Annotated in this window: 57 protein-coding genes and 1 pseudogene (2 of these 58 only partly in view); 26 read left to right on the forward strand and 32 right to left on the reverse strand. The window is 67.1% G+C overall.

The window, feature by feature from the left end; translation table 11 throughout:
• The 3 genes from WDB66_RS10975 to WDB66_RS10985 all read left to right on the forward strand — a co-directional run.
• Positions 1-13 carry the end of a pyridoxal-phosphate-dependent aminotransferase family protein gene (locus WDB66_RS10975; RefSeq protein WP_339398626.1) on the forward strand. Its footprint begins 1,109 nt before the window's first position, so only the last 13 of its 1,122 coding nucleotides appear in the window; its start codon lies off the left edge, out of view; it ends in the stop codon at positions 11-13.
• A gap of 31 nt (positions 14-44) precedes the next feature.
• Complete coding sequence (gene ubiB, locus WDB66_RS10980; protein ID WP_339398627.1) at positions 45-1,715, forward strand: ubiquinone biosynthesis regulatory protein kinase UbiB; 1,671 nt, start codon at positions 45-47, stop codon at positions 1,713-1,715.
• 88 nt (positions 1,716-1,803) lie between these two features.
• On the forward strand, positions 1,804-3,540 hold the full coding sequence (locus WDB66_RS10985) for a vWA domain-containing protein (protein WP_339398628.1): 1,737 nt from the start codon (positions 1,804-1,806) through the stop codon (positions 3,538-3,540).
• 125 nt (positions 3,541-3,665) lie between these two features.
• Here the strand turns inward: WDB66_RS10985 and WDB66_RS10990 are convergent, their stop codons facing one another.
• A complete protein-coding gene (locus WDB66_RS10990; protein WP_339398629.1) occupies positions 3,666-4,793 on the reverse strand; it encodes a peptidoglycan -binding protein in 1,128 nt (375 codons plus the stop codon).
• The gene (locus tag WDB66_RS10995; RefSeq protein ID WP_339398630.1) at positions 4,790-5,842 is read right to left on the reverse strand and encodes a flagellar motor protein MotA; all 1,053 of its coding nucleotides are present in this window, start codon (positions 5,840-5,842) and stop codon (positions 4,790-4,792) included. The genes WDB66_RS10990 and WDB66_RS10995 overlap by 4 nt, the downstream gene beginning before the upstream one ends.
• Positions 5,843-6,089: 247 nt before the next feature.
• Here WDB66_RS10995 and WDB66_RS11000 point away from each other — a divergent pair, with 247 nt between their 5' ends.
• The 7 genes and pseudogenes from WDB66_RS11000 to WDB66_RS11030 form a co-directional block, all read left to right on the forward strand.
• Positions 6,090-6,605: an EF-hand domain-containing protein gene (locus WDB66_RS11000; protein WP_339398631.1), complete on the forward strand. Its 516-nt coding sequence runs from the start codon at positions 6,090-6,092 to the stop codon at positions 6,603-6,605.
• A gap of 71 nt (positions 6,606-6,676) precedes the next feature.
• Positions 6,677-7,243, forward strand: a complete 567-nt coding sequence (locus WDB66_RS11005) for an RNA polymerase sigma factor (protein WP_339398632.1) — start codon at positions 6,677-6,679, stop codon at positions 7,241-7,243.
• Positions 7,244-7,318: 75 nt separating this feature from the next.
• Positions 7,319-7,768, forward strand: coding sequence for a hypothetical protein (locus tag WDB66_RS11010; RefSeq protein ID WP_339398633.1), 450 nt, complete (start codon positions 7,319-7,321; stop codon positions 7,766-7,768).
• Positions 7,769-7,782: 14 nt separating this feature from the next.
• A complete protein-coding gene (locus WDB66_RS11015; protein ID WP_339398634.1) occupies positions 7,783-8,262 on the forward strand; it encodes a periplasmic heavy metal sensor in 480 nt (159 codons plus the stop codon).
• Positions 8,263-8,320: 58 nt separating this feature from the next.
• Complete coding sequence (locus WDB66_RS11020; protein ID WP_339398635.1) at positions 8,321-9,499, forward strand: efflux RND transporter periplasmic adaptor subunit; 1,179 nt, start codon at positions 8,321-8,323, stop codon at positions 9,497-9,499.
• Entirely contained in the window at positions 9,496-11,487 is a 1,992-nt protein-coding gene (locus tag WDB66_RS11025; protein ID WP_339398636.1) for a MacB family efflux pump subunit, read from the forward strand. Before WDB66_RS11020 ends, WDB66_RS11025 begins: the two co-directional genes overlap by 4 nt.
• Positions 11,488-11,668: 181 nt before the next feature.
• A pseudogene (locus WDB66_RS11030) lies at positions 11,669-11,935 on the forward strand (ComEA family DNA-binding protein); the annotation flags it as partial.
• A 108-nt stretch (positions 11,936-12,043) separates the two neighbouring features.
• Here WDB66_RS11030 and WDB66_RS11035 read toward each other — a convergent pair.
• The 4 genes from WDB66_RS11035 to WDB66_RS11050 all read right to left on the reverse strand — a co-directional run bounded on the left by WDB66_RS11035 (position 12,044) and on the right by WDB66_RS11050 (position 14,979).
• Positions 12,044-12,349 (reverse strand): BolA family protein, encoded by a 306-nt coding sequence (locus tag WDB66_RS11035; RefSeq protein ID WP_339398638.1) that lies wholly within the window; start codon positions 12,347-12,349, stop codon positions 12,044-12,046.
• Positions 12,350-12,363: 14 nt separating this feature from the next.
• Complete coding sequence (gene mpl, locus WDB66_RS11040; RefSeq protein ID WP_339398639.1) at positions 12,364-13,746, reverse strand: UDP-N-acetylmuramate:L-alanyl-gamma-D-glutamyl-meso-diaminopimelate ligase; 1,383 nt, start codon at positions 13,744-13,746, stop codon at positions 12,364-12,366.
• Positions 13,747-13,817: 71 nt separating this feature from the next.
• On the reverse strand, positions 13,818-14,363 hold the full coding sequence (locus WDB66_RS11045; protein WP_339398640.1) for a hypothetical protein: 546 nt from the start codon (positions 14,361-14,363) through the stop codon (positions 13,818-13,820).
• A 40-nt stretch (positions 14,364-14,403) separates the two neighbouring features.
• Positions 14,404-14,979, reverse strand: a complete 576-nt coding sequence (locus WDB66_RS11050) for an adenylate kinase (protein ID WP_339398641.1) — start codon at positions 14,977-14,979, stop codon at positions 14,404-14,406.
• A 409-nt stretch (positions 14,980-15,388) separates the two neighbouring features.
• On the opposite strand from WDB66_RS11050, the gene WDB66_RS11055 reads away from it, so the two are divergent.
• Positions 15,389-16,651 carry a 6-phosphofructokinase gene (locus WDB66_RS11055; RefSeq protein WP_339398642.1) on the forward strand — a complete coding sequence of 421 codons (1,263 nt, stop codon included), beginning with the start codon at positions 15,389-15,391 and terminating at the stop codon, positions 16,649-16,651.
• 140 nt (positions 16,652-16,791) lie between these two features.
• On the opposite strand, the gene WDB66_RS11060 is transcribed toward WDB66_RS11055, so the two are convergent.
• Entirely contained in the window at positions 16,792-17,499 is a 708-nt protein-coding gene (locus WDB66_RS11060) for a pseudouridine synthase (protein WP_339398643.1), read from the reverse strand.
• Positions 17,496-18,590: a class I SAM-dependent methyltransferase gene (locus WDB66_RS11065; RefSeq protein ID WP_339398644.1), complete on the reverse strand. Its 1,095-nt coding sequence runs from the start codon at positions 18,588-18,590 to the stop codon at positions 17,496-17,498. Before WDB66_RS11065 ends, WDB66_RS11060 begins: the two co-directional genes overlap by 4 nt.
• 150 nt (positions 18,591-18,740) lie before the next feature.
• On the opposite strand from WDB66_RS11065, the gene WDB66_RS11070 reads away from it, so the two are divergent.
• Positions 18,741-20,363, forward strand: a complete 1,623-nt coding sequence (locus WDB66_RS11070) for an acyl-CoA synthetase (RefSeq protein ID WP_339398645.1) — start codon at positions 18,741-18,743, stop codon at positions 20,361-20,363.
• 3 nt (positions 20,364-20,366) lie between these two features.
• Here WDB66_RS11070 and WDB66_RS11075 read toward each other — a convergent pair whose 3' ends face one another.
• Both WDB66_RS11075 and WDB66_RS11080 read right to left on the reverse strand, forming a co-directional pair.
• Positions 20,367-21,356, reverse strand: a complete 990-nt coding sequence (locus WDB66_RS11075; RefSeq protein WP_339398646.1) for a mitochondrial fission ELM1 family protein — start codon at positions 21,354-21,356, stop codon at positions 20,367-20,369.
• Positions 21,353-22,279, reverse strand: a complete 927-nt coding sequence (locus WDB66_RS11080) for a LysR family transcriptional regulator (RefSeq protein ID WP_339398647.1) — start codon at positions 22,277-22,279, stop codon at positions 21,353-21,355. The genes WDB66_RS11075 and WDB66_RS11080 overlap by 4 nt, the downstream gene beginning before the upstream one ends.
• Positions 22,280-22,383: 104 nt before the next feature.
• Between WDB66_RS11080 and WDB66_RS11085 the strand changes: the two genes are divergently transcribed.
• The 6 genes from WDB66_RS11085 (at position 22,384) to WDB66_RS11110 (ending at position 27,128) form a co-directional block, all read left to right on the forward strand.
• Positions 22,384-23,088, forward strand: a complete 705-nt coding sequence (locus WDB66_RS11085; RefSeq protein WP_339398648.1) for a pirin family protein — start codon at positions 22,384-22,386, stop codon at positions 23,086-23,088.
• 66 nt (positions 23,089-23,154) lie between these two features.
• Entirely contained in the window at positions 23,155-23,763 is a 609-nt protein-coding gene (locus WDB66_RS11090; protein WP_339398649.1) for a malonic semialdehyde reductase, read from the forward strand.
• Between the two features lie 88 nt (positions 23,764-23,851).
• Positions 23,852-24,430, forward strand: coding sequence for a YceI family protein (locus WDB66_RS11095; protein WP_339398650.1), 579 nt, complete (start codon positions 23,852-23,854; stop codon positions 24,428-24,430).
• 140 nt (positions 24,431-24,570) lie between these two features.
• A complete protein-coding gene (locus tag WDB66_RS11100; protein WP_339398651.1) occupies positions 24,571-24,759 on the forward strand; it encodes a zinc-finger domain-containing protein in 189 nt (62 codons plus the stop codon).
• A gap of 40 nt (positions 24,760-24,799) precedes the next feature.
• Positions 24,800-25,894 carry a glycosyltransferase gene (locus WDB66_RS11105; protein ID WP_339398707.1) on the forward strand — a complete coding sequence of 365 codons (1,095 nt, stop codon included), beginning with the start codon at positions 24,800-24,802 and terminating at the stop codon, positions 25,892-25,894.
• Entirely contained in the window at positions 25,884-27,128 is a 1,245-nt protein-coding gene (locus tag WDB66_RS11110; protein WP_339398652.1) for an O-antigen ligase family protein, read from the forward strand. Before WDB66_RS11105 ends, WDB66_RS11110 begins: the two co-directional genes overlap by 11 nt.
• On the opposite strand, the gene lpxL is transcribed toward WDB66_RS11110, so the two are convergent.
• Complete coding sequence (gene lpxL / locus WDB66_RS11115) at positions 27,119-28,057, reverse strand: LpxL/LpxP family Kdo(2)-lipid IV(A) lauroyl/palmitoleoyl acyltransferase (RefSeq protein WP_339398653.1); 939 nt, start codon at positions 28,055-28,057, stop codon at positions 27,119-27,121. The two genes, WDB66_RS11110 and lpxL, sit on opposite strands and share 10 nt — an antisense overlap.
• A 52-nt stretch (positions 28,058-28,109) precedes the next feature.
• Between lpxL and waaA the strand changes: the two genes are divergently transcribed.
• Entirely contained in the window at positions 28,110-29,438 is a 1,329-nt protein-coding gene (gene waaA / locus WDB66_RS11120; protein ID WP_339398654.1) for a lipid IV(A) 3-deoxy-D-manno-octulosonic acid transferase, read from the forward strand.
• Positions 29,439-29,508: 70 nt separating this feature from the next.
• On the opposite strand, the gene WDB66_RS11125 is transcribed toward waaA, so the two are convergent.
• From WDB66_RS11125 to WDB66_RS11170, 10 genes are all read right to left on the reverse strand, one after another.
• On the reverse strand, positions 29,509-30,927 hold the full coding sequence (locus tag WDB66_RS11125; protein ID WP_339398655.1) for a TolC family outer membrane protein: 1,419 nt from the start codon (positions 30,925-30,927) through the stop codon (positions 29,509-29,511).
• Between the two features lie 105 nt (positions 30,928-31,032).
• Complete coding sequence (locus WDB66_RS11130) at positions 31,033-31,689, reverse strand: protein-L-isoaspartate O-methyltransferase family protein (RefSeq protein WP_339398656.1); 657 nt, start codon at positions 31,687-31,689, stop codon at positions 31,033-31,035.
• Between the two features lie 189 nt (positions 31,690-31,878).
• Positions 31,879-32,472 carry a GTP cyclohydrolase I FolE gene (folE, locus tag WDB66_RS11135; protein ID WP_339398657.1) on the reverse strand — a complete coding sequence of 198 codons (594 nt, stop codon included), beginning with the start codon at positions 32,470-32,472 and terminating at the stop codon, positions 31,879-31,881.
• A 24-nt stretch (positions 32,473-32,496) separates the two neighbouring features.
• The gene (locus WDB66_RS11140; RefSeq protein ID WP_339398658.1) at positions 32,497-33,321 is read right to left on the reverse strand and encodes an MlaA family lipoprotein; all 825 of its coding nucleotides are present in this window, start codon (positions 33,319-33,321) and stop codon (positions 32,497-32,499) included.
• Entirely contained in the window at positions 33,318-33,596 is a 279-nt protein-coding gene (locus WDB66_RS11145; RefSeq protein WP_339398659.1) for a hypothetical protein, read from the reverse strand. Before WDB66_RS11145 ends, WDB66_RS11140 begins: the two co-directional genes overlap by 4 nt.
• 2 nt (positions 33,597-33,598) lie before the next feature.
• Positions 33,599-34,198 (reverse strand): MlaC/ttg2D family ABC transporter substrate-binding protein, encoded by a 600-nt coding sequence (locus WDB66_RS11150; protein WP_339398660.1) that lies wholly within the window; start codon positions 34,196-34,198, stop codon positions 33,599-33,601.
• Between the two features lie 25 nt (positions 34,199-34,223).
• On the reverse strand, positions 34,224-34,715 hold the full coding sequence (mlaD, locus tag WDB66_RS11155) for an outer membrane lipid asymmetry maintenance protein MlaD (protein WP_339398661.1): 492 nt from the start codon (positions 34,713-34,715) through the stop codon (positions 34,224-34,226).
• 22 nt (positions 34,716-34,737) lie between these two features.
• Positions 34,738-35,478, reverse strand: a complete 741-nt coding sequence (locus WDB66_RS11160) for an MlaE family lipid ABC transporter permease subunit (protein ID WP_339398662.1) — start codon at positions 35,476-35,478, stop codon at positions 34,738-34,740.
• A complete protein-coding gene (locus WDB66_RS11165; protein ID WP_339398663.1) occupies positions 35,471-36,268 on the reverse strand; it encodes an ABC transporter ATP-binding protein in 798 nt (265 codons plus the stop codon). The genes WDB66_RS11160 and WDB66_RS11165 overlap by 8 nt, the downstream gene beginning before the upstream one ends.
• A 147-nt stretch (positions 36,269-36,415) precedes the next feature.
• On the reverse strand, positions 36,416-36,931 hold the full coding sequence (locus tag WDB66_RS11170) for a hypothetical protein (protein ID WP_339398664.1): 516 nt from the start codon (positions 36,929-36,931) through the stop codon (positions 36,416-36,418).
• Positions 36,932-37,085: 154 nt separating this feature from the next.
• Between WDB66_RS11170 and WDB66_RS11175 the strand changes: the two genes are divergently transcribed.
• The 7 genes from WDB66_RS11175 to dbpA all read left to right on the forward strand — a co-directional run bounded on the left by WDB66_RS11175 (position 37,086) and on the right by dbpA (position 44,004).
• Positions 37,086-37,763: an alpha/beta hydrolase gene (locus WDB66_RS11175; RefSeq protein ID WP_339398665.1), complete on the forward strand. Its 678-nt coding sequence runs from the start codon at positions 37,086-37,088 to the stop codon at positions 37,761-37,763.
• Between the two features lie 28 nt (positions 37,764-37,791).
• The gene (locus WDB66_RS11180; RefSeq protein WP_339398666.1) at positions 37,792-38,838 is read left to right on the forward strand and encodes a sensor histidine kinase; all 1,047 of its coding nucleotides are present in this window, start codon (positions 37,792-37,794) and stop codon (positions 38,836-38,838) included.
• A 3-nt stretch (positions 38,839-38,841) separates the two neighbouring features.
• Positions 38,842-39,567, forward strand: a complete 726-nt coding sequence (locus tag WDB66_RS11185; protein ID WP_339398667.1) for a LytR/AlgR family response regulator transcription factor — start codon at positions 38,842-38,844, stop codon at positions 39,565-39,567.
• Positions 39,568-39,573: 6 nt separating this feature from the next.
• Entirely contained in the window at positions 39,574-40,494 is a 921-nt protein-coding gene (gene hemC / locus WDB66_RS11190; RefSeq protein WP_339398668.1) for a hydroxymethylbilane synthase, read from the forward strand.
• An 11-nt stretch (positions 40,495-40,505) separates the two neighbouring features.
• Entirely contained in the window at positions 40,506-41,336 is an 831-nt protein-coding gene (locus tag WDB66_RS11195) for a restriction endonuclease (protein ID WP_339398669.1), read from the forward strand.
• A gap of 52 nt (positions 41,337-41,388) precedes the next feature.
• Positions 41,389-42,453: a hypothetical protein gene (locus WDB66_RS11200; RefSeq protein WP_339398670.1), complete on the forward strand. Its 1,065-nt coding sequence runs from the start codon at positions 41,389-41,391 to the stop codon at positions 42,451-42,453.
• Positions 42,454-42,633: 180 nt separating this feature from the next.
• Positions 42,634-44,004 carry an ATP-dependent RNA helicase DbpA gene (dbpA, locus tag WDB66_RS11205; RefSeq protein ID WP_339398671.1) on the forward strand — a complete coding sequence of 457 codons (1,371 nt, stop codon included), beginning with the start codon at positions 42,634-42,636 and terminating at the stop codon, positions 44,002-44,004.
• A gap of 75 nt (positions 44,005-44,079) precedes the next feature.
• On the opposite strand, the gene yjjJ is transcribed toward dbpA, so the two are convergent.
• From yjjJ to WDB66_RS11260, 11 genes are all read right to left on the reverse strand, one after another.
• Positions 44,080-45,480: a type II toxin-antitoxin system HipA family toxin YjjJ gene (gene yjjJ / locus WDB66_RS11210; RefSeq protein ID WP_339398672.1), complete on the reverse strand. Its 1,401-nt coding sequence runs from the start codon at positions 45,478-45,480 to the stop codon at positions 44,080-44,082.
• Positions 45,481-45,607: 127 nt separating this feature from the next.
• Entirely contained in the window at positions 45,608-46,912 is a 1,305-nt protein-coding gene (locus WDB66_RS11215) for an ABC transporter permease (RefSeq protein ID WP_339398673.1), read from the reverse strand.
• 10 nt (positions 46,913-46,922) lie between these two features.
• The gene (locus WDB66_RS11220; RefSeq protein WP_339398674.1) at positions 46,923-48,080 is read right to left on the reverse strand and encodes an ABC transporter permease; all 1,158 of its coding nucleotides are present in this window, start codon (positions 48,078-48,080) and stop codon (positions 46,923-46,925) included.
• Between the two features lie 156 nt (positions 48,081-48,236).
• Complete coding sequence (locus WDB66_RS11225; RefSeq protein WP_339398675.1) at positions 48,237-48,929, reverse strand: ABC transporter ATP-binding protein; 693 nt, start codon at positions 48,927-48,929, stop codon at positions 48,237-48,239.
• Between the two features lie 191 nt (positions 48,930-49,120).
• Positions 49,121-50,350: an efflux RND transporter periplasmic adaptor subunit gene (locus WDB66_RS11230; RefSeq protein WP_339398676.1), complete on the reverse strand. Its 1,230-nt coding sequence runs from the start codon at positions 50,348-50,350 to the stop codon at positions 49,121-49,123.
• A 144-nt stretch (positions 50,351-50,494) separates the two neighbouring features.
• Complete coding sequence (locus WDB66_RS11235; protein WP_339398677.1) at positions 50,495-51,880, reverse strand: leucyl aminopeptidase family protein; 1,386 nt, start codon at positions 51,878-51,880, stop codon at positions 50,495-50,497.
• Complete coding sequence (locus WDB66_RS11240) at positions 51,877-52,587, reverse strand: HAD family hydrolase (RefSeq protein WP_339398678.1); 711 nt, start codon at positions 52,585-52,587, stop codon at positions 51,877-51,879. Before WDB66_RS11240 ends, WDB66_RS11235 begins: the two co-directional genes overlap by 4 nt.
• A gap of 73 nt (positions 52,588-52,660) precedes the next feature.
• Positions 52,661-52,990: a hypothetical protein gene (locus tag WDB66_RS11245; RefSeq protein ID WP_339398679.1), complete on the reverse strand. Its 330-nt coding sequence runs from the start codon at positions 52,988-52,990 to the stop codon at positions 52,661-52,663.
• Positions 52,987-53,460 carry a phage holin family protein gene (locus tag WDB66_RS11250; RefSeq protein ID WP_339398680.1) on the reverse strand — a complete coding sequence of 158 codons (474 nt, stop codon included), beginning with the start codon at positions 53,458-53,460 and terminating at the stop codon, positions 52,987-52,989. The genes WDB66_RS11245 and WDB66_RS11250 overlap by 4 nt, the downstream gene beginning before the upstream one ends.
• Entirely contained in the window at positions 53,460-53,858 is a 399-nt protein-coding gene (locus tag WDB66_RS11255) for a hypothetical protein (RefSeq protein ID WP_339398681.1), read from the reverse strand. The genes WDB66_RS11250 and WDB66_RS11255 overlap by 1 nt, the downstream gene beginning before the upstream one ends.
• Positions 53,859-54,019: 161 nt before the next feature.
• Positions 54,020-54,815: the 3' portion of a Do family serine endopeptidase gene (locus WDB66_RS11260; protein WP_339398682.1), read on the reverse strand. 593 nt of this gene lie beyond the right edge of the window; only the last 796 of its 1,389 coding nucleotides appear in the window; its start codon lies beyond the right edge, outside the window — the gene reads right to left on this strand; it ends in the stop codon at positions 54,020-54,022.

Raw genomic sequence — 54,815 nt, forward strand, 5'->3', positions numbered from 1 at the left:
GCGACGCGCGTGAATCTGACCCTGCCTGCCGGAGTACCGCGCTGATGCTGAAACGCCTGCGTGGCAGCCGCCGTCTGTGGCAGGTCGGCCGCACCCTGCTGCGTTACCGCCTCGATGTACTGCTGGAAGGCACGCCGCTGGAACGCCGGCTGGCGCTGCTGCGCCCGCTGGCACCGCGCGTTTCCGCCGACCAGCCACGCGGCGTGCGGCTGCGCCTGGCGTTGCAGGAACTGGGGCCGATCTTCGTCAAGTTCGGGCAGATCCTGTCGACCCGGCGCGATCTGGTGCCGCCGGATATCGCGCAAGAGCTGGCGCTGCTGCAGGATCAGGTCGCGCCGTTCGATGCCGGCATCGCGCGCGCGCAGATCGAAACCGCGCTCGGCGCGCCGGTCGACAGCCTGTTCGCCGGTTTCGATGACACACCGCTGGCCTCGGCCTCGATCGCGCAGGTGCACGCCGCCACGCTGGAAGGCGGCCGCGAAGTCGTGATCAAGGTGCTGCGCCCCGGCATCCACGCCCGCATCGACGGAGACATCGCGCTGTTGCGCACCCTCGCCGGGCTGGTGCAGCGCCACCATCCGCGTGCCCACCGCATCCGCCCCGGCGACGTGGTCGACGAGATCGCCGCCACTTTGCAGGCCGAACTGGATCTTCAGCGTGAAGGTGCCAACGCCAGCGTGCTGCGCCGCAACTGGGAACATTCAGCCGATCTCTACATCCCGGATATCGTCTGGAGCCATACGCGTGAAAGCGTGCTTACGCTGGAACGGGTACGCGGCATCCCGTCCGATGACGTCGCCGCGCTCGACGCCGCCGGCATCGACCGCAAGGCGCTGGCGGCCAAGGCGGTGCGGGTGTTCTACGAACAGGTGTTCCGCGACAACTTCTTCCACGCCGACGCCCACGCCGGCAACATCTGGGTCGATCCGGACCCGGCGCGCGCCGCCGATCCACGCTTCATCGCGCTGGATTTCGGCATCGTCGGCCAGCTCTCGCCGCGCGACCAGTACTGGCTGGCGGAAAACTTCATGGCGATCTTCCGCCGCGATTACCGCCGCATCGCCGAGCTGCATGTGGCCGCCGGCTGGATGCCGCCCCACATCCGCGTGGAAGAACTGGAAGCGGCCGCACGCGCGGTATGCGAGCCCTACTTCACCCGCCCGCTGTCCGAGTTCTCGCTCGGCGAAGTGCTGCTGAAACTGTTCCGCACCGCGCAGCGGCACGAACTGACGTTGCAGCCGCAACTGATCCTGCTCCAGAAGACCCTGTTCAACATCGAGGGCCTGGGCCGCCTGCTGGATCCAACCCTGGACCTGTGGGCGATTGCACGCCCGGTGCTGGAACGCATCCTGCGCGAGCGTTACAGCCCGGCACGGCTGCGGCGCGAGTTCCGCCAGCGTCTGCCGGAGCTGATGTCCAGCGCACCGGACATGCCACGGCTGGTGCATGCCTGGTTCGTGCAACAGGTCGATGGCGCACACGCGGTCAACCTGCGCTCGCAGGATCTGGCCGCGCTGGCCGACGCCGCGCGCGACACACCACGGCGTCTGGTGCGCGCAGTGCTCGGCAGCGGCCTGCTGGTCACCGCCGCACTGCTTTACGCTTTCGACCAGGCCGGCCCGCGCTGGCTCGGGCTGCCGGCCAGCGCCTGGCTCGCCGCCGGTGGCTCGCTATTGGCCTTCATCAGCGCACGCGCCCGAAAGCCCGCCCGCTGACAGACATGCCGGCGCCTTGATGCCGGCATGTCCGCTTTTCACCCGGATGCGCGTATCCCTCCACTTTCCATTGAGTGGAGCCGCGCCGATGTATCCGTCACGCCTGTTGCTGTTGTCCCTGCTTGCCACCGGCCCGGCCGTGGCCGCTGAAAACGTCGCCATCGTGCTGGATGCTTCCGGCTCCATGTGGGGCCAGATCGACGGCCGCAGCAAGATCGAAATCGCGCGCGAAGCGGTCGCCGGCATCGTCGCGGACTGGGAGCCGGACAACCACATCGCCCTGGTCGCCTACGGGCACACCCGCAAGGGCGACTGCGGCGACATCCAGACCCTGATTCCGCTCGGCCCGCTCGACGCCGGCACGTTCATGGCGCAGGTCAATGCGCTCAACCCGAAGGGCATGACACCGCTGTCGCAGGCCACCATCAACGCCGCGCAGGCCCTGCGCGCGAGCGAACAGAAAGCCACCGTGGTGCTGGTCAGCGACGGCGAGGAAACCTGCGACATGGACCCGTGCGCGGTCGGCACCGAACTGGCGCGCAGCGGCGTGGATTTCACCGCGCACGTGATCGGTTTCGATGTGAACGACCCGACCCATCGGGCGCAGCTGCGCTGCCTGGCCGAAAACACCGGCGGGCGCTATTTCAACGCACGTGATGCCGGCGAACTGGGCACCGCGATCCGTGGCGCGGTGCAGGCCAGCACGGCGGCAGAAGCGCTGCCCCCTGCCAACGCCAGTCTGGCTCCGCAGGGCAGCGCGCGCATCACGCTGCCGCTGGAAGTGGAATGGAGTGGCCCGGCCGATGCCCGCGATTACATCGCCGTGGCGCAGCCGGACGCGGACGAGCACCGCTATATCCACTACACCAATGTGCCCGAGTCCTCCGCCGAGCAGGCCCGTGGCCAGCTTGCCCTGATGATGCCCGCCGAGGCCGGCAACTATGAACTGCGCTACGTCAGCCCTGGCCGGACACCATCCGTGCTGGCGCGCCACGCGTTGCAGGTCGGCGATGCGGAAGCCCGCCTCGAAGCGCCGGATACCGCGATGGCCGGTGAGCAGATCCGGGTCATCGCCGAAGGCCCGGAAGGCCCGCGCCACTGGGTCGGTTTCGTGCAAACCGGTGCCGATGCCGGTTCGTACATCAACAACCATTACGCACGGCTGTCCGGGCCGCGCAGCGAGCTGCGACTCAAGGTGCCGGCCACGCCCGGCGAATACGAACTGCGCTATGTGCTCAACGAAAGCGAACGCGTGATCGCCAGCCGCCCGATCCGGGTGGAGCCGGCCAGGGCCAGCGTCAGCGGTCCAGCCGAAGTAATGGCCGGGGACCGGATCACGATCCAAGCGCAGGGCCCGGCTCACGGCAGCCACTGGATCGGCGTGGCGCCCGCAGGCGGCGACGCCGGCAGCTACGTGGCCAACGGCTACGCCCGGCCGCAAGGCGCGCAATCCAGCGTCACGGTTACTGCACCACTGGAGCCCGGCGCGTATGAATACCGCTATGTGCTGTATGAATCCGCCGCCGTGGTCGCATCGCAGCCGCTGACGGTACAGCCGGCCCGCGCCCATCTGGAAGTGCACGCCAGCCATGTGGCCGGCAGCCAGGTCGTGGTCGGTTTCAGCGGCCCGCGTGGTGGCGGCCACTGGATCGGTTTCGTGCCGGTGGGCGGCGATGGCAGTTCCTACGAAGGCTGGGCCTATGTCCCCGAGCACGGCGACAGCCTCACGCTGCGCGCGCCCGCCGAAGTCGGCGACTGGGAACTGATCTATCACATGGGTGGGCAGGTCATCGCCCGCCAGCCGGTGCGCGTCACCGCTCCGTAAAGATGACGCTGGCGCAGGGGGTCTGCTGCCAGCGTGCCGGAGTGGTCTGAAAAGGCGCCGGGTGCCGTCTGCTGGAGGGACAGGCAGCACCCGGCGCGACGCTTGGCCGGCGCAACGCCCGGATTTCAGCGGTTGGTGAGCTGGATCTCGATGCGGCGGTTGATCGCGTGCGCGGCCTCGGTGTCGGCCGAGTCGAGCGGCCGGAATTCACCGAAACCATTGGCCGACAGCCGGTTGGCCGGCACTCCGCGCGTGACCAGGTATTTGACGATGGCAATCGCACGCGCGCTGGACAGTTCCCAGTTCGACGGGAAGCGCGCGGTGGCGATCGGGCGGCGGTCTGTATGGCCGTCGATGCGCAGCACCCAGTCGATGTCGCTGGGGATTTCGGAAGCCACCTGGGTCAGGGTGTCGGCCAGCGAATCCAGTTGCGCCAGCGCCACCGGCGTCAGCTCGTCGGTGCCGGAGGCGAACAGCAGTTCGCTTGGCACCACGAAACGGTCGCCGACGATCTGGATGTCCGAGCGCCCGCCCAGCACTTCACGCAGCTTGCCGAAGAAATCCGAGCGGTAACGCTGAAGTTCACCCACGCGCTGGGCCAGCGCCAGATTCAGTTCCTTGCCCAGCTCCTCGATCCGGACATCCTTGGCGGTGGACTGGGCGCGCTGCAATTCCAGTGCAGCGGTGATTTCATCCAGCTGTTCGCGCAAGGCCGCCATCTGCCGGTTCAGCAGTTCCACCTGCGCGGCGGACTGTGCGGAAAGTTCGGTCTGCACGACCAGCTTTTCGCGCTCGCCTTCCAGTTCGGCCAGACGCGTGGCGATCTCGGCTTCAAGCTGACGCTTGAGTTCGGCCAGCGCGCTGATGTCGGTGGAAAGGCGTGCAATATGCGCCTGGTCCTCCTCGTTCTGCGCCTGCGAACGGGTCAGTGCGGCCGTGGTGGCGTCCAGATTCAGGCGCAGCGCGTCGCGTTCGCCCTGGGTCTGCGCGAGCGAGGCCGACAGCTCGTTGACCTGGCCCAGCGCGGCAACCTTGGCCTCCTGCTCCATCGACAGCGTGCGCGCCAGTTGCGCCAACTCGGCATTGAGCTGGGCCAGCGCCTTGTCGCGCCCGGACAGCGCATCGGACAGCACGAACTGGCCGACGGTGAAGATCAGCAGCATGAACACCAGCACCATCAACAGGGCGCTGAGGGCATCGACGAAGCCAGGCCAGAAGTCGATACCGCGACGGCGGCGGGCGGCCAGGCTCATGCGCCGCGACGCCCTTCGACGGCGGCGGCCAGGGTGCGCGACAGCAGCCGGAATTCGTTGCGCAGCTCATCGGTGAAACGCTCGCCGGCGTGTTCATCGCGGGCCAGTGCCGTGAGCGCGGTCTTCAGCCCGGCCTGGGTTTCGGCCAGATCCGACAGCACGCGCGAATCGCGCCCGAGGTGCTCGGACAGTTTTGCCAGATGGCCGTTGAGTTCGGCCATCTGCTGCGCGTTGCCGCGCCGCTCGCGCTCGGATTCGACCAGCGCGCGCTGCATCCGCTCCAGCCCGTCGGCGGTCTGTTCCAGCAGCGCCTGGACATAGGCCGGCACGCTGGTTTCGGCATCGCCCAAGGCGCTGCCGCTGGACAGCCGGGTGATGCCCGACAGCCAGTCCTCCACTTCGGTGTAGAACCGGTTGGCCGTGCGCGCGGCGAACAGATCGATCAGGCCCAGCACCAGCGAACCGGCCAGACCGAACAGCGAGGTGGAAAAGCTCGTCGCCATACCCGACAGTGGCTGTTGCAGACGCGTCTTGAGCGCTTCGAACATCGCCACCGCGTCGGTCCCGGCCGACAGCCCGGCGATGATCTCGCTGATCGAGGCGATGGTGATCAGCAAACCCCAGAACGTGCCCAGCAGGCCGAGGAAGATCAGCAGACCGACCAGATAGCGAGACAGATCGCGCTGCTCCTCCAGCCGCAGATGGATGCTGTCCAGGATCGAACGCATCGACTGGGTCGACAGCGTCTGCGGCTTGCGCCCGCCCTGCGCCAGCATCCGCGCCATCGGCGCCAGCAGCACCGGCGTGCCGAGCGCACGCTCCGGGCTGGAACGGCGATAGGCCTCGATCCAGTTGACCTCGCGCTGCAGCCGGATCACCTGTACCACATTGACCAATACACCGAAAACGAACACGCCCAGGATCAGCAGATTGAACACCGGCGTGGCGGAAAACGCGCGCAGCAGCGGTGCGTGCAGCACAGCGGCGGCCAGCGCGATGGCGGCGATGACGGCGAGCATCCAGATCAGGACGCGCTGCGGTTGGCTCATGGGATTCTTCTTTGTCGATGAATGGGGTGGGTCGGCGGCCAGCATGCCGGCCGTTGCCTGAACCCGACGGCCGGGCCGGACTCCGGTTCGGATGCGGCATCACGATGTTCCGGCCTTGGACAAGCTGAACGCTGCCAGGTTCCTTTTCAGCGCGTGCGACGGAAACCCGCCCGGCCTGCGTTGAACGCTTCCGAGGCCGGCAATTTCGCAGCCGTGCGCCTCACACCGACCAACAAGGAGCGTTCCCATGTCGATTCCCCGCCTTTCCCTGCTCGGCCTTGCGCTCGCCGGTCTTGGCATCTGCGCCAGCGCCGCCGCATTGGACGAAAACCGCCGCCACTTCCCGCGCGAATCCAAACCGCTGGTGCTGAGCGAAGCCAGCGCCCGTTTCATCGAACGCGCAGCACAACTGGATGCCAACGACGACGGCATCATCGACGCCGCCGAGTTCGCCAGCGCGCGCCAACAGCGCGGCCGTCCGCACCACGCCAAAGCCAATACGGAAGCCGAAACCAGGCGCCCGCCCATCTCCGCCGAACGGCAGGCCCGCCACGCACAGATGCTGGAAAAGCGCTTTGCAATGTTCGATACAAACAGGGATGGCAACATCACCACGGTCGAATTCGTCGCCGCGCAGGAAGCCCGGCTGACGCGTCTGGATGCCGATGGTGATGGCATCGTCACGGCCGAGGAGTTCCGCGACGCCCGCCATGGCAAGCGCGGCCCGCACGGAGCCCGTGGCGAACGCCGCGGCGCGCGCTGATCCGGGCACCGGCTCTGATACTGTCGATGGATGCCTGCCTGCCCTGGCCAACCGCTCCGGCGCCGTCACTGATGACGGCGCCGGATACCGCCGCTTCCGTCCCGCATCCGGACCCGGATGCGGCCGATATCGTGCGGGCTGCGCACGGTGACCAGCAGGCCTTCGCACGGATCGTGGACCGTCATCTGGACCGCATCCACCGCCTGGCCTGGCGCTCGCTGGATTCGCGCGCCGATGCCGAAGAAGTCGCGCAGGAAACCTTTCTGCGCGCCTTCGGCCAGTTGCCGGACTGGACCCCGGGCAAGGCGCGCTTTTCCACCTGGCTCTACCGGGTCGCGCTGAACCTGTGCCAGGACCGGCTGCGACGGCGGCGCGAACAGGTGCCGGTCGAGGATCTGGATCTGGCCGATCCCGGCGCCGCACCGGATCGGACACTGGAACAGGACCAGCGCCGGCAGCGCGTGGAACAGGCCCTGCGGGCCCTGCCGCAGCGCCAGCGCGAGGCCCTGCTGCTGTGCCATTTCGAAGGCCAGTCCAATGCCCAGGCTGCGCAGGTGCTGGGCGTTTCGGTGGACGCACTGGAATCGCTGCTGGCCCGCGCCCGGCGCCAGTTGCGTGCGGAGCTGGCACATGACTGAATCCGCCGCCCGCCTGATCGCCACACCGTCGAAGTGCCCTTCCGGCCACACTCACCGCACACCGGAGCTGACCCCATGAAGCGCCCGATTTCCCCATCCCGCCGCGACGAACTGCTGGCCATCCACGGCGCCGATCCGGCGCACTGGCCGGCCGACGCACGCGCCCTGCTGGCGGAGTGCGACCCGCATCAACTTGCCGCCGAAGCGCAGCTGGACGATTGGCTCGCCAGTTCCAGCGCACCGCCGGCCCCAGCCGCGCTGCGTGCCGCGATCCTGATGCAGGCCGCCGCAGCCGCCCGTGCGGCGCCGCCGCTTCCGAGGAACAACCTGCGCGACGCGCTGCTGTGGCTATGGCAGGAACTGGGCGGCGCGCGCCTGGCGGCACCTGCCTTCGCGCTTGCACTGGTGGCCGGATTGACGCTGGGTGGCGGCCTGTCACCGCTGCTGCACCAACCCGATGCCGGCGTCGAGGACGTGCTGAGCCTGGCCCAGATCGACGAACGCTACCTGGCCCTGAACCCGTGAGCGGAGGACACCGCATGAATTCCCTGGTCCGTACCGTGCTACTGGTATCGCTGGCGCTCAACATCGCGCTTGGCGCCAGCCTTGCGTGGATGGTATTGCAGCCGCAGCCCACGCGCGGCGAAATGCGCGCCCGCGAAGGGCGCCCGATGTTCCATCCCGAACAACTGCGCCGCGCGTTGCCGGCCGAACGCAGCGAACTGATCGACAGCGTGCTGGCCGCGCACCGCGCCGGCATGCGCGTGCGCCTGACCGAACTGGCGGGCGCACGCGAAGCCGTGCGCGAAGCGGTGCAACACGAACCCTTCGACCGCAACGCGCTGGATGCCGCCTTCGCCGACCTGCGCGAATCCGAACGCCGCACCGCGCAGGAAGCCCAGGCCCTGATCGGCGATCTGCTGCAGCAACTCACGCCGGAAGAGCGCGCGCAGCTGTCCGGCCTGTTCACCCATCCGGGCCGGCGCGGACAACGCCCGCCGCGTGAAAGCCCGCGCTGACACCACCGCCACCCGAATTCCCATTTCCACATCACGCATCGTTTTTCGAGGAACCCCCATGTCGAGCACCCGCCGCCGGCTCATTCCCATCCTCATCATCCTGGCCATCGCCGCGATCGGCGCCGTGGTCTGGTGGAAATCCGGCAGTTCCGGCCAATCGGCCGCACCGCCGGCCACCGCCGTGGCCGCCATCGGCAACATTGAAAACAGCGTCTCGGCGCTGGGCAAGATCGGCCCCAAAACCTATGTCGATGTCGGCGCGCAGCTGTCCGGGCAACTGGAAAAACTGCATGTGGATGTCGGTGACCGGGTCGAGCAGGACGCCCTGCTGGCCGAGATCGATCCGCGCATTTTCGAAAGCCAGGTGGAAGGCAACCGCGCCCGCGTGGACAGCCTCAAGGCACAACTGGCCGAACGTCTGGCCACGCTGGAACTGGCCCAGGCCACGCATGCGCGCAATGAAAGCGTGGCCGAACGCGGCCTGATCGCACGCGAAGTGTTGGATACCAGCGCGGCCCAGCTCAAGCAGGCCCAGGCCCAGATCGTCTCGCTGCGCGCCCAGCTCAAGGAGGCCCAGTCCACACTGGACGGCAATACCGCGACCCTGGGCTATTCACGCATCTATGCGCCGATGGCCGGCACCGTGGTATCGCTGACCGCGCTGGAAGGCCAGACCCTCAACGCCAACCAGACCGCGCCCACGATCCTGCGCATCGCCGATCTGGACACGATGACCGTCACCGCGCAGGTGGCCGAAGCCGATATCGGGCGCATCAGCGTCGACATGCCGGCCTGGTTCACCACGCTCGGCCAGCCGGATCGCCGCTGGCAGGGCACGGTGCGGCAGATCCAGCCGACGCCGGATATCGTCAACGAGGTGGTGCTGTTCAAGGTGCTGATCGATGTCGACAACAGCGACGGCGCGCTGCTGCCGGACATGACCGCGCAGGTGTTCTTCACCGTGTCGCAGGTGCGCGGCGTGGTCACGGTGCCGGTCGCGGCGGTGTTCAGTCCGCCGCAATCCGGTGGCCAGAGCTTCGTGCGCATACCCGGCCCAGAGGGCAGCTCGCCGCACCCGGTGCAGACCGGCCTGCGCGATCGCGAGAACGTCGAAATCGTCTCCGGACTGGCCGCTGGTGACACCGTGCTGCTGCCAGCTGCCAGCACCACACAACGTCCCAATGCCAGCGCCGGCGCACGTCCGCCGATGGGCATGATGGGTGGGCCGCGCCGATGAACGCACCGGATACCGCTGCCGCAACCACTCCCACGCGCGATGGCGGCGCGCCGCTGCTGCGGCTGTCGCAGGTCGGGCGTCATTACGGCAGCGGCGAAGCCCGCGTGGTGGCGCTGGACGCGGTCGATCTGGACATCCACGCCGGCGAATTCATCGCCATCGTCGGGCAGTCCGGTTCGGGCAAAAGCACCATGATGAACATCCTCGGCTGCCTCGACCGCCCCACCGCCGGCCGCTACCAGGTGCTGGGTCGCGATGTGGCAACTCTCACGCCGGACGAACTGGCGGCACTGCGCCGCGACGCCTTCGGTTTCGTGTTCCAGCGCTACAACCTGCTGTCCGATGTCAGCGCCGCCGAGAACGTCGAAATCCCCGCCGCCTACGCCGGGCTGGGTCGGCGTGAACGGCATGAACGCGCGGTGCAGCTGCTCGAACGCCTCGGTCTGGGTGACCGCGCCGGGCACCGGCCCGGGCAGCTTTCCGGCGGCCAGCAGCAACGCGTGGCGATCGCCCGCGCGCTGATGAACGATGCGCCGGTGATCCTGGCCGACGAACCCACCGGCGCGCTCGACAGCCAGAGCGGGCAGGACGTGCTCGCGCTGCTCAAGAGCCTGCATGCCGAAGGCCGCACGGTGATCCTGATTACCCACGATCCGGGCATCGCCGCACACGCGCAGCGCGTGGTGGAATTGCGTGATGGGCGCGTCGTGGCGGACCGCAGCAACACTGCCGACACCGCTGCCGGGGCACACCATCGCCCCGCCGCCACACTCGGCCAGATCCGCGCCTCGCAACTGCTCGGTGATGCCGCCGAAGCGGTCAAGATGGCGCTGCGCTCGATGCGCAGCAATCTGTTCCGCACCGCGCTGACGCTGCTGGGCGTGGTCATCGGCGTGGCTGCGGTGGTGGCGATGCTGGCGATCGGCGATGGCAGCAAGCAGTCGGTGCTGGAACGCATCGCCGCGATGGGCAGCAACCAGCTGTCGATCCGCCCCGGCGCGGCCGGCTTCCGTGGCGCCGGCGATATCGCCACGCTGACACCGGAGGATGCCGGGGCCTTGCGTGCGATTCCGAACGTGCAGCTGGTGTCGCCGGAACGATCCGGCAGCCAGGTGCTGCGCGCCGGCAGTCTGGATTACCGCAGTTCGGTGCAGGGCGTTTGGCCCGATATCCAGGCGTTGCGCGACTGGAGCCTGGCCAGCGGCAGCTTCATCACCGAAGAAGACGTGCGCGGCTACGCGCCGGTGATCGTGCTGGGCCAGACCGTGGTGCAGAACCTGTACCCGGACGGACGCGATCCGGTCGGCACCTTCGTGCTGGTGCGCAATGTGCCGTTCGAAATCATCGGCGTGCTCGCGCCCAAGGGCGCATCCAGCTGGGGCCAGGACCAGGACGATGTGGCATTGATCCCGCTGTCGACCGGCCTCATGCGCCTGTTCGGCCAATCCTTCCTCAGTGGCATCACGGTCAAGGTCGACAGCGCCGATGCGATGGATGCGGCCGAAGCCGCGATCACCGCGCTGCTGACCGAGCGCCACCGCACCGTGGATTTCCAGGTGCGCAACACCGCATCGCTGCAGGAAGCGGTATCGGCCACCGCCGACACCATGACCGCGCTGCTCGGCTCAGTCGCGGCGATCTCACTGATCGTCGGCGGCATCGGGGTCATGAACATCATGCTGGTCAGCGTCACCGAGCGCACCCGCGAGATCGGCATCCGCATGGCCACCGGCGCGCGCCGGCGCGACATCCTGATGCAGTTCAACATCGAGGCCATCGTGGTCTGCGGCATCGGCGGCCTGCTCGGTGTCGGGCTGGGCGTGGCAGTGGGCCATCTGGTGCAGCATCTGGGCATGCCGGTGGCCTTCACCCCGGGGCCGGCGCTGCTGGCCTTCACCTGCGCCTTCCTGACCGGCGTGGTGTTCGGCTTCCTGCCGGCGCGCAAGGCCGCACACATGGATCCGGTGGCGGCGCTGGCGTACGAATAAGAAGCACGCGCGGCTTGCATCGAGCGGCCTCGGAAATTTCCGAGGCCACGCTGCTGGAAACCCGCAAGCCCTTTTCCCGTGTTCAGCGATGCCGGCCGAACGCCCCGATGCGGAGACTGTCTCCACCGCCTGGCAACCACGCCACGGCGGATTTCCCAGTCACCACAACGGAGTCACCGCCATGAACACCATCACCCTGTCCCTGAAGGCCCTGCTGCTGTCGCTGCTGCTGAGCTTCTCCGCCTTCGCCGCCGGCCCGGTCGACATCAATACCGCCGATGCCACCACACTGGCCGCCAACCTGCACGGCGTCGGCCAGGCCAAGGCCCAGGCCATCGTCGAATACCGTCAGGCCAACGGCCCGTTCAAGAGCGCCGACCAGCTCGCTTCGGTCAAGGGCATCGGTCTGGCCACGGTGGAAAAGAACCGCGAGCGCATCCGCATCGGTGGCAAGACCGAATGAGTCGAACACCCGCAGAAGACACGACCACCCGGCGCCGCATGACGCCGGGTGGTCGCATTTCATGTTGCGGATCGCAGCCGGCCAGGCACCTGATCAGCGATCGTGCTTGCTGCCACCCCGGCAGGTGGGCGAATCGGGTACCGTTGCTTCGCGCTGCCATTCGTCCGGGGTGTAGGTATGCAGCGCCAGCGCGTGGAACTGCGCCATCAGTCCGCCCAGCGCGCCGTACACCGCCTGATGGCGGCGCACCGGCGACAACCCGGCGAACTGCTCGCTGACGATCACCGCCTTGTAGTGCGTCTGCTGACCGCGGCTGTGCATATGGCTTTCGTCGTGCACCTCAAGATGTACCGGTGTCAGCGCCTGCGCCGCGTGTTCGATGCGTTCGCGCATGTCCATGGGTTCTCCTTGCCTCAACCTGCCGCACCATTATCACTGGGGCCGCCGGCCTGTGCGGCGAAGCGCCGGGGCGCGCCTTCGAATCCGCCATTGGACATGAAGACCACGGTATCACCCGGGCGTACCTGATCCCGCAGTCGCGCCAGCAGCGCATCGACGCTGGCCTCGGCGTGACCTTCACCGCGCAACGCCGCGATCACGCGCGCGGCATCCCAGGGCAGTTCCGGACGTGCGAGGAACAGCACCACATCCGCCTGCTGCAACGAAGGCGCGAGCTGATCGGCATGCGCGCCCAGCCGCATCGAATTGCTGCGCGGCTCCAACACCACCACCAACCGGCCCTGCGCATGGCGCGCGCGCAGGCCTTCGAGCGTGGTCGCAATCGCGGTGGGGTGATGCGCGAAATCGTCGTAGACGCGCAGATCGGCGCTATCCAGCAGTACTTCCAGCCGGCGCCGGGCACCACGGAACTGCGCCAGCAGCGCCAGTGCCTTGGCCGGATCGAACCCGGCGGCGGCCGTGGCCGCAATCGCCGCCAGCGCATTCATCACATTGTGGCGACCGGCCATGGGCCAACGCACCCGGCCCAGTTCGCTGCCCTCGTGCAGCAGGGTGAAATCGGAGCCATCGGCGCTTTCCAGCCGCGCCTGCCAGTTCGCCGGCACATCGATGCCGAAACGTTCCACCGGCGTCCAGCAGCCCATTTCCAGCACCCGCGCCAGATTGGCGTCCTCTGCATTGATGATCAGCCGGCCATTGCCCGGCACGGTGCGTACCAGATGGTGGAACTGGCGCTCGATCGCGGCCAGATCCGGGAAGATGTCGGCGTGGTCGAATTCCAGGTTGTTCAGCACCGCGATCTGCGGACGGTAGTGCACGAACTTGCTGCGCTTGTCGAAAAACGCGGTGTCGTATTCGTCCGCCTCCACCACGAAACACGCACCCTGCCCGAGCCGCGCCGATACCGGGAAATCGCCGGGCACACCGCCGATCAGGAATCCGGGCTCGCCACCGAGACGGTCGATGAGGAAGGCCAGCAGGCTGCTGGTCGTGGTCTTGCCGTGGGTGCCGGCGACCGCCAGCGTGGTGCGACCGGGCAGCACATGTTGCGCCAGCCATTGCGCGCCGGAGGTATAGCGCATGCCGCGCGCCAGCACCGCCTCGACCGCCTCATTGCCGCGCGAAAGCGCATTGCCAATCACCACTTCATCGATATCCGCGCCCAGATGCGTGGCCAGATAACCGGATTTCAGCGCGATGCCGAGCGCTTCCAGCTGGGTACTCATCGGCGGATAGACGTTCTGGTCCGAACCTTCCACCTGCTGGCCCAGTTCGCGCGCCAGCGCCGCCACGCCACCCATGAAGGTGCCGCAGATTCCGAGGATGTGAAGTTTCATCGATCAACCGCCACGCACAGGGAAAACCACCAGCCTGCCCGGCCACAGCCGGACGCGCAAGCCGGCGCGGTTCAAGCGCCGCCCGTCCCCGCGAACAGCAGCCGGTCCAGGCCGAATTCGGCCACGAACAACAGCAGCGCCACCCCGACCCCGGCCGGCAGCGACCAGTCCAGCGCATGCCGCCAGATGCTGGCAGTGACGGTGATCTTCCACACCACCATCGCCAGGATCAGCCACGCGAACAGTGCCTGCCGCGCGGTCGGCACCGCCTCCGGCGTCACCATCCCGTGCGCCAGCGCCGACATCGCCAGCGGCAGGAACAGCAGCGAGAACGCGATACCGGTGCCCAGCAGGGCCAGCATCGTCTGCACATAACGTGCCTCGTGCCCGCGCCAGCGCAGCACCAGCCACGGCAGCGCGAAGGTCAGCGCAAACGACACCAGCAGGCGTACGGACGAAGCCTCGTTGACTTCCAGCGCCCATGCCGCGACCAGATCCACCAGCAGCGCGAGGATCGCCAGCCGGTACAGCAGCGGCAGCGAATACGGCAGATCCTGCGGCCCGCTGCGCAAGCGCAGCAGGTCGAGAATCCGGGATGCGAAATGGGCCGGTTTCATGCTGCGCCGGCAGTGCCCTGACGGGCACGCCAACCTCGGGTCAGGCCGCCGGCGCGTCCTGCACCACCGCCAGCACACGCCCGGTGATGTCTTCGACCTCGCCCACGCCGTCGATGCGCGCAAGGCGGTTGCCGTTCTCGTAGAAATCGATGACCGGTGCGGTCTGCTCGGTGTAGACCCGCAGGCGGTTGCGTACGGTTTCCGGGGTGTCGTCGCTGCGGCCTTCGGCCTGGGCGCGACCGGCCAGACGCTCGATCAGCAATTCCACGTCCACATCCAGCAGCACCGCGATGTCCACCGGCTGCTGCAGACGCGCCAGCAGCTCGTCCAGCGCACGCGCCTGCACCAGATTGCGCGGGTAGCCATCGAGGATGAAACCGTTGCCGGTGTCGCCGGCGGTCAGGCGCTCTTCCAGCATGCCCAGCACGATGTCGTCGGACACCAGTTCGCCGCGATCCATCACCGCCTTGGCCTGCACGCCGAGCGGCGTGCCGGCGGCCACTGCGGCGCGCAGCAGATCACCAGTGGAAATATGTGGCACGGCCAACGCGTCCTTCAGACGGGTGGCCTGGGTTCCCTTGCCGGAGCCGGGAGCGCCGAGGAGTACGAGTCGCATGATTGCTGGAGCCCCAATGACGAAAAAAGGCCACACGGCCAAGATGGCCTGGCACCCGTCGGCACGCGCGCGGGCGCGGCGGGAATAGTGCAGCGCGGCAAACCTAACCGTTGCCCGGCGGCGCTGTCAAACACGCTTCCGCACTGACCCGGGCACTGTTCGCCACCCCCTCGGCAGTGCCCGCAGGCAAGGTCAATCAGCTTTGATCTCCATTGCCCGCACCCTTCCATCCGCGACAGCCGCCTTGTGCGGCGCCCATCACAACACCGCACGCGATCGGCGGCATTGGCTAGAATCCCGAACCCGCAGGCCTCGCGCCCCGCCCTGTTTCGCGCCACGGCGCCATGCAACGCCTCCCATTTCCCGCATCGTGCGCACCAGCGCGCCGCACCGACGAGATCCACGCACCATGAGCCAAGGCAAACTGCTGTACGCCCAGTCCGGCGGCGTCACCGCCGTCATCAACACCACCGCCGCCGCGGTCATCACCACCGCTCGCGCCCAGAAAGTGAAAGTGCTGGCCGCGCGCAACGGCATCATCGGCGCCCTGCGCGAAGACCTGATCGACACCAGCAAGGAACCGATCAGCGCGATCCGCGCGCTGGCCCACACCCCCGGCGGTGCCTTCGGTTCCTGCCGCTTCAAGCTCAAGGACATCCAGGCCGATCGCGCCCGCTATGAACGCCTGATCGACGTGTTCCGCGCGCACGACATCCGCTATTTCCTCTACAACGGCGGCAACGACTCGGCCGATACCGCGAACAAGGTGTCGCAGATCGCCAAACAGTTCGATTACCCGCTGACCTGCATCGGCGTGCCCAAGACCGTGGACAACGATCTGGCCGTCACCGACTGCTGCCCGGGTTTCGGTTCGGCCGCCAAGTACACCGCCGTGTCCCTGCGCGAAGCCGCGCTGGACGTGGCCTCGATGGCCGAATCCTCAACCAAGGTCTTCGTGCTGGAAGTGATGGGCCGCCATGCCGGCTGGCTCGCCGCCGCCGCCGGCTTGGCCGGCAAGGGCCCGGACGATGCACCGCACATCATCCTGTTCCCGGAAGTGCCGTTCGATGAAGCGAAGTTCCTCGCCACGGTCGATGCCACGGTCAAGCGCGTCGGCTGGTGTGCGGTCGCGGTGTCGGAAGGCTTGCGCACGGCAGACGGCAAGTTCCTCGCGGAAGCCGGCGGCAAGGATGCGTTTGGTCACGTCCAGCTCGGCGGCGTCGGCCCGGCCATCGCGCAGCTGGTGAAGGAAAAGCTCGGCTACAAACAGCACTGGGCGGTGCCCGACTACCTGCAACGCTCAGCCCGCCACCTGGCCAGCAAAACCGACGTGGACCATGCCTGGGCCGTCGGCGAGGCGGCGGTGGATTTCGCGCTGGCGGGCCGCAACGCGGTGATGCCGGCGATCATCCGCAGCTCCGATGCGCCGTATCGTTGGAAGATCGAGGCCACGCCGCTCTCCAAGGTCGCCAACCACGAGAAAACCCTGCCGAAAAGCTACATCCGCAAGGACGGCTACGGCATCACCGACAAGGCCCGCGCCTACCTGGAACCGCTGATCCGCGGCGAAGACCCGCCGCCCTACGGCAAGGATGGCCTGCCCAAGTACGTGACGCTGAAAAACACCCCGGTGGAAAAGAAACTGCCGGTGTATGAAATCGAGGACAGGTAGTCTCCACCACCCCGCCCCAAAGTCCCGGGCCGTACCACAGCTAGGCCACCGGCCAACCTGCGTTGGCCGGGGCCGAAAGTCATTCGACACGATGACGTTCATATGCCGCCTGCCACCGGCGGCCGCCGCATCCGCGCGGGTTATGGCTCAAACACCCGCGCCACCTGCACCTCATCCAGCGCGCACCACTGGCCCGGTTCCAGCGCGAGTTCGTCCAGTGCCAGCGCACCGACAGCGACGCGTTGCAGCTGGGTGACGGCGTTGCCGGTGGCGGCGAACATGCGTCGCACCTGGTGATAGCGGCCTTCGGTGATGGTCAGGCGGGCGTGGCGCGGGCCGAGGATGTTGAGGCTGGCCGGGGCCAGCGGCGTGGTTTCCGATTCCAGCACCAGCGTGCCGGAGGCGAACAGTTCAGCCTCGTCGCCGCGCAGGTCCTGCGCCAGCCGGGCTTCGTAGATCTTGGGCACCCGGGATTTCGGAGAAATGATCCGGTGCAGCAATTGCCCGTCATCGGTCAGCAACAACAGGCCGGAAGTGTCGCGATCCAGCCGGCCGACGGTGGACAGTAGCGGGTTGCGCAGCCGAAAACGCGGTGGCAGCAGGTCGTAGACCATGCGCGCAGGGTCGCGCGTGGAACAGGTGTAGCCGGTCGGTTTGTGCAGCGCGATGACCAGACCCGCTGGCGGATCCAGCGCTTCGCCATCCACGCGGACCGTCTCGTGCGGCACCCGGTCATCGGCGTAGAGCACCTCGCCCTGGGCGTCGGTGATGCGGCCTTCGCGGAACATCAACGCCACCTCGCGGCGGCTGCCGTAGCCCAGATTGGCGATCAGCCTGACCAGTTTCATCGCTTTACCCCGCATGCGTGAAGAATCTTGTAACCATCGCGCTGCACCGGCATCCGTACCTGGGGAAAACGCTCGCGCAACAGCTCTTCGTAAGGCAGATGGCGGTTGGCGACCAGCCAGATCTGGCCGTCATCGGCCAGCGCATCGGCGGCGCTGGCGATGAAGCTGCGCCCCAGTTGCGGCGCATCGGCACGGCCCAGATGGAACGGCGGATTGCTGACGATCACATCGAACTGCCCCGGCAATCCGGCACTGACATCGTGCCAGTGCACGCGGCAGGCGACCTGCAGTGCATGTGTACTGCGGGTCGCATCCAGATTGCGCTGCGCCGCATCCAGCGCGCGCGCGTCGGCCTCGAACAGATCCAGCGTTTCGATACCGGCACAGCGGCGCAGCAGCTGCATCGACAGATAACCCCAGCCGCCGCCCGGATCGGCAACACGGCCACGCAGCCCGGCGGGCAATTCGGATGCCAGCAGCGCCGAGGCCGGATCGACGCGGTCCCAGGCGAACAGGCCCGGCCGGGTCCAGAAGCGCTCGTCGCCGGGCTGCACTTCGCGCAAGGCATCCAGCGCCCGCCACTCCTCGTGCAGGCGCGCGTCGCAGTTGTTCGGATCAACGCGCACGAACACCACCCGGCTCTTGTGCTTGGACAGGCTCTGCACCGGCCCGGCCAAGGCGCGCAGATCCGCCTCCAACGAGCGCGCACCTTCATTGTTGGTGGCCGCCGCCACGATCCATCCACCCGGTGCGGTGGCGGTCAACGCGCGCGCCAGCAGGGCGCGGGAAGCATCGCGCTGGCGCGGTGGCAGCAACAGCGTCATCGCGAACCCGGTGTCCCGAAGCTGCGGCTCCACCTCGATGCCACGCTCACGCAGCGGCCGGGCGAACGGCAGGAAAGGTTGTTCGCACCGCCATGTCACATGCGGATGCACGAACGGCCAATCGCCGATGCGCGCACCCAGAAACAGCACCGGCGCCGCCGGCAGCACCAGCGCCGCGTTGTGAAATGGCCAGAACAGCGCCCGCAGCGCGGGATCATCAGCAGGTGAGACGGCCACGCAGGCGCTCCACAGGTCGGGAAACGGCATAGCTTATCGCGCCCGTTCCAGCGTGAATGCATGCCCGGCTGGCAGCAGCGCGGCGGCAATGCAATCGGACCAACGTCCGATGCCGTTTCCTTGCCCCGCCCGTGGGGCAACACGACAATCAGCGCACGCCTTTCACCGGAGCCTGTGCCGATGTCCGCTTCCGCCTACGCCACGCATCTGGACCGCAACCGCGCCAACTTCACCCCGCTGTCGCCGCTCAGCCTGCTGCGCAAGAGTGCGACGCTGTATCCGGATCATCTGGCCGTGGTGCATGGCGAACGGCGACTTTCCTGGGGCGAGGTCCATCGCCGCTGCCGGCAACTGGCCAGCGCACTGGAGCAGCGCGGCATCGGCCCGGGCGACACCGTGGCGGCGATGCTGCCGAATGTGCCGGCGATGGTGGAACTGCATTTCGGCCCGGCCATGCTCGGCGCGGTGCTGAACACGCTCAACACCCGGCTCGACGCCCAGACCCTGGCCTTCATGCTCGACCACGGCGGCGCGCGGGTGCTGTTCACCGATCCGGAATACGCCGATGTCATCGCCCAGGCGCTGACTCTGTGCCGGCAGCCGCCGCTGGTGATCGACGTGGACGATGTGCTGTATCCGGATACCCGCCGCATCGGCGAACTGGAGTACGAACAGTTCCTGGCGCAGGGCGATGCCGGCTTCGAACCGCGCCTGCCGGCCGACGAGTGGGATGCGATCTCGCTCAACTACACCTCCGGCACCACCGGCGACCCAAAGGGCGTGGTCTACCACCACCGCGGCGCCTATCTGAACGCGATCGCCAACGTGCTGGACTGGAGCATGCCGCAGCACGCGGTCTATCTGTGGACGCTGCCGATGTTCCACTGCAACGGCTGGTGTTTCCCGTGGACGCTGGCGGCGGTGGCCGGCACCCATGTCTGCCTGCGGCGCTTCGATGCGGGCGAGGTGTTCGCGTTGATGCGTGAGCACGGCGTCACCCATTTCTGCGGCGCCCCGATCATCCTCAGCTCGCTGGTGCACGCCCCGGCGGAACTCAAACAGGGCGTGTCCGGGGTCAAATGCCTGGTGGCCGGCGCCGCTCCGCCGGCGGCGGTGATCGAGGGCATGGAGCGCATGGGTTTCGACGTGACCCATGTCTACGGCCTGACCGAAACCTACGGCCCGGCCTCGGTCTGCATCAAGCGTGCGCACTGGGACGAACTGCCACTGGAACAGCGCGCCGAAATGAATGCGCGCCAGGGTATGGCATGCCTGCTGCAGGAAGACATGGTGGTGATGGATCCGGACACGATGCAGCCGGTGCCGGCCGACGGCGAAACCATCGGCGAAATCATGTATCGCGGCAATCTGACGATGAAGGGCTATCTGAAAAACCCCGGCGCCACCGATGCCGCGTTCGCCGGCGGCTGGTTCCATACCGGCGATCTGGCTGTGCTGTACCCGGACGGCTACGTCAAGATCCGCGACCGTTCCAAGGACGTGATCATCTCCGGCGGCGAGAACATTTCCTCGCTGGAGGTGGAAGACGTGCTGTGTCGGCATCCGGCGGTGATGGTGGCCGCCGTGGTCGCGCGGCCGGACGAGAAATGGGGCGAAACGCCGTGCGCCTTCGTCGAACTGCGCCCCGGCGCCAGCACCACCGAGGCCGAGCTGATTGCCCACTGCCGCGAGCACATGGCGCGTTTCAAGGTGCCCAAACACGTCGTGTTCGGTTCCTTGCCGCGCACCTCCACAGGCAAGGTGCAGAAGTTCATGCTGCGCGAGCAGGCCAAGCAGGCCTGAGCCTCACTCGGCCTGCATCCACCCCAGCCGCTGTGCAACCAGAGCCGCGACCCGTGCGCTTTCACGCAAGGGTTCGACCGGCGGCAGCGGTCCTTTTTCATGCATGAAGCGCAGCCGCCCGCTGCGCTCAAGCTCGGCCACGAAACGCCCGACCTTGCCGCGCACCGGCTGCGGCGCAAACGTCAGCAGTTCGGCGCGGGTGGCGGCGGCTTCGCTGAGCATATTGACCGAATCCGGTGTCACCACCAGCACATCGGCCCAGCCCAGCATGCCGGCATAGGGATTGGCGCCATCTCCGGCACCATGCCACTGGATGCCCGGCACCCCGGCGAACGCCTCGCGCGCAGCGGCACGCAGCCAGTCCGGGGTGCGGCGTGAACTGGTGAGCATCAGGCTGCCGCCGTCGCGTTCCAGCCGTACGCGCAAGGTTTTTTCCAGCTCCCGCCAATAGCCTTGATCCAGCCGCAGCGCGCGGGTCGGTCCACCGAGCAGCACGGCGTGGCGCGGCGCCGGCAGTGCGCCCAGTGCAGGAAACGCGGCGCGTGCCTGTTCCAGCCAGGCATCGTCGATGCGGTTCAGGCCGCCGAGCGTGGTGATCAGATTGTCGCCGGCCAGCCCGTCGTGACGCGGCGCGATCACCAGGTCGTAATGCGACAGCGCGATGCGCGGATCAAGAATCTGCACACTGGCCCAATCACCGCCACCCGACTCGCGCAGCAGTCGCGTCGCAAGCGCGGCCTGACGCCCGCAACCGATTGCCAGCGATGGCACATCGCCGGCTTCGGCCTTCAGCCAATGGGCGAATTCCGCACCGAAGGCCCGTGCCACCCCCGGCAGGCGGCGCGGCGCGATCCAGCGCCACGGCGCGCGTGCGCTCAGGCGCAACACCACCGGTTCCACGCCCAAGGCCTGCGCCAGCGCGACGGCCTGGTTCTCGTTGCCGGCCGCACCATCGCTGATCGCCAGCACGCGGCATGGCGCTACCGGATTCATGCGATCGGCACTCCACGCAGCGCGCCGCGCTGCGGACATTCGTTACCCAGCGCATGGCGCAGATGCTCCACCAATTGCTGGTTGCGACGCACGGTTTCGCGTTTGCGCGGCAGCACCGCCTTCATCGTCTTCTGCGGCAGCGTGTAGCCGGGCAGCACTTCCACCAGCCGGCCCGCTTCCAGCGACTGACGGGCCAGAAAGAACGGCAGGATCGCCACGCCCTCGCCTTCGACGGCAGCATCGTGCATCAGCGCGCCGCTGTTGGTGGTAAGGCGCGGATGCACCTGCACCCGGTGCACCTGCTGGCCCTCGCCGAAGCGCCATTGGTGTCCACTCTCGTGATACAGGTACTGGATGCAGTCATGTTCGCGCAGATCCGCCGGCACCTGCGGCACGCCGCGCGCCTCCAGATACGCCGGCGCCGCGCAGCACAACAGATCAAAGCGGAACAGTGGCTCTTCCTGGAACTGGCCGGAGATCTCGCCACGGTCGGTGATCACCATGTCGTAGCCCTCCTCCACCGGATTGACCGGGCCATCGTTGAGGGTCAGCTCCATCGTCAGCTCGGGGTGATCGCGCATGAAATCGGCCAGTGCGCGTCGCAACGCCTGCACCCCGAAGGCGGTCGGTGAGCTGATCCGCATCAGGCCGCGCAGTTCCAGATCGTGTGCGGAGATGCTGCTTTCCAGCGCGTCCAGATCTTCGATCAGCCCGGCCACGCGCTGCCGGTACAGTGCGCCGGATTCGGTCAGCCGCACCCGCCGCGTGGTGCGCACCAGCAGCGGCGTGCCCAGTTCCTTTTCCAGATAATGGATGCGGCGCGTCACCAGCGACTTGGGAATGCCGAGCTGGCGCGCAGTCTCGGAGAAGTTCTCCACCTCGGCCACGCGCAGGAAGGTACGGATACAGCTGATGTGGTCCATCATCGAAACCGGTGGCCGGATGCGTCATTGTTCCATAACAGAGAACACTAAATTCAGCCAAATCCGCCTTATCCCGTCACCAACGCGCCCATAGAATGGGTGGCATGGACATCATCCGACATCCTTCCTGCGAACGCGGCCGTACCCGGCTGCCGTGGCTGGACAGCCGCCACAGCTTCTCGTTCGGGCACTACTACGAGCCGCGCCGCATGGGTTTTGGCGCGCTGCGTGTCATCAATGAGGACATCGTCGCGCCGGGTGCCGGTTTCCCGACGCATTCGCATGCCAACATGGAAATCGTCTCGATCGTGCTGGACGGTGCGCTGGCGCACCGCGACAGCCTCGGCAACAGCGAGACGATCCACAGCGGCGACGTGCAGCGCATGCGCGCCGGCAGCGGCATCGAACACAGCGAATACAACGCCTCGCAAACCGAACCGGTGCATTTCCTGCAGATCTGGCTGCTGCCACGGCAGCAGGACCAGACGCCCGGCCACGTACAGCGCAGCTTTCCACCGGAAGAGCGTGACAACCGCTGGTGTCTGGTGGTGTCGCCCGACGGACGTGCCGACAGCCTGCCGATCGACCAGCAGGCGCAGATCCACCTGACCCGGCTGGCCGCAGGCCGTACGCTGGAACACCCGCTCGAAACCGGACAGCGCGCCTGGCTCCAGCTCACCCGCGGCAACGCGCGCCTCAACGGCCAGGCACTGTCAGCCGGCGACGCCGCTGCGGTCTGCGGCAGCGGAACCCTGACACTGGAAGCCGACAGCCCGGTCGAGGCCTGCCTGTTCCAGTTGCAGGATTGAGCCGCAACACGCCCACCATTCCCGTTCCACCCTTGGTTTTCTTGATTTCTCCAGGAGATTTTCCGCATGACCCGAACCATCCTCGACGACGCCGCGCTTGACCAGCTTTTCCTGCAGGCGCGCACCTTCGGTTTCCCGAACAACAGCTGGCTCGACAAGCCGGTCAGCACCGAGCAGTTGCAACGCATCTGGAACCTCGCCCGGATGGGTCCGACCGCCGCCAACACCTCTCCGGCGCGCGTGGTCTGGGTGGTGTCGCCCGAAGCCAAGGCGCGGCTGATGCCGCTGATGGACGAAGGCAACCGCGGCAAGACGCAGGAAGCACCGGCCACGGCCATCATCGGCATGGATCTGGATTTCTACGAGAAGCTGCCGTATCTGCTGCCGCATACTGATGCCAAGTCCTGGTTCGAAGGTGCACCCGAAGACGTGCTGACCACGGTGGCGCTGCGCAACAGTTCGCTGCAAGGCGCCTACCTGATGCTGGCCGCTCGCGCCATCGGCCTGGATTGCGGCCCGATGTCCGGTTTCGATGCGGCCGGGATCGAAGCCGAGTTCTTCCCCGACAGCCGCATCAAGGCCAATTTCATCTGCAACATCGGTTACGGCAATCCTGAAGGCCTGTTCCCGCGCAGCCCGCGCCTGTCCTTCGACGAAGCCACCCGCATCCTGTAAAACCGCGCTGCACCCAGCGCCGCTCCATGTCCATCGTTCCAGCGTTTCAATCCGTATCCTCCACATTCATATGCAAAGGAGTCACACCATGTCGATCCGTCTGCTCGCCGCCGCCCTGGTCGCCGCCAGCCTCAGCGCCACCGCCGTGGCCGAACCGGTGACCTACACCATCGATCCGACCCACACCCAGATCAAGTTCACCTACAGCCACTTCGGCTACTCCACCATCACCGGCCGCTTCGATGCGACCGAGGGCACGGTGACCTACGATGCGGAAAACCCCTCCGCATCCAGCGTCGAGATCACCACCCAGATCGCCAGCGTCAGCACCGGCGTGGCCAAGCTCGATGAGCACCTGCAGAAGGATGACTTCTTCGACGCGGCCACCTACCCGACCGCCACCTTCAAGAGCACCAAAGTCGAAGATGCCGGCGACGGCAAGCTGAATCTGACCGGCGACCTGACGATCAAGGACGTGACCCTGCCGGCCAGTTTCCAGGTCACCGTCAACAAGGTCGGCCCGCACCCGATGCACAAGAAGCCCAGCGCCGGTTTCGACGCTACTGGCAGCATCGAGCGTGGCGCCTTCGGCATCACCACCTACCTCCCTGCCACCGGCCCGGAAGTGAAGCTGGATATCACGATCGAGGCCTCGGTCGAAGAGTGATCCCGCACCTCGTGGCGCGGCCTTCGCGTCACCCCTGACAACCGCCGGCATCTACTCCAGGTGCCGGCGGTTTGCCGCCTGCGGCTGCGGTATCGGTTGTCGCACGGTAGAATCGGCGTCTTCCCTCCGGGACCAGAGCCATGACCGCCGCCGCCCAGCCTGCCAATACCGAAACCCGCTACGAAGTGACCCGCGCCGACCTGCCGCTGTCCTGCCCAATGCCCAGCATGGCGCTGTGGAACTCGCATCCGAAGGTGTACCTGCCGATCGAGGCCACCGGCCAGGCGCAGTGCCCTTACTGCAGCGCGCTGTACGTGCTCAAGGATTGACCGCTTCGCACCAGGCAACGTGAGTACGCCACTCACGGTGATGCAGCTGCTGCCGGCACTCCATTCCGGTGGCGTGGAACGCTCCACGATCGAAATCACCCAGGCCCTGACCCGCGCCGGACACCGCGCGCTGGTGGTCTCGGCCGGCGGCCGGCTGGTGGCCGATCTGGAAGCGGCCGGCGGCACCCATCTGACGCTGGAGATCGGGCGCAAGTCGCTGCTGACACTGCGCCATGTCTTCGGCCTGCGCCGGCTGATCGAACAGCATCGGCCGGACATCGTCCATGCCCGCTCGCGCCTGCCGGCCTGGATCGGCTGGTTCGCGCTGCGTGGCCTGCGCGGCGCAAAACCCGCCTTCGTCACTACCGTGCACGGCCTCAACTCGGTCAGCGCCTACAGCGCGATCATGACGCGCGGGCAACGCGTGATCTGCGTCTCCGACACCGTGCGCGCTTATGTGCTGGCGCATTATCCGGACACCGATCCGGCCCGGCTGCGGGTCATCGAGCGCGGCGTGGATGCGGCCGATTTCCCGCGCGGCCACCGCACCAGCAAGACCTGGCGGGAAGCGTTTTTCACCGAATATCCGCTGCTGGCCGGGCGGCGCTGGTTCGTGCTGCCCGGGCGCGGCACCCGGCTCAAGGGCCATGCCGAGGCGATCGAACTCATCGCACGACTGCGCCGCGACGGCCACGATGTCGCGCTGCTGCTGCAGGGCGTGGTCGAAGCCGGGCGCGAGGCCTATCTGGCGCAACTGCGCGAACTGGCCGTGCGGCAGGGCGTGGCCGAGGCGATAGCCTTCGCCCCGCCCCGGCGCGACATCCGCGAGGTGATGGCCGAGGCCTTCGCGGTGCTGCAACTTTCCACCAAACCCGAAGCCTTCGGCCGTACCGTGGCGGAAGCCTTGGCGTTGGGCGTTCCGGTGCTGGGCTGGGATCGCGGCGGCGTCGGTGAACTGCTGGCGCGCGGCTTTGCCGAAGGTGCGATCCCGCCGGGCGACGCCGATGCCCTGTTCGCGCGCGCGGCGCAGTGGCTGCAACAGCCGCCGCTGGTCGCGCCGTTCACGCCGCTGTCGTTGCAGGCGATGCAGGACGCGACGCTGGCCGTGTACCGCGAGGTGGCCGATGCGCGCTGACGCTTTGCGCAGCCTGGCGCCCGCGCACTGGCTGCTGCTGGCCGCACTGGCGCTGCTGCCCTTCGGCATGGCCTCGGAACTGCCGGTGCTGGTCGGTGCCGTGCTCGGCGGCGTGGCACTGCTGTGCGGCCGGATCGATTGGCAACAGCCCGGTGTGAGACTGGCGTTGGCGCTGGGGCTGGCGTACTGGCTGCCGCAACTTCTTTCGGCCTTCGACAGCGCCGCACCGGGCAAGACCTGGGGCGAAGTGGCGCTGGACCTGCGCTTCGTGCCGTTCCTGCTGTACGCCGCCAACACCCCCAGCACACCGCGCACCGCCGACCTGCTCTGTGCCGGAGCCGCACTGATCGCAGTGTTCTGGTGCCTGGATGCGCTGTTGCAGGCCGTCACCGGGCTGAGTCTGGGCGGCGCGGCCACCAGCGACCGGCTCAGCGGCATCTTCGGTGCCGACAATCTCAAACTCGGCGGCGTGCTGGCGGTGCTGACGCCGTTCGTGCTGGTGCAGGCCTGGCAGCGAGGCAGGACGATGCTGCTGGCGCTGGCGGTAGTGATGTTGCTGGTGGTGATCCTGCTGGCCGGCGCGCGCGCCGCCTGGTTCGCGTTTGCACTGGGCGCGGCGCTGGTGTTCTGGCAGGCGTTGGGGCGCCGGCGTGCCATCACTGCGCTGCTGTCGCTGACGCTGGCGGTGCTGCTGGCCGGCATCGCCGGGTATTCGGTATCCGAGCGCTTCGCACAACGCGTGGATCGCACCGCCGCCGCGCTGAGCGGCGACTACGCCGCGCTGGATCATGCGCTTTCCGGACGTCTTCCGATCTGGGAAACGTCCTGGCAGATGGGCCTGGCGCATCCGGTCAATGGGGTCGGGGTGCGTGCGTTCCGTTATGTGTATCCGGAGTTTGCCGCGCCGGATGACCCCTTCGTCGATATCGAAGGCGTCGAGGGCGCTTCGCATGCGCACCACATCGTGCTGGAGCTTTTCAGCGAAACCGGTCTGCTGGGGCTGGGGCTGTGGCTGGCTGCGATCATCTTCGCCTGGCGCGCCGCGCGCAGGATGCCGGAAACCGCACGCCACCGCGCGCATCCGGCCAGCGTGGCACTGCTCGTCACGCTGTTCCCGCTCAATACCCATTACGCGGTGTATTCGGCGTTCTGGGGACTGACGCTGCTGTGGCTGGTGGCGGTGTGGCTGGTACTGCTCGGCGCTGAAAACGGAGCTGGCGCGGATCAGTCGTAGATCGGCGCCGCGCCCTCGGGCCGGCGCTTGAAACGCTTGTGCAGCCACAGGTACTGGGCCGGCGCGGCGCGCGCCATCGCCTCGATCGCCGCCATTACCCGCGCGGTATCGGCGGCGGCGTCGCTGCTGGGGAAATCCTCGAACGCCGGCTTGACCTCCAGCGTGTAGCTGCCATCGGCCTCGCGCCGGTGGAAAAACGCGAACACCGCCGCGCCGGACATGCGCGCCAGCTGGTGGGTCGAGGTCAGGCTGCGCGCCGGTTCGCCGAAAAACGGCACGAACACATTGTCGCCGCGCAGCGTGTCCTGGTCTGGCGCGAACCACAGCGCACCGCCCTGCTTCAGGTGACGCAGCGCCGGGCGCAGCTCATCGCGCCCGAACATCGCGCTGGCATAGCGCAGCCGGCCGCGCTTGACCGCCCATTCCATCGCGGCGGTATCGTGCGGGCGGTACATGCCGGCCAGCGGAATCTTTTCACACAGCAGCCGGCCGCAGATTTCCAGCGTCATGAAATGACCGGAAATCAGGATCGCGCCGCGGCCCTCTGCCAGCGCGGCCTGCAGGTGCTCCACCCCGATATAGCGCGCGCTGCGCCGCATCGGCGCGATCGAACCCCACCAGGCGCGGCCGAATTCGAACAGCCCGATCCCCAGCGCGGCGAAGTTCTCGCGCAGCAGCGCTTCACGCCAGGCGGCATCGCGTTCGGGAAAACACACCGCCAGATTGGCCCGCACCACGGCCCGGCGCGAGGCCAGCAGCCAGCGCAGCACGGTGCCCAGACCGCGCCCGAGTACACGCTGCAGCGACCAGGGCAGCTGCGCCAGCAGCCACAGCACGCCGATACCGGCCCAGCGCGGCCATTCACGCGGCCCGCGCGGAGGCGCCGGCAGCGGCAAAGTGGCGGGAAGCGGGCGCGGGGACTGGCTCATCGGAACGGAAGATCATCGGCAGGCGGGCATGGTAACGGCTATCCTTTCGCCGATGCCCCACTCCACCCGAATCGCCCGGCTCGGCGGCGTGCTGCGGCGCAGCCTGTATACCCTGGTGCTGTACCTGCTCACGCCGCTGATTCTCTATCGCCTCGCGTTCCGCGGGCTGCGCGCGCGTGGCTATTTTTCGCGCTGGTTCGAGCGCTTCGGGTTCTTTCCTGACAGTGGCATCCGTTCCTCGATCTGGGTCCACGCGGTATCGGTCGGCGAGGTCAATGCCGCCGCGCCACTGGTGGATGCGCTGCGCCAGCGCTACGAAGGCCACAGTTTCGTCGTCACCACGGTCACCCCGACCGGCTCGGACCGGGTGCGCCAGCTGTGGGGCGATCAGGTGTTCCACGTCTATCTGCCCTATGACCTGCCCGGCGCGATCCGCCGCTTCCTGCACCGCATCCGGCCCAGCGTGGCGGTGATCATGGAAACCGAGATCTGGCCCAACCTGTTCCGTGAGTGCGACAAGGCACAAATCCCGGTGCTGATCGCCAACGCCCGGCTCTCGCGCAAATCGTTGGACGGCTACGGCCCGGTGCGTCCGCTGGTACGCGCGGCGGTACGCAGCGCGCGCTTCATCGCAGCCCAGTCGCAGTTGGATGCCGAGCGCTTCTTGTCACTTGGCGCACGGCCGGAACGGGTACGCGTGGTCGGCAATCTGAAATACGACATGCACGTGCCGGATTCGCTCAAGCCCAACGCGCGCCAGTGGCGTGAACAGTGGGGCAACCAGCGCCCGGTGTGGATCGCGGCCAGCACCCACGAGGGCGAGGAACTGCCAGTGATCGAAGCCCATTCGCATCTGCTGCGGCGCTTCCCCGATGCCTTGCTGCTGGTGGCGCCACGTCATCCCGAACGCTTCCGGCCGATGGTGCAGCTGTGTCGCAGCTACGGTTTCCTGACCGCCTGCCGCAGCGAGGACACGATGGCCGGGCCGGATACCCAGTGCTTCGTGCTGGACACGCTGGGCGAGCTGGTTTCGTTCTGTGCCGCCGCCGATGTCGCATTCGTCGCCGGCAGCCTGGATCCGATCGGCGGGCACAATGTGCTGGAACCGGCGGCGCTGGGCATTCCGACTATCGTCGGCCCCAACACCTTCAATTTCACCGAAGTCACCGAGCTGCTGATCGAGCACGGCGCCTGCGTAAGAATCGAGGATGCCGAAGACCTGGCCGCCGTGCTGCGCCGCTTGCTGGGCCAGCCGGAGCTGTGCCAGCAGATGGGCCAGGCCGCGATCTCGGTGGTGGAAAACGAGCGCGGCGCGGTGGAGCGCACCTTGGACATCGTGCACCGCATCCTCGCCGGCAAGACCCCGGTCACGCAGCACTGACACGAAAACGCCCGGCCCCATGGACGGAACCAGGCGCATTGTTCGCAGCGCTACAGCGTGTGCAGCGGATTCAGTAGGCTTCGTCCGGCACCTGCTCCAGCGCGGCTTCGGCATCGGTGACCAGATTGCGGTTGACCTCGGCCAGATCGGCGATATCGACGATGCCGGCGGCCTGCTTCAAGCGCAGCGAGTTGACCAGGAAGTTGTGGCGCGCGGCCGAATAGGCGCTTTGCGACTGGAACAGCACCTGCTGCGACAACAGCACGTCGACGATGGTGCGGGTGCCGACCTCGAAGCCGGCCTCGGTGGCTTCCAGCGCACTGCGGGCCGACACCACGGCCTGGCGGCGCGCCTCGATTTCGCTGATGCCGGCATCCAGCGCGCGATAGGCATTGCGCGTCTGGCGCAGGATCGCGCGTTCGTTCTGGTCGTACTGGAAGGCGCGCTCATCGCGCGCATTCAGTGCCAGCTTGACCTGGGCCTGGGTCGCGAAGCCGGAGAAGATCGGCACCACCAGGTTGACGCCCACGCGCCAGTCGTCGCCACTGTTGTTGCTCGGGATGATGCCGGCATCGGCCGCCGAGGTGCCCCAGCCGTAGCTGCGGCCCTTGCTGGCCGACAGCGAAAGCCGCGGCAGGTGGCCGGCACGGGCGGTGGCCACATCCAGCTCGTCTGCTTCGGCCGAATAGGCCTGCGCGCGCAGCGTCGGGTTCTGTTCCAGCGCCAGCGCCACCCAGGCCTCGGCGCTGTTGGGCGAGGGTCGTTCGGGTGAGAACTCCTCATCCAGACCGCGCAGGTTTTCCAGCGGCTGGCCGATGATCTGGGCCATCGCCTCGCGCGCATCGTCCAGCGCGACTTCAGCCGCGATGGTGCTGGCGCGGGCGCTGTCATAGCGGGCGCGGGCTTCATGCACGTCGGTGATCGCGGTCAGGCCGACTTCAAAACGCTGTTCGGCCTGATCGAGCTGGCGCTTGACGGCCCGTTCCTCGGCGCGGGCGAACACCAGCGCGTCGATCGCGGTCAGGGTGCCGAAATAGGCTTCGGCCACGCGCACGATCAGATTGTCGTTCTCGGCGTCGTAATTGGCCTGACCGACCTCGGTACGCTTCTTCGCGGCACGCAGCTGGGTGTAGTTGGCGTGGTCGTACAGGCTCTGGCTCAGGTCGATGCCGTAGTTGCGTCCGCTGGAATGGGAGCGGGTGTTGCTGGTCGACACGATCGGCGGATCGATCGACAGCACGCGCTCACCGGCACCTTCCGAACCACTGCGCGAGTAACCGGCCGAGCCGGTCAGGCTGGGCAGCAGGCTGGAGCGTGCCTGGGTCACGCGCAGCTGCGTGGCCTGGCGCGTGGTCTCGGCGATGGCCAGCTGCGGGTCGCTGTCACGCGCCAGCGTATAGGCCTGCATCAGGTCGGCGGAGAGCGCGGTGGAGCTGCCGGCGGCCAGCAGCAGCGCGGCGCTCAGGATTCGGATTCGGGGCATCGACATGCGGGGATTCCTGGATGGGTAAGTGAAATGGACCATCGGCCTGCGGCTGCGCCACATGGGTCGTGACGCCAGCCTGCCTTGCTCCCCGGCGCAACCGGAGTCGCGTCAGAGAACGAAACGTTCGACCGGCTCGGCACCGATCAGATAGGGAAGCGCGGTCTCGAACAGACCTTCTTCCTCGATCCGACCCTGGGCGTTGCCGCGATACAGGACGGCGCGCTGCACCAGAGAGTGACCCTGGACCACGAACAGGCGTCCGCCGGGCTTGAGCCAGGCCAGCCATGCCGGTGGCAATACCGCCACCGCACCGGTCACCACGACCGCATCGAACTGGCGTCCGGGCTCGTATTCCAGTGCATCGGCCTGTTCAACGCGGATGTTGGCCAAACCCGTCGCGCGGAAGCGCGCCTGCGCGCGTTCGACGAAATCGGCATGGATATCGATGCTGACCACATCGCGTGCCAGCTGCGCCAGACAAGCGGTGATGAAACCGCTGCCGGTGCCGATTTCCAGCACTTCCTCTTCCGGCGCCAGTTCCAGCGCCTGCAGCATGCGTCCCTCAATCACCGGCTTCATCATCACCTGGTCGTGTTCGAGCGGCAGGACCAGATCGGCAAAGGCCAGGCGGCGGTAACGCGCCGGCACATAGTCTTCGCGCTTGACGCTGGAAAGCACGTCCAGCACCTGCGGATCAAGCACGTCCCAGGGACGCACCTGGTTGTCCACCATCGAGGAACGGGCCAGTTCGAAATCGAGCGACATGGAGAATGCCTTGGAAAGGAAAGGAGCGGACCGCTGATTTTACCAGCCTAGCCCCTGCCTGGCCCGTGGCGCAGTGCCGGAAGTCTTGATGACCATCGACCCGCCACCAAGGCAGGTCCGGCACGGTTCAGGCTTCATCATCCAGCACATCTGCCGGAGTGGACATGCCGGCGCGACGAAAGCGCGAACTCAGCCGCGTACGCCGCGGATCAACTGCATGAACTCGGCGCGGGTGCGCGCATCTTCGCGGAAGGCGCCCAGCATCTGGCTGGTGACCATGCTGACGCCGCGCTTGTGCACGCCACGCGTGGTCATGCACTGGTGCACGGCCTCGATCACCACGCCCACGCCGCGCGGATGCAGCACGTCCTCGATGCAGTGCGCGACCTGCGCGGTGAGTTTTTCCTGCACCTGGAACCGCCGTGCGAAGCCTTCCAGCACGCGCGCCAGTTTGCTGATGCCGACCACCTTGTCGGTCGGCAGGTAGCCGATGTGGGCACGGCCGATGATCGGCGCCATGTGGTGTTCGCAATGGCTCTCGAATTCGATGTCGCGCAGCACGATCATCTCGTCGTAACCGGCCACTTCCTCGAAGGTGCGACGCAGATATTCGGCCGGGTCGACCTGATAACCGGAAAACCAGTCGCGGTAGGCCCTGGCCACGCGCTTGGGCGTATCGATCAGCCCTTCACGCGAAGGGTCTTCCCCGGCCCAGCGCAGCAGGGTGCGAACCGCGGCCTCGGCCTGCGCCTGGTCGACCGGCGCCTCGTCATGCTTGTCCATCCAAAAATCCCCGTTTCGCGGCCATTACCGCAACGTGTCGAAATCCGGCACTTCGAAATCGTAATCGGGCAGCAGGTAGTCCGGCATTTCCTCGCTGCAATCGATGATCTGGCAGCGGCGACGCTGCATATAGGCATCGCGCACCAGCAGGTACGGATCGCTGGCGTCCTGCATGAAATTCTCCAGCGGCAGCACCGAAGCGCGCGCGTCCAGACCATACAGAATGCTGACTTCGGCACCCTCGCGCCGCGCCAGCCAGCTGATCGCGCTGGCCTGGCTGGACACGCCCTTGCCCAGACCATCGCGTACCGTGCCCGGGCCGAAAATCGGCAGCACCAGATAGCGCGAATCCTTCCAGCCCCAGGTCGCCAGGGTCTGGCCGAAATCGCGGTTGCGCAGCGGCACGCCGACGCTGCTGGCAGGATCGAGGATGCCGCCAAAACCCAGCACCGCATTCATCAGGAAACGCCCGACCGCGGTGCCGGCCTGTCCCGGATGGCCTTGCAGCAGCAGGTTCAGTGCAGTGAGCGGTTGTTGCAGGTTGCCGAAGAAGTTGGAAACCCCGGTCCGCACGCCACTGGGCGTGACCTTGGCGTAGCCCTTGGCGGCGGGGCGCAGCAGCGCGCGATCAAGCACGTCATTGAAGGCGTAGACCTTGCGGTTGAAGCCCTCCCACGGATCCTCCGGCGACAACGCAGCGCCGCTGTCGCTCCAGCCTTGGCCGGTCGCAGCCGCCTGTTCCGCCACCGGGAATTTCTCCTGCGGTGCCGGACTGCGGGTGTTCTGGCTGGCGCAGGCGGCCAGCAGCAGTATCGCCAGCAACGTGCTGAAACGGCCCATGCGGTTCATTGTGAACACCCGGCCGGATCTTCCAGCCGATGTGCACGGCACAGCGCCCGGTAGCGTCCGTGGTCATCGCCGTGCAGCGGCGCCGGCACCAGTCCCAGCTCGGCCTGGCGCGCGCGCAACCAATGCAGCAGGGCCACACCGGCGCTGTCCAGTTCACGCACGTTGGACAGGTCGAAGGCGCGGATCGAGGCCGGCTGCGCCACACACTCGTGGAACAGGCCCGCCACGGTATCCAGCGTCACGCGTTCGGGCAGCACCCAGGCGGCGGCAGACATGTTCAGCCCTGCACCTGGAGTTCACCGCTGCGCAACGCGGCGATGACGTCGTCGAGGCTGCGGCGGCGCAACTGTTCGTCGAACTGGTTGCGGTAAGTCTGCACGTAGGAAATGCCTTCCACGATCACGTCGAACACCAGCCAGTCATCGCCCTTGCGGCGGAACATGTAGTCCACCTGCACCGGTTCGCCGGCGCGGCGCACGATGCGGCTGGCGACGCGCACGATCTGGCCGTCGCGCATCGGGGTGGAGGCGGCGATGCGCACATCGGTGCCCGGATCGATTTCCAGCAGCGCGTCGGCATAACGCCGCAGCAGGCTGTCGGTCAGCGCATCGGCGAAGGCTTCGATCTGCTCGGCACTGGCACCGCGTGCATGACGCGCCAGCACCAGCTGTGCCGAATACGACCGATCCATGACATCCAGCAGCTGGCTCTGCACGAACTCGCGCAACGCGGCCGGGTCCCGGCTGAAGCTGGCGCGCTTTTCCACGATGGTATCCAGCACCACCCGGGTACGTTCCAGCACGATGTCGGCCGGCTCGGCGGCGGCGGCCAGGGAAGTGGAAACGGCGAGCAACAGGCCCAGCATCAAGCGGATCATCATGGACTCCTCACAACTGCCCGCTTCAACGCGAGCGGGACGACCCGGAAGCATCCGCGTCATCACCCGAACCTGCGTTGAACAGGAACTTGCCGATCAGCTGCTCCAGCACCACGGCGGGCTGGGTCAGCAGGATTTCATCACCGTCAGCGAGCGGCTCCGGATCGCCGCCCGGCGACAACCCGACATAGCGTTCGCCCAGCAGGCCGCTGGTGAAGATCGCCGCGCCGGTGTCGGCCGGCAGCTCGCCGGCACTGCGCGCCAGGCGCAGCGTGACCCTGGCATCGAAATTCTCGTCCAGCACGATGGATTCGATCTCGCCCACCTTCACGCCGGCAATCTTGACCGGCGCGCGCGCCTTCAGATCACCGGCATTGGTGAAATTGGCCACCACGCGGTAGCTGGCGCCGCCCATGCGGTCGCCCGAGTTGGTCGAGGCGAACGCCAGCACCAGCGCGCACGCGAAACCCATCAGGATGAACGCACCCACGCTCCATTCGGTCTTGGGACTGGCCATGCTTGTTCTCCGTGCCTCTTGATCAATACAACGTTGCGCTGAGCAGAAAATCCAGGAACAGCACCATCAGTGAGCCGTAAACCACCGCCTGGGTGGTCGCCACCGAGGTACCCTCGGGCGTGGGCTTGGCGTGGAAGCCGACATGCGTGGCGATCAGCGCGCAGAACACGCCGAACACCGCCGACTTCACGAAGGCCTGCCCGTAGTCTTCCCACAGGTCCACGCTGGACTGCAGCGAGGCCCAGAAATAACCGCCATCCACGCCCAGCAGGAATTCCGCCTGGAACCAGCCGGCGAGGATGGAAAAAGCGATGAACACCGCGGTCAGCAGCGGCACGCTGATGACGGTGGCGACAAAGCGCGGCACCACGACCTTGCCGACCGGATCGATCGCCATCATCGACAGCGAAGTGATCTGGTCGGTGGCGCGCATCAAGCCCAGCTCGGCCGCCATCGCCGAACCGGCGCGGCCGCAGAACAGGATCGCGGTCAGCACCGGCCCCAGCTCGCGGAAAACGGTCAAGGACAACATCGTGCCCAGTGCATTGCCAGCCCCGAAGGTGACCAGCGCGCGGTAGCCCTGCAGCGTCATCACCAGCCCGACGAAGGCACCCCCGACCGCGATGATCGGCACTGAACGCGCACCGATCACGTAAATCTGCCGCACCGTGTCGCGCCACTGCGAACGGCTGGGGCGGATCGCGCCCAGGATGCGGAGCAGGAACAGGCCGAAGCGGCCCAGCGCGGCGATCATTTCACGCATGTGCCACCGCCTTGGTCGCGCGGTAATCGAAACCGATCGGGCCATCCGGCCCGCCGTCCATGAACTGGCGCACCAGCGGATCGGCACTGCCATCCAGTTCGGCCGGGGTGCCGGCAAACACGATGCCGCGATTGGCCACGATCAGCACCTGATCGGCGATTTCCAGCACCTCGCGCACATTGTGGGTGATGACCAGACTGGTCATGCCCAGCGCGTCGTTGAGGCGGCGGATCAGATTGACGATGACGCCGCAGGCGATCGGATCAAGGCCGGTCAGCGGCTCGTCGTAGAGCATCAGCGGCGGATCGGACACCACCGCGCGCGCCAGTGCCACGCGCCGCGCCATGCCGCCGGACAGCTCGTTGGTTTCCAGCGCGCCGGCTTCGCCCAGCCCGACCGCAGCCAGTTTCATCTGCACCAGCTCGCGGATCAGTTCTTCGGGAAGATCGGTATGCGTGCGCAGCGGCAGCGCGACGTTCTCGAACACGTCCAGATCGCTCAACAGGCCATTGCCCTGCAACATCACGCCCATCTGGCGGCGCAGGGTGAACAGATCGCGCACCCGTGGCCGCGGCAGCGCATGGCCGAGCACGTCGATATCACCGGACGCCTGCACCAGTTCGCCGACCACACCGTACAGCAGGGTCGATTTGCCGGCACCGGACGGCCCCAGCACCGCCGTCACGCTGCCGCGCGGCAGGCGGAAGCTGATGTCGGACAGGATGGTGCGCGCGCCACGGCGCAGGGTCACGCCACTGAACTGGACGGCGGCATCGTCGGAGATCGTCATGGGTCTTCGGCAACCGTTCCGGGTGGAAGGCGGGCCGCATCGCGCAGGCCGCCGTCGTCGGGAAAATGACCGGCCATTATCCGCCGGCATGAACTTCGATGCCAAGTATCATAGCTGCTGACGGTTCAGGCCCAATGACCGGCCGCTTCAGTCATGGCGCTCGGAGGTGCGGCCCGAACCCAGCCCGCGCAAGGCACGCCCGGACGCAGTCGATTCCCCGGCCGCGCCGGATTCCGCATCCTGCGCCGCGCTGCGCGGATCCACCTGGCTCAGACGCGCGATGTCCCGCTCCAGCCGCAGCTGGCGCCGGAACGCCAACTCCTGTTCCAGCGCCTCGACGAACAGGCGTGCCCGCCTGCGGTCGCGCCAGGCCACGGAAAGCTCCACCCGGCCCGACGTGCCGGATTGAAGCCGACTGGCCTGCACGAAATCGGAAAAGCCCAGTTCGATCACCGGCCACAACCAGAACCAGCCGGCGCTGAACTCGGCGCTGGCCAGCGCATCCAGCTCGACCACCAGTTCCTTCGGCGAAGTGCGCAAAAGGCCCAGCACCGCATCACCGGCCTGGTACTGGAAGCGCAGGCGCCCTTCCTCCAGATGCACGATGCCCTGCATCTCGCCCCAGCCGCCGTGGCTGGAACAACTGAAAGATACGCTGTACATGCCTGTCCGCCTCCGCTCCTTGCCGCGTTCCGCAGCTGTCCCAACCCATCCTGCCGCCTGTCGCCGGCACGACGCCAGCGGCCTGCCCGCGCGCCGGCCCCGCGGATACACAGGGTAGACTGCCGGGCCTCGAAACTGTGCCAGGGACGCATCCATGAACCAGCCTGTGACCGATTTCAGCGGCGTCGAACGCCAGACCGGCGCCCAGCCCGAATGGACGGTGATCTGGTTGCATGGCCTGGGCGCCGATGGCCACGACTTCGAACCGATCGTGCCGGAACTGGTGCGGCCGGGCTGGCCGGCGCTGCGTTTCGTGTTCCCGCATGCGCCAGTGCAACCGGTGACGATCAACAACGGCATGGCGATGCGCGCCTGGTACGACATCGCCAGCTTCGACCCGAATGCACCGCAGGACGACGCCGGCATCCGTGCATCGGTTGCCCGCGTGGAAGCACTGATCGCACGCGAGAACGCACGCGGCATCCCGGCCGAACGCATCGTGCTGGCCGGATTTTCCCAGGGCGGTGCGGTGGTGCTGGCTGCCGGCCTGCGTCATGCACAGAAGCTGGGCGGCATCGTGGCGCTGTCCACCTACCTGCCGCTGGTGCCGTCGCTGGCGGAAGAAGCCGCAGCGGCCAACCGCGAGATCCCGATCTTCATGGCGCACGGCAGCCAGGATCCGGTCGTGGTGCCGGCGCGCGGCGAAGCCAGCCGCGATGTGCTCGAAGCCCTCGGCTACCGCGTGCAATGGCAGCGCTACCCGATGCAGCACGCGGTCTGCGCCGCCGAGATCAACGATCTGGCCGCATGGTTCCAGGCCCGCTTCGGCTGACCGCCGCACACCGCCGGCCATCCTGCCGATGAGCACCACCGAACGCCAACACGGCCCGGCCTGGATGCCGGATTTCTGCCGGCCGCAGGCGCTGTTCGGGGTCATGGTGGCGGTCGAAGTCGCGGTGCTGACGGCGATCCTGATGCGGCTGCCGCAGGCGCCGGGCAGCTGGACCGAACTGTTCACCGCCAGCCTGTTCGCGCAGTGGCTGGCGCTGCTGTGTGTCGGCGCGCTATGCAAACTGCGCGAGGTGATTGACCGGCTGCCGCGCCTGTCCGGCGTGTTGCTGGCACTGCTGGTGCCGATGGCCATCGTCGGCATGGGTGCGCTGCTGGTGGCGCTGATCGACCAGAACCTGGGCCTGGACTGGACCGTGCCGCCACGCTACACGGTGCGTTTCGTGCTGGTCTGCATGGTGGTGGCGCTGCTGCTGAGCGCCGCGCTGCTGCGCTATTTCTATGTCACCGACCAGTGGCAACGGCAGGTCGCGGCGCGCGCGCAGGCGCAGGTGCAGGCGCTTCAGGCGCGCATCCGGCCGCACTTCCTGTTCAACAGCATGAATTCGATCGCCAGCCTGATCCGGCACGATCCGGTCACCGCCGAGCGCGCGGTCGAGGATCTTTCCGAACTGTTCCGCGCCGCGCTGGGCAGCGGCAATGGCGAATCCACCCTGGCCGAAGAGCTGCATCTGGCGCGACGTTATCTGGCGATCGAAGCGCTGCGTCTGGGCCCGCGCCTGCAGGTCGAATGGGAACTGGCCGACGATCTGCCCGACGACCTGCCGATGCCGCGCCTGACCCTGCAACCGCTGGTGGAGAACGCCATCATCCACGGCATCGCGCGCCTGCCCGAAGGTGGCCGCATCGACATCAGCGCGCGGCGCGAAGGCTTCCTGCTGCGGATCGAAGTCACCAACCCCTGCCTGCCGGACGAACTCGGCGCGGCCCACGGCAACCGGCACGCCCAGCACAGCATCGCGCAGCGTCTGGCGCACCAGCACGGGGGCAGCGCGCGCATGGTGACGCGCCTGCAGGACGGCTACTATTCAGCCACGCTGATCGTGCCCACCGACTGAGACATGAAACTCCTGATTGCCGACGACGAACCCCTTGCGCGCCAGCGCCTGCGCGACCTGGTCGGTGATCTTGGCGGCCACGAGATCATCGGTGAGGCCGGCAACGGTCGCGAGGCCTGCGAACTGGCCGCCACGCTCAAGCCCGACGCCGTGCTGCTGGATATCGCGATGCCGCTGCTCGACGGCCTGGAAGCCGCACGCCATCTGGCCGAACTGCCGGATCCGCCGGCGGTGGTGTTCTGCACCGCATACGACGAACACGCACTGGCCGCGTTCGAAGCGCACGCGGTGGATTACCTGGTCAAGCCGATCCGGGCCGAACGCCTGGCCGCGGCACTGGCCCGCGCCGAACGCTTCCATGCCGGCGCCGCACCGGCCGGCCGCCTGCCGGCGCAGCGCCGCAGCCATCTGTCCGCACGCCTGCGCGGCACGCTGCGGCTGATCCCGATCCAGGACATCCACTTCCTGCAAGCCGAGGAAAAATACGTCGTCGTGCACCACGCGGAAGGCCAGGATCTGATCGAGGATTCGCTGAAATCGCTGGAAGCCGAATTCGGCGAACGCTTCATCCGCCTGCACCGCAACTGCCTGGTCGCCCCCGACCAGATCCGCGAACTGGTGCGCGAACCGGACGGGCGCGAAGTCGTGCGCCTGCGCAACCATCCGGCGCGGCTGGATGTCAGCCGCCGCTGTCTGCCCGGCGTGCGCCAGCGCCTGAAGAACCTGTGAGAACAAATGACCTCTTCCACCACCCTGCGCATCGCCACGCGCAAGAGCGCATTGGCGCTGTGGCAGACTGAACACGTCGCCGCGCGCCTGCGTGTGCTGCATCCGGACCTTTCCATCGAACTGGTGCCGCTCTCCACCCGTGGCGATGAAATCCTCGACCGCTCGCTGTCCGCACTCGGCGGCAAGGGCCTGTTCCTGAAGGAACTGGAAGTGGCGATGGAGGAAGGCCACGCCGACTGCGCGGTGCATTCGCTCAAGGACGTGCCGATGGAGCTGGACGGACCATTCGCACTGGCCGCCGTGCTGGAACGCGCCGACCCGTTCGACGCCTTCGTCTCCAACCACCATGCCGATCTGGCCAGCCTGCCGCATGGCGCGCGCGTGGGCACCTCCTCGCTGCGCCGCCAGGTGCAGTTGCGTGCGATCCGCCCGGATCTGGAACTGCGCGACCTGCGCGGCAACGTCAACACCCGTCTGGCCAAGCTCGATGCCGGCGACTACGACGCCATCATCCTGGCCTGCGCCGGCCTGCAGCGCCTGGGTTTTGACGGCCGCATCCGCGCCCGGCTGACGCCCCCGGACTTCCTGCCGGCCGTCGCGCAAGGTGCCATCGCGGTCGAATGCCGCGCCGGCGACGACGCCACGCACGCCCTGTTCGCCCCGCTGAACCACGCCCCGACCCGCCGCTGCGTGGACGTGGAGCGCGCCATGAACCTGCGCCTGGCCGGAAGCTGCCAGGTCCCGATCGCCGGCTATTGCACCGAAGCCGACGGCAGCTGGACCCTGCGCGCCCTGGTCGGCGACGAACGCAGCGGCGAAATCCTGCGTGTGGAAGACAGCGCCGACACCAGCACCCTGCACGACCTCGGCACCCTCGTCGCGGAACGCCTGTTGGAACAGGGGGCGGAACGGCTGCTCAAGCGCTGAGGTATCTGCAAGTGGGTCGGCGGAAAAAGAACGGCTTCTTCGAGGAACTGACAACCCTTCCCTGGCCGGTCGGAGTCGCCGCAGGTCTGATCGCCTTTCTGCTGATTCGATACGCGCTGCCAGCACTTCTGGGTGGCAGCGGCAACACCTATCTGCAGGCCTTCTCCACTGCCAGCAACACTTTCGCCCCGCTCGCGTGGCTGGTACTGATCGCCTGTTCCCTCGCTTCGCTGATGTCGTTCATCCGGGCTCGACAGGACCGACAACTGCTGGATACCCGCACCGGGCTCGACAGCCTCGCCGCCCTCGGATGGAAGGAGTTCGAGCGGCTGGTCGGCGAAGCATTCCGTCGGGAAGGCCATGTCGTCGAAGCCACCGGGCTGGGCGGCGCGGATGGCGGCATCGACCTCATCCTTTATCGAGACGGCCGCCGCACCCTGGTCCAGTGCAAACAATGGCGACGACGATCCATCCCGGTGAGCGTCGTGCGCGAAATGTACGGCCTTCTCGCCCATCATCAGGCGGATGAGGTCCGAATCGTGGCGTCGGGCAAATTCACGCGGGACGCAGCTCAATTCGCTGAAGACAAACCCATAGCACTGATCGACGGCACGCAATTGCTCACGATGATCCGGGCAGTCCAGTCGTCCAGCAACTCCCAAACGGCAAAGCCGACGAATCACCAGTACAGGGACGCCGTGACGGATTCTCCGGACATCCCGGAACCGAATTGCCCGCGATGCAACGCCGGGATGACATCGCGAAGAAACAGCAAAACCGGCCAGCCTTTCTGGGGATGTTCCTCGTTCCCCCGCTGCAAAGGCACCCGGCCTGCTGGCTGATTGGCAGGCGGGTTGACGCCACTCCCCCTGTTGCCGCCCTCAGCTCTACCGCTTGCTCCGGCTGCCCGATCACATGGCAGTCCTGCGATGCCAGCCGGAACACAGGTGCTGCAGAACCGTTTCTTTTCGATTCCAGAACGATTCACGCCTTCCGAAACGCTGCCGTGACCCGCAACCACACAGCCTACCGAGCCGGAAACAGGCCACTGACTACGCTTCGATCAAGCGCTCCGTCATGGAAATGTCCATTCTCCGCGCACTTTCCGGTACCTCCTCGCACCGGGCCATAAGGCTGCTGTTGCCGGCCCCATGTGGCGCCATGGAGGAAACACCGATGAAGACGTACTGGAAACTGTTCGCCCTGCTCGTCGTGCTCGGCGGCATGAACATGCTCGATGCCCGTGCTGAAGCGGCGCAGGGCCGTGCCGTGGTTCGGGTGGAAACTTCGCCGAACATCGGTGACCGCAGCCTGCATTTCCAGGGTCAGCCGAGCGGTGAGGTGGTTCTGGAACGAAATGGCACGGGCCACATCAGCGAGGATGTGACCGCAGGCCGCTACGAAACCACCCTGTCGGGCATCGACCGGCGTCTGACCGAAGCCGGCTATCGCCTCACCAGCATCCAGTGTGATGACCACGGCAAGGCCACGCGCAGTCAAGGCAACCTGGAACACCAGAGCGCGATCTTTGCCGTGAATCCGGGGGAAACCGTCACCTGCACCTTCCTCCTGGCGCTCCCGAGCGCATGTGGGTGCCCGAAGGCGGGGCGCTGGCAGGTCAACAACCATACCGGCCGCATGACCTGCAGCGGGCCGATGCCTATGGCGATGCCACTGGCCCCTGCACACAGCACCGGCACCCTGACTCCCAACGCCGGCTGCACCCAGATCCTGGCGCAAGGCATGAGCGATGACGAGGCCGATATCCAGATGCACCTGCAACCTGATTGCAGTTGGAAAGGCTCGTTCGGCGGCACGCGCGACATCCCGGCCACGATTGATTTCCACTGGACGCTGGAAAGCCAGACCCGCATCACCGGCAACCTGAGTTCCAACTTTTCCCAGCAGGGCATGAGTTGCTCGGTGTCGCGCACCTTTGAACTGGATTTCGGCGGATGAAGCATGCTGGCAGCGGCTTTTCCGGATGCGGAAAAGCCGCGCAGGTCCAAGCGCTTTTTATACCTCCCGTAACGCCACCGTGCTCGGCAGCCGCGTCGCCGCACATCTGCTGGAACAGACTGCGGAACGTTTGCTGAAACGCTGAATCGCACATCCGGCCCCGGCCTGCGATCATGTCGCATGCCTGCCTTCCAAGACTTCGCCCTCATTCCCGCCCTGCATCAGGCGTTGGACGCCGCCGGCTTCCTCGTTCCCACGCCGATCCAGGCCTTGTCCTTGCCACCGATACTGGCCGGCAATGACGTGCTGGCGCAGGCACCCACCGGCAGCGGCAAGACCGCCGCATTCGGGCTGGGCTTGTTGCAGCGGCTGGATGCCACCGCGACCCGCACCCAGGCCGTGGTGTTGTGCCCAACCCGCGAACTGGCCGATCAGGTCGGCAAGGAACTGCGCCGGCTGGCCATCGCGATTCCCAACGTCAAGCTCAGCCTGCTGACCGGCGGTACCGCACTGGCGCCGCAGCTGGCCTCGCTGACGCACGCGCCGCACATCGTGGTCGGCACACCCGGACGGGTGCAGGAACTGCTGCACAAAAAGGCGCTGGATGTCGCCTGTGTCAGCGTGCTGGTGCTGGACGAGGCCGACCGCATGCTCGACATGGGGTTCGAAAAATCGATCAGCGACATCGTGCGGAAACTGCCGAAAACCCGGCAAAGCCTGCTGTTTTCCGCCACCTGGCCAGCAGAAGTCCGCGCGCTGGCCAAAGCCAGCCTGCGCGATCCGGTCGAGATCACGGTCGAAGGCAGTGATACCCGGCCACAGGTGGAGGCGCACTTTCACGAAGTCGCGCTCGACGCCAAGCCCGCCGCGCTGATGGGCCTGCTGATGCAGCACACACCCGAATCCACGGTTGTGTTCTGCAACACCAAGCGCGATGTCGATGATGTCGCCGCCGCCCTGCAGAACGCCGGCGTTGCCGCCGCAGCGCTGCACGGCGATCTGGAACAACGCGACCGTGATGAAGTCCTGGTGCGCTTCGCCAACCGCTCGCTCGTCGTGCTGGTCGCCAGCGATGTCGCCGCACGCGGGCTCGACGTGAAAGACCTGGCCTGCGTGGTCAACTACGAGCTGCCGCCCGATCCGGACACGTATCTGCACCGTATCGGCCGTACCGCGCGGGCAGGCGGAAACGGACTCGCGTTGAATCTGGTCACACCGCGCGAAATGCCGCGCGCGCTGCAGATCGAAGACGCCAGCGGCGAGCGGATCCAGTGGCACCCGGTACCGCTTGCCGCGCGCACGACCCATGTTCCGCAAGCCGCCATGCGCACCTTGCGCATCGACGCGGGCCGCAGCGACAAGCTGCGCCCCGGCGACATCCTCGGCGCACTCACCGGCGCCGCCGGCCTGAAGGCGGACGACATCGGCAGGATCGACATCTTCCCGACCCGCAGCTATGTCGCGGTGCGAACCCGGATGATCAAGACCGCGCTGGCCGGCCTGCAGGCAGGCAAGATCAAGGGCCGGCGCTTCCGCGTGCGTGCGATGTAGCCGACGCAGGCCGCTGTTGCGGCATCACGCAGACACATCCGGATTGGCTTTCGTATTGAACGCCAGCCTTCGCTCTCAGCCTCCCAGCGACCGCTCCAGCCGCGCGGCCACATCGCGGTTCTGCGTCGCCAGCCGACGCAACGAACCCGAACCGATGCGGTCGCAATCGGCGACCTGTTCCCAGTAGCACGCTGCGATCCGGGCCGCCCAGATCAGATGTGGGATTTGCCCGGCCCGGTCCGGTATCAACGGACGGAGCGGTTCGGCATTGCGCACCGCGCCGGTGCGCGAGGGTGCCAGCGACATTGGCAGCATGTCGTAGGCCGGTGCAAGTGCGAGCGGGCCGCGATCCACGAGATGAAAACCGAGGTTGCCGGCATGCATGTCGCTGTTGCCGATGAGGCGACCGAACCAGTGCAGGCGTGCCATCTGCGCTGCGGTATCGGCATCAACCCACGCGGCGGCGGCGAGCCGTTCGCCGGAAAGGCTCCAGTCGCGCATATCGTCACCGATGAAAGCAGTGCTCAGGGCCAGCAGCGAAACGTAACCGCGCCGCCCCAGCACATCGGGCGTGCGATCAAACCTGCGCACTTCCAGACAGGTGTAGCCGTCCGCATCGATCAATTCGGATTCGGAAGCAGGCAACCCGGCCTGGCGCAGGCACGCCAGCGCAAGGTGTTCGCAGACCAGAAGATCGGCCCAGCGCCGTGCGGCCTCGCCGCTGTCGGGCACGGCGAACTTGACCAGTGCGGCATAACGCCCCGCTAGCGAGCTCACGGTCGCAGTGAACTTGGGTTGCTCGCCGCCGGGCGAGGAGCCTATGTCCTCACCGGCCAGTGCGGCCTGCGCCCATTGCGCATAAAGCGCGGAGCGTTCGTTCACGGCCACGGTGTCGGACGGGGCGTCGCGTTCGGTCAGGGCCATTTCCACCGCCGTCTGGCCCAGCAGCAGATCACCCATGCCCGTGCCGCCACTGCGGGTGATGGCGAGCAAGGTATCGCGCAGTTGCCAGCGGTGCAGATCATCGGGCACGCCCAGATGTCGCGCCTGCCGATGCGCCAGGGTGCGGCCAAGGAAACCTTGCGGGCGCAGATCGTCGAGAAACCACGGCAGGCCGGGAAAATGGCCCGCCACCTGCTCGACCGGCCGCACCAGATTGGGCCGCTCGCCCGATGGCTCAAACTGGAAGCGCTCACCATTCAGCGCATACAGCGTGCCCAGTTCTTCCAGGCTGGCGTCGGCCCGCATACGCCACAGCGGCCAGGCGCTGCCAGCGTCGGTGACGCTGCGTGCGACATAGGCCGTGGCCCGCGCCTTGCCGATGCGCAATACCTGATCGCCGGCTTCGGCGACCAGTCGCGCCAGTACCGGGCGCGACACGCCCAACTGCTGCACCAGCCACGCAGCCGGCACCGGCTCGCCGCTGCGCAGCAGGAACAACAGATCGTCGGAAGTGGCTGAACGTGGGCGAGGCATGTGTCAAACAGCATAATTTCTTTACGATAAAGAAACGATACTCCTAACAAGAGGCTTACACAAGCCACTGTTTTATCTATATGAACAAGAAATCATCGCAGGTGTTTATTTACGATTCCAACCCATATCACACCTCCCGCAGTGCCACCGTGATCGGCAACCTCGCCGCCCGCAGCGCCGGGAACAGGCCACCCAGCAGGCCGATGCCCAATGCCCATTTCAGGCCGGTCCACAACAGTGCCGGGGTCACCTTGAACTGGAACACCACCTGGCTGAAGTTGCTGCCGAGTGTGGACACCGAATAGTTGTTGAACAGCAGCCACGCGACCAGGCCGCCGAGCAGACCGCCGAGCAGTGCCAGCAGCATGGTTTCCAGCATCACCGCAGTGACCACGGGTGTGCCGCGGAAGCCGATGGCACGCATTGTGGCGATTTCGCGGGCGCGGGTGGCGACGGCAGCGTACATCGTGTTGAGTGCGCCGAAAATCGCGCCCACCGCCATGATGCCGCCGATCACCGTGCCCAGCGCGGTCAGCAGCGTCTTGAGGCCGCCGGATTGCTGCGCGAAATAGGCGCGCGTGGTCAGCACGTCGAGCTTGAGCTGCGGATCGGCTTCGACCGCCGCCTTGAAGCTCTCGAACCCTTCCGCTCCGGTGCGCACCAGCACCGACTGGTAGGCACCTCGGTTGTAGGTGGTGGCCAGGGTCTGTGCATCGCCCCACAGTTCTGATTCGTAGGCGTCATCGGAAGCGAACACGCCGACCACGCTCCATTCCTGATTGCCCAGCATCAGCAGGTTGCCGACTTCCAGCCCCTGGAACTGTGATTGCGCACCGCGCCCGGCGGCCAGTTCGCGCAGGCCGGTGGTGGGCTTGCGGCCTTCGATGATGCGCACGCCTTCGCGCACCTGCCAGGCGTCCTCGCCGATGCCGCGGAACTGCACATTGGCGTCGGTGCCATCGGCGCGCGTGGGCAGGTTCACCACCTGGGAAAGTTCGGCCGACAGCAGCGGCCGCCCATCGGCATCACGCTGCACACCGGGCAGCGCAGCGATCAATGGCACCTGGCTGCGGCTGATCACCGAATTGGTTTCCGCCTGCGAACCGCCGCGCAGCACGATCGCGGTTTCATCGTTGCCGGCCGCCTGCAGCGTGGCCTGGAAACCTTCGCCCATCGCCAGCATCGCGACCAGCACGCCGACCACACCGGCGATGCCGACGATGATCACCGAGGACGCTCCCCAGCGTTGCGGCAGGCTCGCGATGCCGATGCGCGTGGCCTCGCGCGCCAGCCGCCCGGAACGGGTCAGCCACAACCACAGCGCCAGCAGCACCACCACGGCCAGCACGCCGGCCCAGGGCAACAGGGTCCAGACGACCAGCGCGGCGAGCAGCACCAGCAGCACGGCAAAATTCTTCAGAACATTCTTCATGGCGGCTTCCTCAACGCCCGGCCAATGCATCGACGATCCTGAGCCGCTGCGCGCGCAGTGCCGGCAGCAGCCCCACGACCAGACCGATCGCCAGCATCAGCGCCAGCCCGACCAGCCAGGTCTGCGCCACCACCGTCTGGATCGGCATCATGCCGCCGCTGGCGCGCGCCAGGCCGGGCATGATCGCGGCCGACAGACCCAGGCCCAGCATGCCGCCGAGCACCACCAGCAGCACCGATTCGGCCAGCACCAGACCCAGCACCGAGGCATCGGTGAAACCCAGCGTCTTGAGCGTGGCCAGCTCGGGAATGCGCTCGCGCACCGCCTGCGCCATGGTGTTGCCGGTCAGCAGCACGAGGGTGAAGAACACCGCGCCCATGATCGCGGTGACAATCAGGCCGATGTCGGCGAACTGCTTGGCGAACGCCTGCTGGAAGGCCGATTCGGTCTGGCTTCTGGTTTCATGATCCGAATTGGCCGACAGCGCATCGATCGCCTGCGCCACCTGCGAGGCCTGGGCCGGATCGTCCAGCACCACGGTGAACCAGCTCACCTGATTCTTGATGTAGTCGTTGGCCTCGTCGAAGTAGGACCAGTTCATCACCAGCTGGTTTTCCTGCCCGACCTGCGAACGGTCCTTGACCCGGAAGATCGTGGTCAGCTCCAGCGGCCAGTCGTTGCTGCCGTTGCGCGGGAAGATGGTGGCCTGCAGCGGGATGGTGTCGCCGATCTTCCAGCCATGCTTGAGCGCCAGTGCCTCGCCCACGGCGGCGGCGGTGCGGGTGGCCTTGAAGGCTTCGACCTGCTCGGGCGGCACCTCGTATTCGGTGTAGACCTCGAAGAAGTCGGGCGCGACCGAGAAGTTCGGGAAGAAGTTCTTCATGTCCTGGTAGATGCCGCCGAACCACATCGCATAGGTGGCCTGGCGCACCCCGGGGATACCCTCGATCTGCTGCAACAAACGGATCGGAAGAGTTTGCGTGATCGACAGGCGCGAGGCCACGACCAGCCGGTTGGCGCCATCCACGCTGCCACCGGAATTGAACGCCACGCGCACCGAATCCAGCAGCCCGAACAGCATGAACGCGGTCACCACCGAGAGCAGCGTCAGCGCGGTGCGGGTGCGGCTGCGGAACAGCTGGGCCCAGATGAGGTGGAGGAATTTCATGGCGCACATCCATGTGCGCCACCCTGCGGGCAGCTTCGCTGTGAAAAACGGCTGTCCTGCCGTTTTTTCATCGCGATAAATTCATGTGCGCCGTCCTGCGGGTAGCATCGCTGTGAGAAACGGCTGTCCTGTCGTTTTTTCATGCTCAGTCTCCCGTCAGTGCGCAAGAGCAGGCGCGTCGACCAGCTCGCCCTTGTCCAGATGGATGGTGTGGCTGGCGTATTCGGCCGCCTTCGGGTCGTGCGTGACCATGACGATGGTCTTGCCGTGCTCGCGGTTCAGCAGTTGCAGCAGTTCGAGCACTTCCTCGGCCGATTGGCGGTCCAGGTCGCCGGTGGGTTCGTCGCAGATCAGGAAGGTGGGGTCGGACACTATCGCGCGGGCGATCGCGACGCGCTGCTGCTGGCCACCGGAAAGCTCGTTGGGCTTGTGGCTGCGCCGATCCGCCAAACCCACAAGGGTGAGCGCGATCTGTGCACGGCGGGCGCGCTCCTTCGCGTTGAGCGAAGTCAGCAGCAGCGGCAGCTCGACGTTCTTCTGCGCGCTGAGCGTGGGCATCAGGTTGTAGAACTGGAACACGAAACCGACGTGGCGGCTGCGCCAGGCCGCGAGCTGTCCGCCGCTCATCGCATCGATGCGCTCGCCTTCGATTTCGATCTCGCCGCTGCTGGGGTTATCCAGCCCGCCGATCAGATTCAGCAGCGTCGTCTTGCCCGAGCCGGACGGCCCCATCAGCGCAACAAAATCGCCATTTTCGATATCCAGATTCACACCATGCAGCACGGCGACCTTCTCCGGCCCGCGCTGGTAGGTCTTGGTGAGGTTACGGAGGCTGACCAGTGCAGACATGGGGATTCCTTGGTTGATGATGATGAAAATTGCCGTGACGCTTTTTACTCCCTCTCCCCTGCCACGGCGGGGGAGAGGGTTGGGGTGAGGGGGCGCTTTGCGTCACCACGAGAAGCAGCAGCACTCACGCCTGCGGCGCTCGCCCCTTCACCCTGGCCCTCTGCCCCAAGCAGGCTTGGGCCAGCGGGAACTCATCGCGATGCGGCCACCCGCACCGCATCGCCATCCTTCAATTCTTCCGGTGGCCCCAGCACCACGCTCTGCCCGGCGCTGACGCCGGACAGCACCTGGCGTCCGTCACCCAGCGCGATGCCGGTTTCGATCCGGCGCAGCACGGCTTTTCCGTCCTGCAGCACGAACACCGCGCTGCCGCCGTCACGCGTGATGATCGCGGCCTGCGGCACGCGCACGCCGCGCGGCGCTTCAGGTTGCTCGCTCTGCATCTCTTCCAGAAAACTGACCCGCACGCCCATGTCCGGCACGATGCGCGCGTCCTTTTCCTTGAACGCCACGCGCACCTTGACGGTGGCCTTGCCGCGGTCGGCGGCGGGAATGATCGCGATCACCTCGGCCGGAATCTTCCAGTCCGGATAGGCGTTGAGCACCACCTGCGCCGGCATCTCCGGCTGCACCCGGCCGATGTAGGCCTCGCCGACATCGACTTCCACTTCCAGCGATTCCATGTCGACGATGGTGCCGATGCCGGTACGGGTATAGCCGCCAGTGGCCATCGGCGAAACGATTTCGCCCGGCTGCGCTGCCTTGGCGATCACCACGCCAGCGAACGGAGCCCGCACGATGGTGTTGTCAACGCCATTCCTGGCGATTTCCAGCGCATCGGCGGCGACCTTCACATTGCGTTGCGCGGTCAGGCGCTGGGCTCGCAACGCATCGCGCTGGGCCACGGCGGCATCGAATTGAGAACGCGATACCAGTCCGCGCCCGACCAGTTCGGTCACGCGCACGGCCTCGGCTTCGGCCTGGGTGAGCTGGGCCTGCACCGAGGCCACCTGGCTGCGCGCGGCATCCAGTTGCGCGTTCGCCAGCGCGAACTGGGCATCGGCATCGACCGGGTCCAACGTGGCCATGACCTGGCCTTCCTCGACCCGCATGCCCTCCTCGATCAACACATCAAGCACCCGGCCGGTGATCTTGGCCGACACCGTCGCCATGCGCCGCGCCACGACATAACCGCTGGCATCCAATACCGAGGCGCTGGCGGCGGTATTGCTGATCGCGATCACCGGCGCGGTACGCACCTCGATGGCGGTTTCGCGCTGGCTCATCACCCAGGCGACGACAGCCACAATCGCGACGGCGATGGCCGCCAGCGCCCACCATTTCGTGCTCGACGACGAAGGCGGCGGCGGAGCGTTGCGCTCGATGCGCAGTTCCTTGAGCAGTTCAGCAGATGCGTTCATGGACAACCCGGACAGGAGCAGGCGCAAAGTGTGACGCAATCAGGTTCGTCACGTGTACCAGCAAAGGACCTGTCGCGGTCCTGGCCGCTCCCGGAACGACCCGGCGGGGTAGAGGCTTTTCGGGGGAACGTTCGCTGCCTGCAATCAGCCGTAGCGCGCCCTCAACATCGCGAACGCCGAGCGCAACGCCATCGCTTCACCGCCGCGCGGGCGGCCGGGGCGATCGGTGTCGTTCCAGGCGTAGACATCCAGGTGCGCCCAGCGCTGGCCGTCGGGGATGAACTTTTCCAGATACAGCGCGGCGGTGACGGCCCCGGCCATGCGCGAGCCGGCGTTGGCGATGTCGGCCACATGGCTGTTCAGATAGCGCAGGTACGGCCGCCACAACGGCATGCGCCAGACCGGATCGCGCAGTTCCTCGCCAGCCGCGAGCCAACCCGCCGCGACGTCTTCGTCATTGGCGAACAACGCCGGCAGATCCGGCCCCAGCGCGACGCGTGCCGCCCCGGTGAGCGTGGCGAAATCCAGAATCAGATCGGGCTTGGATTCGCCGGCAAGAGTCAGCGCGTCGCACAGCACGATGCGCCCCTCGGCATCGGTATTGTCGATTTCCACACTGACACCCTTGCGCGTGGCGATGACCTCGCCGGGGCGGTAGGCGTTGGGGCCGATGGCATTTTCCACCGCCGGCACCAGCAAGCGCAGGTTCACCGGCAGACGCTGGTCCATCACCAGCCCGGCCAGCGCGATGGCATGGGCGGCGCCACCCATGTCCTTCTTCATATTGCGCATGCCGTCCGAAGGCTTGAGGTCCAGGCCGCCGGTGTCAAAGCACACGCCCTTGCCGACGATGGCCAGCTGCGGGTGCGTGTCATCGCCCCAAACCAGTTCGATCAGGCGCGGAGCGCGGTGGCTGGCGCGGCCGACGGCGTGGATCGCGGGGAAATTCTCCTCCAGCAGCGCATCACCGGCGATCACGCGCAGGCGTGCGCCGAAGCGTTCGGCCAGCGTGCATGCGGCCTGCTCGAGCTGTTCCGGGCCCATGTCCTCGGAAGGGGTGTTGACCAGGTCGCGCACCCGCAGGCTGGCTTCCAGCACCGCACGCGCCGCATCCACGCCCGGCGCGTCCGGTGAAACCAGCAGTTGCGCCGGCGCGCGCGGGGCTTTCTTGTAGCGTTCGAAGCGGTAGCTGCCCAGCCCCCAGCCCAGCAGCGCCACGGCCGGATCGATGCGTTCGCCATGTTCGTCGCTGAGGCGGTAACGGCCTTCCGGCAGGGCCTGTGGCAAAACGCCCAAGGCGTGCGGATCGGCCGCGTCCTCGATCCCGACCAGCACCATGCCGATGCCACCGGAGTCACCGGGCACTGCCAGCCAGCTGCCCGGTTTGGCGTTGAAACCGTTGGCATCGATCCAGCCGCGCGCGGCATCGGGCAGGCCGGCCTTGACGGTATCCAGTGCGGCACGGGTGGTGGCGATGATCGGGGTGGCGCCGGTTTCGGCGGTCAGCAGCAGGCTGGCGGGCAGGTTCATGGGGATCCTTGAGTGGCGGGGGTTTCGCAGCCGAGCTGTTGAACCAGCTCATCCAGGCTGCGGACGGTGTAATCGGGCTCGCGCGGCGACCATTGCCAACGTGCACCTTCGCGGTTGATCCAAGCGGTGCGCATGCCGGCGCCCTGGGCACCGATCACGTCCAGCTCCGGGTCATCGCCCACGTGCAGCACCTGTTCCGGCGCCAGCGCCAGGCGCTGGCAGGCGGCCTGGAAAATGCTGACATGCGGCTTGGGCACACCGTGTTCGCGCGCACCGATGTGGAAGGTGAAGTGGCGGTCGATGCCGATCCGCACAAGGTCGGCGTTGCCATTGGTCAGCGCCCCGATCGGATAGCGCGCGGCCAGTTGTTCCAGTGCCGCGCCGGCTTCCGGGTACAGATCCACCACATTGCGGGCGGCGATGAAGACCTCGTAGGCCGGTTCCACCAGGGTAGCGTCCTCGCCGCTGTCGCGCAGCGCGTGCAGCAGGGTCAGGCGGCGCTGTTCGGTGAAGTCGTGCGCGATTTCCGGGCGCTCGTTTGCAATGCGGTCGCGCAGCTGGCGCATCGCGGCGATGGGATAGCGCTGCGCGGTGCGCGGTGCGTGTTCGGCCAGCCAGGCGTGCAGGGTTTCCTCGGCCCGGATGATCGTCGGCCAGACCGGCCAGAGCGTATCGTCAAGATCGAGGGTGAGCGCACGGATCAACACGGAACAGGCATCGAAAAGGGACTGCTCACCATATCACGCACATGAAAGCGTCGACGGCGCGCGCAAGGTGGCGTCAGGAATCTTCCGGCGGCCGGCCACCCTCTTCAGCGGCGGCCCGCATGCCCTGCCGGATCGGTGCCAGCAGCGGTTCCAGCGAGGCCAGCAGCCCCGGCATGCTGGCCGCGATCTTCAGCAGTGGCGGAAGCGCAGCGGCCATCCTCATTGGGCGCAGCCATCCCATCAGCAATCCACCCACCAAGCCGGCGCCCAGGATGCGCGCAGGGGTCATCGCCTGTTTGACCGTGCCCTGCATCGTGCCAACCCGGTCACCGGCATCCGCCAGATGCTCGCCCACCCGGCGTTCGGCGGCGGCGACACGGGCCTTCAGGGCGCGGTACTTCACGGTACGTTCTCCGGGTCTTTTTCCAGCGCGTCGGGATCGTCGCCGATGCCCATGCGCGCCAGTTGCCGGCGGGTGGCCTTGAACTGGGTATCTTCCAGCGCTTTGAGCGCCAGCCACACACACAACCCTGCGACCAGCAGCGACACCAGCGCCGGAATGCCGACCGCCGCCCACCACGGCAGGCCGGCCGCACGCAGGCCCAGCACGCCCATCGCCATCAGGTACAGCCAGGCGGTCGCTCCCAGCGCGGTGCCGATGGTCGCCAGCACCAGCACGCGCAGGATCGCGGCACGTGACAGCGCCAGCTCGGCCATCAGCAACGCGCGAAACGCCCGCACTGCGGCCCACAGTTCCGCACCCAGCTCCTTGCCGGCCGCGCCGATGCGACGCGCAGCCTCATCCAGCGGTGGCGGCTGGGGTGGAGGCGGATCGCCCGGATTTTCGCCCGGCGGCGCCGAAGGCTGCTCCATCAGTGGCGCCGGGTCATCTTGGCAAACAGCCAGCCCACCGCGAACGCGGCGCCGAACGCGGCCGCCGGGTGCTGGCGGATCATGCCTTCGGCGCTGTGCCAAAGCTCGCGACCCTTGTCCATCAGCACCTCCATTTCCGCACTGGCTGCCGCCCTCGCGTCGCTCGCGGCGGCACGACTGGCGGCGGCGGCATCGTGCAGCGGATCGGTGATGGCCTCCTTGCCCGCACCCAGGTCGGCGCGCGCCGCTTCCGCTGCGGTGGAGGCTGCACTGCGGACCGCATCACCAGCAGCAACGGCGGCATCCTTGAGGCGTTCCTTGGCTTCGTACAGGTGACCGACGGCAGCGGCGGCGGTTTCGACCGGATCAGCCGACGGGTTCTTCGGTTGCTTGCTCATCTTCGACTTCCTCGTGGGTAAGGGATGTCACTGCGGAGCGGCCCGGCCGCTCCGGCACGCGCGGCCACCACGCTAACACGCCAGGCTGAACCTGGTTGCAGCCACCATGGGCGAACCGAACTGTCGCTCCGTGCCACCGCATGCATCACGGCAGCGGTCGCTTATTCCATCACCGCGAAATACGAGCGGCGGCCGCGCACCAGGGTCAGCAGCAACTGTTCCGGGCGGCTCGAAACACTGCGCTCCAGCGCCACCAGATCACCGATGTCGCGCCGGTTGACCGCCGTGATCAGGTCACCGGCGCGCAGGCCGCTGTTGGCGGCGCGGCTGCCGGGTTCCACCTCCAATACCAGCACTCCGACCACACCCTGGCGCCGCAGGCTTTCGGCCAGTGCACCGAAGCGTGCGCCGGAAAGGCGCGCATCGAGCCTGGCGCCTTCCAGTTCGGTCACGCGCGGGCTCAGCGTAGCTTTTAGCGTCAGCGGTTTTCCCTCGCGCTGCAGCGACAGCGTAACCGGCTTGCCGACCGGCAGCAGGCCTTCCAGATTCACCAGTTCCTGATGCCGCTGGATCGGCTTGTCGTCGATTGCGGTGATCACATCGCCGGCGCGCAGACCGGCGGCCTGCGCCGGGGATTCGGGCCGCACCCGCGTCACGATGACGCCACGGCTGTCGGAAAGCCCCAGTGCACTGCGCAGTTCGCGGGTGATGTCCTGCGCCTCGATGCCGAGGGTGCCGCGCTGCACTTCGCCGTTTTCCAGCAACTGGCGCATCACGCCCAGCGCCAGATCCGAGGGAATCGCGAAACCGATGCCGATATTGCCGGCCGCACTGCCACCGGGATTGAAGATCGCGGTATTGATGCCGATCAGCTCGCCACGCAGATTCACCAGCGCACCGCCGGAATTGCCCGGATTGATGCTGGCATCGGTCTGGATGAAGTTCTGATAGCCCAGC

The sequence above is a fragment of the Denitratimonas organivorans genome (assembly GCF_037478135.1).
Taxonomy (GTDB): domain Bacteria; phylum Pseudomonadota; class Gammaproteobacteria; order Xanthomonadales; family Xanthomonadaceae; genus Denitratimonas.

What these genes read in the sequence shown, in the direction of transcription:
- WDB66_RS11180 (WP_339398666.1), top strand. Translation starts at nt 37,792, where the DNA reads ATGAGCACCACCGAACGCCAACACGGCCCGGCCTGGATGCCGGATTTC.
- WDB66_RS11165 (WP_339398663.1), bottom strand. Translation starts at nt 36,268, where the DNA reads ATGACGATCTCCGACGATGCCGCCGTCCAGTTCAGTGGCGTGACCCTG.
- lpxL (WP_339398653.1), bottom strand. Translation starts at nt 28,057, where the DNA reads ATGAGCCAGTCCCCGCGCCCGCTTCCCGCCACTTTGCCGCTGCCGGCG.
- WDB66_RS11085 (WP_339398648.1), top strand. Translation starts at nt 22,384, where the DNA reads ATGGACATCATCCGACATCCTTCCTGCGAACGCGGCCGTACCCGGCTG.
- WDB66_RS11110 (WP_339398652.1), top strand. Translation starts at nt 25,884, where the DNA reads ATGCGCGCTGACGCTTTGCGCAGCCTGGCGCCCGCGCACTGGCTGCTG.
- WDB66_RS11145 (WP_339398659.1), bottom strand. Translation starts at nt 33,596, where the DNA reads ATGTCTGCCGCCGCCTGGGTGCTGCCCGAACGCGTGACGCTGGATACC.
- WDB66_RS11125 (WP_339398655.1), bottom strand. Translation starts at nt 30,927, where the DNA reads ATGTCGATGCCCCGAATCCGAATCCTGAGCGCCGCGCTGCTGCTGGCC.
- WDB66_RS11075 (WP_339398646.1), bottom strand. Translation starts at nt 21,356, where the DNA reads ATGAATCCGGTAGCGCCATGCCGCGTGCTGGCGATCAGCGATGGTGCG.
- WDB66_RS11130 (WP_339398656.1), bottom strand. Translation starts at nt 31,689, where the DNA reads ATGTCGCTCGATTTCGAACTGGCCCGTTCCTCGATGGTGGACAACCAG.
- WDB66_RS11100 (WP_339398651.1), top strand. Translation starts at nt 24,571, where the DNA reads ATGACCGCCGCCGCCCAGCCTGCCAATACCGAAACCCGCTACGAAGTG.
- dbpA (WP_339398671.1), top strand. Translation starts at nt 42,634, where the DNA reads ATGCCTGCCTTCCAAGACTTCGCCCTCATTCCCGCCCTGCATCAGGCG.
- WDB66_RS10985 (WP_339398628.1), top strand. Translation starts at nt 1,804, where the DNA reads ATGTATCCGTCACGCCTGTTGCTGTTGTCCCTGCTTGCCACCGGCCCG.
- mlaD (WP_339398661.1), bottom strand. Translation starts at nt 34,715, where the DNA reads ATGGCCAGTCCCAAGACCGAATGGAGCGTGGGTGCGTTCATCCTGATG.
- WDB66_RS11020 (WP_339398635.1), top strand. Translation starts at nt 8,321, where the DNA reads ATGTCGAGCACCCGCCGCCGGCTCATTCCCATCCTCATCATCCTGGCC.
- WDB66_RS11005 (WP_339398632.1), top strand. Translation starts at nt 6,677, where the DNA reads ATGACGGCGCCGGATACCGCCGCTTCCGTCCCGCATCCGGACCCGGAT.
- WDB66_RS11065 (WP_339398644.1), bottom strand. Translation starts at nt 18,590, where the DNA reads ATGCCGTTTCCCGACCTGTGGAGCGCCTGCGTGGCCGTCTCACCTGCT.
- WDB66_RS11160 (WP_339398662.1), bottom strand. Translation starts at nt 35,478, where the DNA reads ATGCGTGAAATGATCGCCGCGCTGGGCCGCTTCGGCCTGTTCCTGCTC.
- yjjJ (WP_339398672.1), bottom strand. Translation starts at nt 45,480, where the DNA reads ATGCCTCGCCCACGTTCAGCCACTTCCGACGATCTGTTGTTCCTGCTG.
- WDB66_RS11250 (WP_339398680.1), bottom strand. Translation starts at nt 53,460, where the DNA reads ATGGAGCAGCCTTCGGCGCCGCCGGGCGAAAATCCGGGCGATCCGCCT.
- WDB66_RS11215 (WP_339398673.1), bottom strand. Translation starts at nt 46,912, where the DNA reads ATGAAGAATGTTCTGAAGAATTTTGCCGTGCTGCTGGTGCTGCTCGCC.
- WDB66_RS11220 (WP_339398674.1), bottom strand. Translation starts at nt 48,080, where the DNA reads ATGAAATTCCTCCACCTCATCTGGGCCCAGCTGTTCCGCAGCCGCACC.
- WDB66_RS11010 (WP_339398633.1), top strand. Translation starts at nt 7,319, where the DNA reads ATGAAGCGCCCGATTTCCCCATCCCGCCGCGACGAACTGCTGGCCATC.
- WDB66_RS11090 (WP_339398649.1), top strand. Translation starts at nt 23,155, where the DNA reads ATGACCCGAACCATCCTCGACGACGCCGCGCTTGACCAGCTTTTCCTG.
- hemC (WP_339398668.1), top strand. Translation starts at nt 39,574, where the DNA reads ATGACCTCTTCCACCACCCTGCGCATCGCCACGCGCAAGAGCGCATTG.
- WDB66_RS11055 (WP_339398642.1), top strand. Translation starts at nt 15,389, where the DNA reads ATGAGCCAAGGCAAACTGCTGTACGCCCAGTCCGGCGGCGTCACCGCC.
- WDB66_RS11015 (WP_339398634.1), top strand. Translation starts at nt 7,783, where the DNA reads ATGAATTCCCTGGTCCGTACCGTGCTACTGGTATCGCTGGCGCTCAAC.
- WDB66_RS11070 (WP_339398645.1), top strand. Translation starts at nt 18,741, where the DNA reads ATGTCCGCTTCCGCCTACGCCACGCATCTGGACCGCAACCGCGCCAAC.
- WDB66_RS11080 (WP_339398647.1), bottom strand. Translation starts at nt 22,279, where the DNA reads ATGGACCACATCAGCTGTATCCGTACCTTCCTGCGCGTGGCCGAGGTG.
- WDB66_RS11225 (WP_339398675.1), bottom strand. Translation starts at nt 48,929, where the DNA reads ATGTCTGCACTGGTCAGCCTCCGTAACCTCACCAAGACCTACCAGCGC.
- WDB66_RS11230 (WP_339398676.1), bottom strand. Translation starts at nt 50,350, where the DNA reads ATGAACGCATCTGCTGAACTGCTCAAGGAACTGCGCATCGAGCGCAAC.
- WDB66_RS11140 (WP_339398658.1), bottom strand. Translation starts at nt 33,321, where the DNA reads ATGAACCGCATGGGCCGTTTCAGCACGTTGCTGGCGATACTGCTGCTG.
- waaA (WP_339398654.1), top strand. Translation starts at nt 28,110, where the DNA reads ATGCCCCACTCCACCCGAATCGCCCGGCTCGGCGGCGTGCTGCGGCGC.
- WDB66_RS11235 (WP_339398677.1), bottom strand. Translation starts at nt 51,880, where the DNA reads ATGAACCTGCCCGCCAGCCTGCTGCTGACCGCCGAAACCGGCGCCACC.
- WDB66_RS11035 (WP_339398638.1), bottom strand. Translation starts at nt 12,349, where the DNA reads ATGGACATGCGCGAACGCATCGAACACGCGGCGCAGGCGCTGACACCG.
- WDB66_RS11105 (WP_339398707.1), top strand. Translation starts at nt 24,800, where the DNA reads ATGCAGCTGCTGCCGGCACTCCATTCCGGTGGCGTGGAACGCTCCACG.
- WDB66_RS10995 (WP_339398630.1), bottom strand. Translation starts at nt 5,842, where the DNA reads ATGAGCCAACCGCAGCGCGTCCTGATCTGGATGCTCGCCGTCATCGCC.
- ubiB (WP_339398627.1), top strand. Translation starts at nt 45, where the DNA reads ATGCTGAAACGCCTGCGTGGCAGCCGCCGTCTGTGGCAGGTCGGCCGC.
- mpl (WP_339398639.1), bottom strand. Translation starts at nt 13,746, where the DNA reads ATGAAACTTCACATCCTCGGAATCTGCGGCACCTTCATGGGTGGCGTG.
- WDB66_RS11170 (WP_339398664.1), bottom strand. Translation starts at nt 36,931, where the DNA reads ATGTACAGCGTATCTTTCAGTTGTTCCAGCCACGGCGGCTGGGGCGAG.
- WDB66_RS11150 (WP_339398660.1), bottom strand. Translation starts at nt 34,198, where the DNA reads ATGATCCGCTTGATGCTGGGCCTGTTGCTCGCCGTTTCCACTTCCCTG.
- WDB66_RS11050 (WP_339398641.1), bottom strand. Translation starts at nt 14,979, where the DNA reads ATGCGACTCGTACTCCTCGGCGCTCCCGGCTCCGGCAAGGGAACCCAG.
- WDB66_RS11025 (WP_339398636.1), top strand. Translation starts at nt 9,496, where the DNA reads ATGAACGCACCGGATACCGCTGCCGCAACCACTCCCACGCGCGATGGC.
- WDB66_RS10990 (WP_339398629.1), bottom strand. Translation starts at nt 4,793, where the DNA reads ATGAGCCTGGCCGCCCGCCGCCGTCGCGGTATCGACTTCTGGCCTGGC.
- WDB66_RS11095 (WP_339398650.1), top strand. Translation starts at nt 23,852, where the DNA reads ATGTCGATCCGTCTGCTCGCCGCCGCCCTGGTCGCCGCCAGCCTCAGC.
- WDB66_RS11255 (WP_339398681.1), bottom strand. Translation starts at nt 53,858, where the DNA reads ATGAGCAAGCAACCGAAGAACCCGTCGGCTGATCCGGTCGAAACCGCC.
- folE (WP_339398657.1), bottom strand. Translation starts at nt 32,472, where the DNA reads ATGGACAAGCATGACGAGGCGCCGGTCGACCAGGCGCAGGCCGAGGCC.
- WDB66_RS11060 (WP_339398643.1), bottom strand. Translation starts at nt 17,499, where the DNA reads ATGAAACTGGTCAGGCTGATCGCCAATCTGGGCTACGGCAGCCGCCGC.
- WDB66_RS11045 (WP_339398640.1), bottom strand. Translation starts at nt 14,363, where the DNA reads ATGAAACCGGCCCATTTCGCATCCCGGATTCTCGACCTGCTGCGCTTG.
- WDB66_RS11185 (WP_339398667.1), top strand. Translation starts at nt 38,842, where the DNA reads ATGAAACTCCTGATTGCCGACGACGAACCCCTTGCGCGCCAGCGCCTG.
- WDB66_RS11175 (WP_339398665.1), top strand. Translation starts at nt 37,086, where the DNA reads ATGAACCAGCCTGTGACCGATTTCAGCGGCGTCGAACGCCAGACCGGC.
- WDB66_RS11000 (WP_339398631.1), top strand. Translation starts at nt 6,090, where the DNA reads ATGTCGATTCCCCGCCTTTCCCTGCTCGGCCTTGCGCTCGCCGGTCTT.